The sequence below is a fragment of the Sinorhizobium sp. M4_45 genome, from assembly GCF_002885915.1.
Taxonomy (GTDB): Bacteria; Pseudomonadota; Alphaproteobacteria; order Rhizobiales; family Rhizobiaceae; genus Sinorhizobium; species Sinorhizobium meliloti_A.
The window spans coordinates 55,716-112,283 of record NZ_NWVE01000010.1 but is presented as its reverse complement, the minus strand read 5'-3'; the positions used below and the strand labels follow the sequence as shown (position 1 = coordinate 112,283).

Genomic DNA, 56,568 nt, shown 5'->3' with positions numbered 1-56,568 from the left:
AGCGGTTGTTATGAAGCTCACATCAAAGCCTGACCAACTGCTTTCCGAAGTTCTCCCCCTTCAGCATCCGGACGAATGCATGGGGCACGGTCTCGATGCCTTCTGCGACATCCTCTCGCGTCTGAAGCAGGCCCTGTTTGTACCACGACAGCAGATCGGCAAGCGCAGTCTCGTTTTCGGCCTCGTGGTCGTCAAGCAAGAAGCCTTCGATCCGTGCACGGGTGATCAGTGTTCGCCTGAGATGCCTTAGGCCTATGTCAGGCTGATCGAAGCGGTCGGCCAAGGCGATCGTCCCGACCACCACGACCCTGCCAAAGGTGTTGAGGTTCAGCATCGCCGCATCGTGGATGGGTCCGGCAGTATTGTCGATAAAGACGTCCACGCCTGTCGGACATGTGGCAGCGACGTCCGCCACGAGATCGGTCGAGGTCCGGTGGTTAACGCCCGCCCGGTATCCAAGCTCCCTGCACCATTCCAGCTTCTCGTCCGAGCCCGCAACGGCGACGGGATCAAATCCCTTGATCCGTGCGATCTGTCCCGCAATCTGCCCCACTGCACCAGAGGCCGCGGAAATCAGTACTGTCTCGCCTGTTTTCGGACGTCCAGTCTTGAGAAGGGCGAAGTAGGCGGTGAGACCCGGCATCCCAAGATAGCTTAACGCAGACTGGATCGGAGCATCCGCCGTTTTCACAGGCTTTGCCGCTGCGGCGGGGATGACGCTGAACGGCTGCCAGCCGAAGTGGTCGCTCATCACGATGTCGCCCGACCTGAAACCCGGAGATTCGGAAATGATGACCTCACCAATTCCGCCGCCGCGCATGAGATCGCCGAGCTTGAAGCCAGCGGCGTAGTTCTTCGCCGGGCTGATCCGGCCTCGCATATAGGGGTCAACTGAAAGCCAGAGGGTTTTCACTAGCAATTCGCCGCCTGCCGCCTCGGGGATCGCACAATCTTCCAGCTCCCAGGTTTTCAATGTCGGCATGGCGGCGGGGTAGCTCCTGAGTATCCAGCTCGGATTGGTGACCATTTCTCTCTCCAAAATGAACGCTGCTCGCATTGATGCATGTATCTGGTTTCCGTGTTAATCGGTGCCGCGAGAGAAACATCGTTTTGAATTCCGGAAGAATGGTCGATGGATATGGTCGAGGCCATGAGGGTCGCCGTTGCAGTCGCTCGGCACCGAAGCTTTTCCGCTGCAGGTCGGAACCTGCACCTTTCTGCCCCCTCGGTAAGCCGAATCGTGGCCGAGCTTGAGGCCGATCTCGGCGTGCGTCTCTTCAACCGCACCACCCGGCAGATCAACCTGACGGATGCCGGAACCGAGTTCGTGCAGAAGAGCGCAGGGCTCCTGGAGGAGCTCGATCTGATGCGGAGTGCGGTCCGCGAGCGCCACAAAACCCCTCGCGGCCAGTTGCGCGTCTCCTGTGTCACGGCGTTCGGTAACGAATGCCTCGCACCTGCCATGCCCGAGTTCAGCCTGCGTTTCCCACAGCTCGACATCTCGATCGACCTCGGCAATCGGTTGGTTGATCTCATCGGCGAACATTTCGACGTCGCGATCCGGGTTGGGCCGTTGAGGGACTCGTCGTTGATTGCTCAGAGGATTTCCACCCAAAGGATCGTGTTTGTCGCGTCGCCGACGTTCTGCGAGCGGCATGGGACGCCGAAGACCTTGGACGAACTCGAATTCTGGCCGTCGGTCACTCAAGTCAGCGGCGCGTGGGGGCGCTCACATCGGTTTTCCCGCGGAGGCAAGATCATTGATTTTGAGGTTCCCCAGCATCTGACGATGAACTCGGCCCGCGCTGTGAGAAACGCGTGCATCACCGCATGCGGTTATTCACTGCTGCCGGATTTCATGGTCGCCCAGGACATTGCGGAGAACCGCCTGGTGCGGCTGCTGCCGGACCATGAAGCCGTCGAGCAGCCGATCTTCGCCTTCTACGCCCAGCGGCGTCACACTCCGCAGAAGATCAGGGTGTTCGTCGACTATCTAGTCGAGGTTTTCAGCGGCGTGGATAACGGATGAAACCCGAATGACGTCTCCTTCTGGCGCATTTCGGCCAATGGCGCTGGCCCAGCGAGCGACTGCCTACCACCCTGCTGTGACGATCGGAAGCGGGCGACACGCCCCCAGCCGGGATGTCGGCTCCTATCCCTCGCCTTTACGGGAGCAGAACGTGAGACCCCGCCATCCGACACTGGACAGTTGATCGGATGCGAACTGCTGACCCTGTCATTGCCATCGAGCAGGCGACATCTCGACGCAGACTGAAGGTCTGACGCCAAGCTCATTATTTTCCCAGGTTCGCGGCTGCAATAGCGTGCGGCATCAGGAACGCGGCAATCTCCGCGATGACACTCGTCAGATCCCCCGGATTGTGCGCAACGCCTTCGACAAAAGCGGGCCATTGCCGTTGCTTTTGCTCGTCCTTAGCAAAAGCATCCGTCAAAGCATCCGGTAGTAGGTCTTCTGGGATCGGCGTTTCGCGGCGCTCGAAGGTGGCGGCGATTGCGCGCGCCAGCCTGTCATCATCGAAATCAAAGGACCTGCTGAAAATCCAGATGTCGTAAAAGTCCTTCATCCGGCTACGACTTGTCCAGGAGACAAAACGATTGATAAGTTTGTGCTCGCGGCGACGACCGCCTTCGGCAAAACCGTTGTCGCCGCAGCGCTCATTGCGCATCGGGCCCGAAACTCGCTTATCTTTGTCCACCGGCGGGGACTGCTCGATCAATGGGTCGCGCGTCTCAGTTCCTTTCTGAATATCGACCCGAAACAGATCGGCATTATCGGCGGTGGGAAGAGAAAGCCGACCGGCGTCATCGATGTGGCGCTCATCCAAAGTCTTGTCCGCAACGGGGACGTTGCCGACCTTGTCGCCGATTATGGCCATTTGATCGTCGACGAATGCCATCATCTGTCCGCCGCAAGCTTTGAGCTTGTCGCTCGCCGGTCGAAGGCGCGATACGTGGTGGGTCTATCCGCGACCGTCGCCCGCAAGGACGGGCATCATCCCATTATCTTCATGCAATGCGGCCCTGTTCGCCATCGGGTTGATGCAAGAGTTTAAGCCGCCGAACGCGGCATTCGCCATTGCGCTCGCGATCGTGCAACGAAGTTTGAATTGCCGCCGCCCCTGGCTTCGGTCGAGCGCCCTTCCATGCCCGCGATCTATGCGGCTTTGGCGCAGGACAGCGGGCGGAACGATCTCATCTTCGATGATGTGCTGAATTCGCTGAAGGCGAAGCGTTCCCCTGTCGTGCTGACCGAGCGGAAAGACCATCTCGATTATCTTCAGCAGCGCTTCGCGCCTTTCGTGAAGAATCTCGTGGTACTGCGCGGCGGCATGTCGGCGAGCGACCGAAAACTGGCGAATGCGGCTTTGCGAGTCTCCGATGACCAGGAGCGCCTGATAATTGCGACAGGCCGCTACATCGGCGAAGGCTTTGATGACGCCCGGCTCGACACGCTGTTCTTGACAATGCCGATCGCCTGGAAGGGAACCCTGGCACAGTATGTCGGTCGTCTGCATCGCCTGCATGATGGCAAGAAAGATGTCCTGGTCGTTGACTATGTCGATAACACCGTGCCGGTTCTGGCCCGGATGGCTGCGAAGCGTCGCGCGGGTTATCGGGCGCTGGGCTACATGATCGAGTAGGCGCCCTGCGCGGAGCGGAGTGCCCCTGGCCGGTTCACAGCGACCCCTCCCCATCTTCCCCCCGTGAAGCCGCAACTTCAGAATTGTGACTGCTCCAATTGAAAGCGGCAAGCTCAAAGCCTGAACGCGCTCGAGGCCGACGCCGACAAGCTGAAGGCCGAAAATAGGCCCCTGCGCGACTAAATCGCCTGTTTGAAGGAGCTGCCGTCCCGCCCGCCCTTCGACCAAGTGGGATGGAGAAAGCGACGGATCCGGAGACCAATGCTTCCGAGTACGGACTGCGGACCTTCATCACCAGGCGCAAGATCTCCGGCGGCACCCTCAGCCGCGACGGCCGCATTGCCTCGCGGTGTCATGCTGGGCCTAACGAAGACCTGCCCAGCTCGCGTTTGCCACTATCTCGGTGATCCCCTCCTTGGTCCAGAAACCGGCGGGTCAAAAGTACCGCCGCTGGCCGACCTGTGGCATGCACCGCCTGACGGTCACCCCTTCCGCGAAAATGGCACGAGATTGCCGCCTTGCGCGGCGCCTGCTCTTTTTTCCTTTCGCAAGAGCTGCGGCGAGACGTTCCATTGCCGGCCGTTGTCGCCGTGCACCGTCACCGTTTTGCGGTTTCGACGGATGACGATTCCGGCCTGCGTCTGGCCGTTATTGTCTTCGAACATCACGCGCTCGCCGATCGCCAGTTCAAGCAAAGCATGCGTCGTCTTCTGCTGATGTAGAACGTGCAGCCGATCGACGACCGCGTCGTGCAATTCAATCAGCTCTGCTTCGTTCAAGGCGTCAAGGTTGATCCCGTGCATCCTGGGCCTCCATTCCGGACGATCGTCACTCCGAAATTCGACGAATGCAATGCGGATCAACAGCTACCCACAACATCATCAACCAGCTGAGTTTCGGCGCCGCCATCCTTTGCCCCACGTACCCCCCTGCCTAGCGGCAGCCCGGGCAATTCATGAAGAATTGACCGTATGATTTCATTTCATTTCGCAAACGGAATCTAACTCGGCTCATCTTTCTGTCGTCCGGACGCCGAATTCCGTGCCCGATCACTACCGATAGTATTCAAGTATCGTAGTGATCGATTTAGCCGGTTTTTGCCGTTTGTGGCACCTTTGATGCTACTCTGAGGCGGATCCTCAAGATGGAGCCTGTCCCAAGCGATGTCCGGGCAGCGCCCCAACCCTTGATTTCGCTTCAATAATAATCATTGTGATTGAAAATGAATCGACAGGAGCCAAACATGGAAACGAAGGTGCTGACGGCGCACGTACCCCTGCCGCTCGCCGAGAAAGTCGATCAGATCGCGGCCCGGCTTGAGCGCTCGCGCGGGTGGATCGTCAAGCAGGCGCTGACCGCTTGGGTCGACCAGGAAGAGGAGCGCCGACGCTTGACGCTGGAAGCGCTTGCCGACGTCGACGCTGGCCGCGTTATCGATCACCAGGCCGTCCAGGCCTGGGCCGACAGTCTTGATAGTGACAAGCCGCTATCCTTGCCGATGTGATTGAGCTTGAGTGGACGAGTAAGGCAGTCGCCGATCTTGGGCGCCTCTATGATTTCCTGGCATCGGTAAATCGGCAAGCTGCGGCTCGTACTGTGCAATCGTTGACGAGCGCTCCAGCACGCCTGCTCGAACAATCGCGTATCGGCGAACGGCTGGAGGAATTCGACCCGCGAGAGGTTCGGCGAATTCTCGTTGGCCATTACGAAATACGGTATGAGATCCGGCAGTCGATCTACGTGCTGCGGCTTTGGCATACGCGTGAAGACCGTTAGGAGGTGCAAACGGAAAGGCGTTCTTGTGGCAAAGGGAAACTGTCCTGTGACAATCGGCGAGGATGCGATCCTGCGCCGCGCCGAAGAGTTCGACGCTGGAAACCATCTGCAATGGCGCAAAGACCTAGCGGACGATACGGAGCCTAGCGGTCCCGGGGCGCCGTTCGCCCGCATCACCGCCATCAGCATTGGCCCGAGCAAAAACTCGCCGCGTGCCGCCTTCGCGTGAGATCACGCAGGTAGCCGCCGGCGTTGGTTAGGATGCCGCTTGCCTGGCCATGTCGGTGAACCGAGATATCCATGTGAGGCTGTGCGCCCCGAAGTCGGTTCCGCACGCGGCGATGAGCGCGGCGCTCACTTCGCACAGGGTGGGCTAGCCAGCCGCCGCGGACATGCCGTTCGGGTACTAGAACGCGTACCGGCCCTTCGTCCTCATAGACAATCTCGCCATCACGGCTCTCATACTCCAACCTGCCGAACGAGTGGATGCCAAGAGAAGTATGGTGAGTGCCCATCGGGGGCATTTCGACCTCTGCGATAACGCTGCTTGTCGTCGATTCCCATCCAGGGAACTCAATCCCTACTATCTTCCGAACAAGGCTGCGCCCACCATCACGCCCGACGAGGTATTCGGCCCGAAGCGATTGACCCTTCTACGCCGATGTCGTCCTGAGCAAAGTCCGATACCGCACTTCCGCAATATATCGTGACGTCTAGCTTGTCGTCCCTGCCCGCAAGTATCCGCTCAATGTGGTTCTGCCATCGACCGAGCCCGTAGGGGTACCTGGTCGGGAAGTCGCTAATGTCGAGCTTGGCCGCGGCGGACCTGACCTGGGCCACCTGTCCTTCCGAGAGGAACCGGTCAGCGATGCCCCCTGATCAAAAACCTCAATGTTGCGGGAATGGAGACCGCACGCACGCGACGCCACAACGTCCGGAGTGCCGCGACGCTCGACAATGGCAACATCGATTCCGGCCAGCGTCAGCTCGCACGCGAGCATAAGTCCAAGCCACGCGACATTTTGATGAATTCAAACTTCATCGAAATGTCTTGGCGAGCGGCTCTTTTGCCACGGCGGTAACCACCTGCCGCGCGGGAGAAAGCTCAAGCCGGATGATGCAGGACGCTCAACCCGCCATCCACCGTCAGGCAGGTCGCGTTCATGAAAGGGCACTCGTCGGAGATCATGAAGACGGCGGCGCGGGCGATCTCTTCTGCCGTCGCGATGCGGCCGCCCGGGTGGAGCTTCATGGTTCCCGCCTCGGCTGCCGCCGGGTCCGGGAAACTGTTCCAGTAGTCGTAAGCCTTCTGGGTCAACACATAACCCGGTGCCAGCGCATTCACGCGAATGCCCTTTGGGGCATATTCGATGCCGAGCGCCTTCGTCATGCCGAGCAGCGCGTGCTTTGCGACGGGGTATGGAAAGGTGTGCGGAATGATGGTGAAGGCATGGGTGGACGCGATGTTGAGGATCGCCCCGCCGCCCTCTTCGATCAGGCCAGGCAGCACCGCCTTGCAGCAGTTCCAGGCACCACGGAGGTTGATGTCGAAACAGCGCTGCCAGTCGGCATCGCTCATCTCCAGCGGCTCCGAGAAGACGTTGACCCCGGCATTGTTGACGAGCGCATTGATCGGACCGATCGATGAAGCGGCTGCCGACACCACCGCCTCGATCGCATCGGCGTCCGTAATGTCGGCTTCGGCGTAGGCGAGCGCCTGCCCCTCCCGCTGCAGCCGCTTCGCCTCCATTTCAAGCAGGGGACCGTCTCGGTCGACGAGGAAGAGTGCCGCCCCCTCCGACAGGAACACTTCGGCAATCGCAAGGCCGATGCCCTGCGCCGCACCGGTCACCATGATCCGCTTGCCTTTAAGCCGGTCACTCATCCCTGCCTCCCTTCGGTCCGCGCATAGTCTTCACCACTCGGCAACACTGCCGTCCGAATGGCGCCAGACCGGATTGCGCCAGCGATGCCCCTCCTTCGCGCGTTCGATCACATAGGCCTCGTCCACCTCGATGCCGAGACCGGGTCCCTGCGGAATGGAAACGAAGCCGTCTTCGTAAGCGAAGACCTCCTTGTTGGAGATGTAGTCGAGGATGTCGTTCGCCTCGTTGTAGTGGATGCCGAGGCTCTGCTCCTGGATGAAGGCGTTATAGCTGACGGCATCGACCTGCAGGCAGGCGGCAAGCGCAATCGGCCCGAGAGGGCAGTGCGGCGCCAGGGCCACGTCGTAGGCCTCGGCCATGGCGGCGATCTTGCGGCATTCGGTGATCCCGCCGGCATGGGAAAGATCCGGCTGAATAATGTCGACGAAGCCGTCGGAGAGAACCGATTTGAAGTCCCAGCGCGAATAGAGCCTTTCGCCGAGTGCGATCGGCGTCGAGCAATGATTGGCGATTTCCCTCAGGGCTTCGCGGTTCTCGGAAAGCACGGGCTCCTCGATGAACATCAGTTTGAACTGCTCCAGCTCCTTGGCGAGTACCTTCGCCATCGGACGGTGGACCCGCCCATGGAAATCGACGCCAATGCCGATGTGAGGGCCGATCGCATCGCGGATCAGCCCTATCGTCTCTACCGCCTTGTCGATCTTCTCGTTGGTGTCGACGATCTGCATCTCCTCGCAGCCGTTGAGCTTGATCGCCTTGAAGCCGCGGGCGACCACCTCGCGCGCATTATTCGCGACATCGCTCGGGCGGTCGCCGCCGATCCAGGAATAGACCTTGATCCTGTCACGGCACTGGCCGCCGAGCAGAGAATGGATGGGCTGACCGAGCGCCTTGCCCTTGATGTCCCAAAGCGCCTGATCGATGCCGGCAAGCGCACTCATATGGATGGCGCCGCCGCGGTAGAACCCGCCGCGATAAAGGACGTTCCAATGGTCCTCGATCAGGAAGGGGTCCTTGCCCACGAGATAGTCCGAAAGCTCGTGAACGGCAGCTTCGACCGTCAAAGCGCGCCCCTCGACCACGGGCTCCCCCCACCCCACGACACCCTCATCGGTTTCGATCTTGAGAAACAGCCAGCGCGGCGGAACGATATAGGTGGTCAGCTTCGTGATTTTCATGAAATGCGTCCAATCTGAATAGGAATATGGCGATCCGAACGGCGTCTATGTTGGCGGTCAGCCCTGCGGCGAACGCCGCTCGACGGCGACGGCAAGATCACGTGCGGCAAGGTCCAGCAACTGGTACGAACAGTTGCGCGCTGCCGCCGTGTCGCGCATCCGCAGCGCTTCGACCAACTGCCTGTGGATTTCCACGGCGTCGCCGCAAGTGTCCGCCGCCTCGTTCGAGGCTTGCAGAGAGAATTTGAGGCCGGCCTGAATGATGCTCGCCAGCTGCTGGAACACCTGATTGTGGCTCGCCTTCAGGAGCGATTCGTGGAAGGCGACGTCCGCCGCAGTGAACTTCACGATGTCGCCCTCGGCGTCCCTCATCTGCTGCCAGGCGCGCTCGATCGCGGCGATTTCCTGCACCGTCGCGCGCGCAGCAGCCAGCTCCGCCGCAACCGGCTCGATCGCACGGCGCGCTTCCAGAATACAGTTCAGAAGATCGAACTGAAAAATCCGGTCGCCGATCCACTCCAGGACCTGTTGGTCGAGAATGTTCCACTCATCCTTGCTGCAGACGACGGTGCCGACGCGCGAACGCCCGCGCACAAGGCCCTTCGATTCGAGAATCTTCAGCGATTCCCGAATCACCGTGCGGCTGACGCCGTAGCGCTCGCAAAGGTCGTTCTCCCGCGGCAGGAAACTGCCTGCCGGATAGTCGTCGCCGCAGATCTCGGCGGCGATCGCCCGCGTCACATCCTTCTGGACACGGGGCCGGCGGGAAGGCGCGCCGCTCGGTTCCATCGATTGATCCTGTTGTCCTTGCACCGAAATCTCCATGCGCGGGCCGCTATTTTCCTGGGACTTGAAGCGATGCTTATCGCAATTGAGCCGAAGTGACGACCCTTCGAGCAGCACGCATTATCAGACACGCGATTATCATTCATCATACATGTCCAATTGACAAGTATGATCTTTCCATCATACACAAATGCGGCTGCTGGGAGCAGTTCGAACAGGGAGAGAAATCATGCGCTTTATCAAGGCCGTCGCTTTGGCCGGCACCGTCGCGATTCTTGCTACAACATCCGCCTTCGCCGCCGACGTGAAGATCGGCTTCATCGTGAAGCAGCCGGAGGAGCCGTGGTTCCAGGACGAATGGAAATTCGCCGACGAAGCGGCCAAGGAAAAGGGCTTCACGCTCGTCAAGATCGGCGCCCAGGATGGCGAAAAGGTCCAGTCGGCCATCGACAATCTCGGCGCCCAAGGCGCGCAGGGCTTCATCGTCTGCACGCCGGATGTGAAGCTCGGCCCCGGCATCGTCGCCAAGGCGGCAGCCAACGACCTCAAGTTGATGACGGTCGACGATCGGCTGGTCAACGCCGACGGCAGCCCGATCGAGGACGTTCCGCATATGGGCATCTCCGCCACCAAGATCGGCGAGACCGTGGGCGAGGCGATCGTCGCGGAGATCAAGAAGCGCGGCTGGGACATGAAGGAAGTCGGCGCGATCCGCGTTTCCTACGACCAGCTCCCGACCGCCGTGGACCGGGTTGACGGCGCGCTCTCCGTTCTGAAGGCGAACGGCTTCCCCGAAGCCAACATCTTCGACGCACCGCAGGCAAAGACCGACACCGAAGCCGCTCTCAATGCCGCGACAGTCGTTCTCAACAAGAATGCGGGCATCAAGAAGTGGATCGCCGTCGGCCTTAACGACGAAGCCGTGCTCGGTGCAGTGCGTGCCACCGAGACGGTCGGCATTCCCGCGGACAGCATGATCGGCATCGGCATCGGCGGCGCGGACTCCGCGATCAACGAGTTCAAGAAGCCTTCCGCGACGGGCTTCTTCGGCACCGTCATCATCTCGCCGAAACGCCACGGCTACGAGACGGCCCTCAACATGTACGAGTGGATCGCCAACGGCAAGGAACCGGAAAAGCTGATCCTGACCGCCGGCCAGCTCGCGCTGCGCGACAACTATGAGGCCGTCCGCAAGGAACTCGGCATCGAGTAAGCCCTGCCCCGACTGAAACGAGCCCGGTGTCGCCAAGCGCCGGGCGTCCTTCCCGGAGCGCTGCTATGCAGGACTTTCTGGAATTCCAATCGATTTCAAAAGGCTATCCCGGCGTTCAGGCGCTGTCGGAGGTCTCCTTCTCTGTACGCAAGGGCGCGGTTCACGGGCTGATGGGAGAAAACGGAGCCGGGAAGTCCACCTTGATACGGGTGCTCTCCGGAGACCAGGCGGCCGACACCGGCGAGATCCGCATCGACGGTGAGCCGCAGCACTATCGTTCCGTACGCGATGCTTTCAACGCGGGCGTCATCGTCATCCATCAGGAACTGCAGCTGGTATCGGAGCTGACGGTCGCCGAAAACCTTTGGCTCGGCCGCTTCCCCGGCAATGCCGGCGTCATCGACCGTCGACAATTGGTTCGCGTCGTCTCCGACAGGCTTAGGGAAATCGGTATCGACGTCGATCCCGAGGCGAAGGTTGCATCCCTGTCGATCGGCGAGCGGCAGATGGTCGAGATAGCCAAAGCGGTGATGACCGACGCTCGCGTGATTGCCTTGGACGAGCCCACCTCTTCGCTCTCCTCGCGAGAAAGCGAAATCCTTTTCGCCCTGATCGAAAGATTGCGGTCGAACGGCACGGTCATCCTCTATGTCTCGCATCGGCTGGACGAGATCTTCCGCCTGTGCGACAGCCTGACCGTGCTGAGAGATGGCCGGCTCGCAGCCCATCATCCGGACATCTCGAAAGTCGGCCGCGAGCAGATCATCGCCGAGATGGTCGGGCGCGAAATTTCGGACATCTGGGGTTGGCGCGCCCGGACGCTCGGAGCTGCGACGCTTTCGGTGGAAGGCGTTTCCGGCGCCACCCTGCCCCAACCGATCAGCTTTGCCGTCCGCGCCGGCGAGATTCTCGGCTTCTTCGGCCTGATCGGCGCGGGCCGCAGCGAAATGGCCCGTCTGGTCTATGGCGCCGATCGCCGGCGGCAGGGCAAGGTCCTGGTGGACGGCGTCGCCGTACCGGCGAACAGCCCGCGGCTGTCGATCCGTGCTGGCGTTGTTCTGTGCCCGGAAGACAGGAAGTCCGATGGCATCGTGCACGGGCGCTCGATCGAGGAGAACATGGCGATCTCCTCCCGCCGTCATTTCTCGCCCTTCGGAATTGTCGACAAGGGTAAGGAGGCGGACCTTGCCGAGCGTTTCATCGCCAAGCTGCGGGTGCGCACGCCCTCACGCCACCAGGACATCGTCAACCTTTCCGGCGGAAACCAGCAAAAGGTGATCCTTGGCCGCTGGCTGTCGGAAGAGGGCGTCAAGGTGCTTCTGATCGACGAGCCGACCCGCGGCATCGATGTCGGCGCGAAATCGGAAATATACGAGATTCTTTACGAGCTTGCGGCTCAAGGCATGGCGATCGTCGTCATTTCGAGCGAACTGCCCGAGGTCATGGGGATTGCGGACCGCATTCTCGTGATGTGCGAGGGTCGGATCGCGGCCGAAATCGACCGGAGCGATTTCGACGAACACCGGATACTCGCAGCAGCACTTCCGGATGCCTCAGCCACGACGGCCACCCTTCCCGAACAGGTAAGCTGACCATGACGACTTCCTTGAAAAAAATTCTTCTCGGCGAACAGGGCCTGCTGGTGATCTTTGCCGCCGCCTTCGTGGTGGTGTCTCTGACGGTTCCGAATTTCCTCACCGAACGCAACATGCTCGGCTTGCTGCAGTCGGTGGTGACCATCGGCGTCGTCGCCTGCACCATGATGTTCTGCCTGGCCTCACGCGACTTCGATCTTTCGGTCGGCTCTACCGTAGCCTTCTCGGGAATGGTTGCCGTAATGGCATCGAACGCGACGGGCTCGATCGTGCTCGGCCTTCTGGCGGCTCTTGCCTGCGGTGGGATCGTTGGTCTCGCGAACGGCGTCGTGATCGCCCGTTTCCGCATCAATGCGCTCATAACGACGCTGGCGACGATGCAGATCGTACGCGGCTTCGCCTTGATTGCATCGGACGGCCGTGCCGTCGGGATCAACGATCCGGCATTCTACCAGCTCTCTCTGTCGAAGTTCCTGACGGTACCCACGCCGATCTGGGTGATGGCCCTCTTTTTCATCGTGTTCGGTTTCCTGCTCAACCGGACCGTCTTCGGCAAGAACACCCTTGCGATCGGCGGCAACCCGGAGGCCTCGCGGCTGGCCGGCGTCGACGTTGCGCGAATGCGCATCTGGATCTTCGCCCTGCAGGGGCTGGTATGTGCGGTAGCAGGGGTGCTGCTCGCCTCGCGCATCACTTCGGGTCAGCCGAATGCGGCCACAGGCCTCGAACTCTCGGTGATTTCCGCCTGCGTTCTCGGCGGCGTCTCGCTTGCCGGCGGCCGGGCGACCATGACCGGGGTCGTCGTCGGCGTTCTGATCATGGGTATTGCCGAGAATGTCATGAACCTGCTCAACATCCAGGCCTTCTACCAGTATGTGGTGCGTGGTCTCATCCTGCTGATTGCGGTCCTCCTCGACAATATGCGCTCTGTCGCCGGCAGGCCGCGAAGGTGATTTCCGGCACGAAGGACGCAGGTCCCTCGGTTCTCAATCCTTAGTCCTCTCCCTGTCACAGAAATCATGCCAGCCCAAACCCTTGGGCTGGGTTTACGCGTTTCGCCGCAGCGCCTGCATTGGTGAAATATATTTCACATATAGAAATATATTGACATACTTCCCTTCCTAGCGTTTCCTGCCTCTACCGGACTTCGAGGAGGAAGAACGGACTTCACGAACACAGCGGCCGCCTTTGGCGCGCCGACGCGCTTTTTGGGAGGGGCTTCGGCCTCGAGGAGGACTCTTGCGCAATTTTCTCAGCACGACCGCGATGGCGGTCCTCGCAACCACGCTTCTTGCCGGCACGGCCGCCGCCGCCACGGAAAACCCGTTCCGCTGCAAGCCGGGCGAAAAATACGTCATGAACGTGATGGTGTCGGGCGTCGAATACTGGTTCCCGGTCTACGAGATGTTCAAGCAGGCCGGCCAGCAGTTCGGCTGCGAGACGGAATACACCGGAACGCCCGAATATGACGTCAACAAGCAGATCGCCAGCTTCGACCAAGCCTTGGCGCAGAACCCGGCCGGCATTCTGGTTCACCCGATGAATTCGGATCCGTTTATCGAGCCTATCAACCGGGCGACCGACCAGGGCACGGCGGTCGTGACCTTCGCCGCGGATTCTCCCCTGTCGAAGCGCGTTTCCTACATCACCTCCGACAACACACGCGAAGGCATCTACGCCGCCGACAAGATCGCCGAAAAGCTCGGGGGCAAGGGTGAATATGCGGTGCTCGAAAATCCCGGCCAGGACAATCACGACAAGCGCATCGCAGCCTTCATCACCCGCATGGAGGAGAAATGGCCCGACATGAAGCTCGTCGGGCGGGCCGCTTCCAACCAGGACCCTAACAAAGCCTATCAGGGACTCACGAGCCTCATCCAGGCCAACCCCAATCTCGGCGCCGTGTTCATGCCCGAAGCAAATTCGGCGATCGGCGCGGCGCAGGCGAACAAGGAAACGGGCGGCAAAGTCCTCGTCATGTGCGCCGACGTCAACGCCAATATTCTCGACATGATCAAGGCGGGCGAGGTCTTCGGCTCGATCAACCCCAATCAGGGCATGCAGGGCTATATGGGCTTCCTGCTGCTCTGGCTCGCCAAGCACCCGGAGCTCATCGACCCGATGAACGATGCCAAGCGATCCGGCTTCAATCCGATGAGCATCCCCGTCGTCGACAACGGGCTCTCGATCGTCACGGCCGATAACGCCGACGATTTTTACTGGGACAAGTACCTGAAACGCCGCGGTACCAAGGGTATCGAGGAATAGGATCGCATGGGCGGCCGCCCGGGTCCTTGCTCCGGGCGGCCGACGAGGCGGGAGGGGAAAATCGCGATGACGTCAAAGACCGTGCTGGAGATCCGCAATGCCAGCAAGCATTTCGGCGCCGTGAAGGCGTTGACAGGCGTAGACTTTCGGCTCGAACGAGGCGAAGTTCACGCGCTTTGCGGCGAGAACGGCGCCGGCAAGTCGACACTGATGAACGTCATTGCCGGCGTGCTGCACCCGTCGGAAGGGGAAGTCCTCATCGAAGGCGCACCCGTGAAGATTGCCTCGCCCGCGGTCGCACAGTCGCTCGGCATCGGCCTGGTGCATCAGGAGATCGCGCTTTGCCCCGACGCGACAATCGCCGAAAACATGTTCATGGCGGCGACGAACCGCCGACGCTCGGCTCTGATGAACTACGCTCAGCTGGAGCGCGACGCGCAGGCCGTGATGAATCGTCTGGCCCCGATCGACGTCAGCCAGAAGGTCGGCGACCTGCCGATCTCCAGTCAGCAGCTCGTCGAGATTGCCAAGGCGCTGACGCTCGATTGCCGCGTGCTTATCTTTGACGAGCCGACGGCGGCGCTGACAGAGACCGAAGCGCAGGTGCTCTTCGGCATCATCCGCGATCTCAAGGCGCGCGGCATCTCGATCATCTATATCAGCCACCGCATGGCAGAGGTGTTCGATCTCTGCGACCGGGTGACCGTCTTGCGCGACGGGCGCTATGTCGCGACGGAAAAGATCGCGGACATCACTCCTGACGATGTCGTCCGACTGATGGTCGGCCGCGAGATCAGCCAGCTTTATCCGGACAAGCCGCATCCCTCCGAACGCCTGAGCGAACCGATTCTTTCAGTCCGCGATCTCGGCGATGACGCACGCTTCCGCGACGTCAGCTTCGAGCTCCGCCACGGCGAAATTCTCGGCGTGGGTGGCCTGATCGGCTCCGGGCGGACGGAAATTGCCGAGGGCATCTGCGCACTGCGACCGGTGACGCAAGGCGAAATTTGGCTGCATGACCAGGTGCTTCGTCTGCGGCGCTATTCCGACGCGGCCAAAGCCGGCGTCGTCTATCTTTCGGAGGACCGGAAGGGATCCGGCGTTTTCCTCGATCTCTCGATCGCCCAGAACATTGCCGCACTCGATCTGAAGGCATTGACCTCACTTGGCCTGCTCAACTCCCGCAAGGAAAGAGTGCTCGCCGAGGACCTGACCCGCAGGCTTGGTGTCCGGATGGGCGGCGTCGACATGCCGGTCTCCTCGCTATCGGGCGGCAACCAGCAGAAGGTGGCGATCGCCAAGCAGCTGGCCGTCGATCCAAAGGTGATCCTGATGGACGAGCCGACGCGCGGCATCGATGTCGGCGCCAAATCGGAAATCCACCGCCTGCTGCGCGAGCTTGCCCATGCCGGCATCGGCATTCTGGTCATCTCGTCCGAACTGCCGGAGCTGATCGGGCTCTGCGACCGCGTCCTGGTGGTGCGCGAGGGACGGATCTCCGGCGAGGTATCGGGCGACGAAATGACCGAAGAGGCGATCATGCGGCTTGCGTCCGGCATCGTGTCGGCAAGCGAAACCAACTTGAAGGCATCCGGGCATGCTGCCTGAAGAAGCGGGAGACAGGACTATGGCAGTCGATACATTGGCGGTCGCAGGAAAAACGCGAAGGCCGGCATGGAAGCGGATCGGCACGATGCGCGAGGCCGGACTGATTGCGATCATCCTTTCGCTCTCGGTGATCATGAGCTTCGCCTCGCCGCATTTCCTGACGCTTGGCAATTTCCGGGCAATGCTCATGTCCTTCTCGGTCGAGGGCATCGTCGTCGTCGGCATGACGATCCTGCTGATCGTCGGCGGCATCGATCTTTCGGTCGGCTCCGTCGTCTGCTTCTCGATGGTGCTCTCCGGCTCGCTCTTCCTGATCGGCGTCGATCCCTGGACGGCATCGCTCGTCGGAATTGCCGCCAGTGCCGCCATCGGCTGCATCATGGGCTTCTTCGTCACCGTGGTCGGGCTCAACCACTTCATCACATCGCTTGCGGCCATGGTGATCGTTCGCGGTCTCTGCCTCGTCATCACCAAGGGCACGCCGCTTTCGCTCTTCACCTTGCCGCCGGCATTCAAGGCGGTCGGCCAGGGAACCTTCTTCGGGGTTCCCTATGTGATCCTGATCTTCATCGCGGTCGTCGCCGCCTTCGATTTCCTGCTGCGCCGGGCAACTGCCTTCCGCAAGGTCTTCTACACCGGCAGCAACGAGAAGGCCGCGCTCTACTCCGGCATCAAGACGAAGGAGGTCAAATTCTGGGTGACGGTGCTTTGCGCGACGCTTTCCGGCGTGGCGGGGACGATCTACATGTCACGCTTCGGCGCGGCGACGCCGACCTTCGGTGTGGGCATGGAGCTCAACATCATCGCCGCGGCGGTGATCGGCGGCGCCTCGCTGAATGGCGGCTCGGGCACGATCCTCGGTGCCATCCTCGGCATCGCTCTGCTCTCCGTCGTCACCAGCTCGCTGATTCTGCTCGACGTTTCGGTGTACTGGCAGGATATGATCAAGGGCTGCATACTGCTCGCCGCCGTTTCGATCGATCACTTGCTGCACAAGCGGAAGGCACTCTGACATGGCGAACGCCAAACCGAAATCACAATCCGCCCCGCGCGAAGAAATCGTCATCGCCAGGCAGATGCATCAAGCCCTGGTACTTCACTTCCTGGAGGGTTTGACACAGGCGCAGATCGCCGACCAGCTCGGCATCTCGCATGCGACCGTCAACCGCCTCATCAAGCGTGGGCGCCAGCTTGGCCTCGTCGAGATCAAGATCAAGTCGCCGGTCGAGCCATTGGTGGAAATCGAAGAACAACTGCTGGCGCTCGGTGGCATCCGCCGCGCGGTCGTCGTGCCGACGGTCTCGGACAATCCCCAGATCGCCCTGCAATCGGTCGGCGAAGCCGCGGCACGGCTCATGCTCGAACAGATCGCCGACGGAGACACCATCTGCATTACCGGCGGCAAGGGGGTGAGCGCCGTGGTTGCCGGCTTGCAGCCGTCGCGCCGCTTCGATATCGAGGTCATTCCCGCGACCGGCTGCGTTCAAGGCAAGCACTATACCGACGTCAACCACGTCGCCACCCTGATGGCAGACCGGCTCGGCGGGCATTCCTTCCAGATACACGCGCCGCTCTTCGCCGACAGCGAAGCGGAACGGAAAATGCTGCTCGGCATGCGCTCGGTCGCCGACGTCTTCAAGCGGGCGCGCGACGCGAAGATTGCCGTGGTCGGCATCGGCTCTATCCTTTCGGACGACTCCAGCTATTACGACCTGCACCCCTCCTCCAGCACCGATCGCGAAGCGATCGAGCAATCCGGCGCCTCCTGCGAACTGCTGGCGCATCTGCTCGACGATTGCGGGCGCGTCTGCGGCTACGGGCTCAATCGGCGTCTGGTTTCGCTGACGCTCTCCGAATTCGCTTCGATCCCAACGAAGATCGGTGTCGCAAGCGGGCCCAGCAAAGCGGGGCCGATCTTAAGCGTCATGCGCGGCAATCATCTGGACACGCTCGTCACGGATCAGGCGACGGGAGCGCGCATTCTCGAACTGGCCAAGGAAGGCGGAGAGCGTTCATGAATGGACAACAAATCATGCGGGAGATCGGCCGCTCCGGGGTCGCAGCCTCGGCGGTCGGCCTCGGCACCTGGGCAATCGGCGGCTGGATGTGGGGCGGCACGGACGAACGGGAATCGGTCGCCGCCATCCATGCCTCCCTGGATGCAGGCGTGACGCTGATCGACACGGCACCCGCCTATGGGCTCGGGCGGGCGGAAGAGATCGTCGGCAAGGCGCTTTCCGGGCGCCGCGACAAGGCGGTGATCGCAACGAAGTGCGGCCTCGTCTGGCACACACAGCAGGGCAATCACTTCTTCGACCAGGACGGCAGGCCCGTCCATCGCCATCTCGGTCGGGAATCGATCTGCCACGAGGTGGAACAAAGCCTCAGCCGGCTCGGCACGGACTATATCGACCTCTACATCACCCATTGGCAAGACCCGACGACGCCGATCGAGGAAACCATGCGGGCGCTCGAGGACCTGCGCGCCGCCGGCAAGATCCGGGCGATCGGCGCCAGCAATGTCAACCTGGAAGAACTCGAAATCTATGTGAAGATCGGCGGTCTCGATGCGATCCAGGAACGGTTTAGCATGCTCGACCGGGAGATCGAAGCGCAACTCCTGCCGGTCACGACGGCAAACGGCGTGGCAACGCTCAGCTATTCGTCTCTCGCTCTGGGCCTTCTCTCCGGCTCGATCGGGCCGGAACGCGTCTTTTCCGGTGACGACCAGCGCAGGGACAATCCGCGTTTCTCCGTCGCAAACCGGGAGAAGGTCACGCGCTTCGCCGAAGCGATAAGGCCGATCGCGCAAGAGCACGAGGCATCGATCGCCCAGATCGTCATCGCCTGGACCCTGGCGCAACCCGGCATCACCTTCGCGCTTTGCGGCGCGCGTAATCCCGCCCAGGCGCTCGACAATGCAAGAGCCGGCACGATCCGGCTCAGCGCGGAGGACCTCTCGACGGTCGAGGCGGCAATAGCGGCTGAGCTGGCGAATATGGACAGGTAACGGACCGCCCCATGACAAGGACAGAGATTTTGGACGGGCTCCGCCGGAGCCCGAAGGTGGACGTCTGCGTCCTCGGCGGCGGCATCAACGGGCTCAGCGTCTTTCGCGAGCTCGCGCTGCAGGGGCTACGCGTCCTGCTCGTCGAGAAGCACGATTACTGCTCGGGCGCGAGTGCTGCGCTGTCGCGCATGGTGCATGGCGGCCTGCGCTACCTCGAAAACGGCGAGTTCACGCTGGTGAAGGAGTCGCTCGTGGAGCGCGACCGGCTGCTCAGGAACGCGCCGCACCTCGTGGCGCCTCTTGCGACGACGGTTCCCGTCTTCGACATTTTCTCCGGGCTTGCCAATGGCATCGTTCGCTTTCTCGGTTTGAGCCGCCGGCCGAGCCGCCGCGGGGCCATTGCGATCAAGGCCGGACTTTCGATCTACGACCTGCTGACGCGCAAGCGGGCACTGATGCCGCGTCACCGGTTCCGCGGCCGTCGTGCGACGCTGGCGAAATGGCCGGCGCTCAACCCGAAGATACGCAGTTCCGCCACCTATTACGATGCCTGGGTGAGCCACCCCGAGCGGATCGGCATGGAGCTGTTGCGGGACGGACTGTCCGCCTCGAGCGAGGCGGCGGCGCTGAACTATGCCGAGCTTCGCCGAAACGAGGCCGGCAAATACATCATCGCCGACGGCATCGATGGGGTCGGCGTCGAAATCGAGCCCAGTCTGATCGTCAACGCGACCGGCGGTTGGATCGACATCACCAATGGCGCGCTCTTGCCGCCGGATCACCCCTCCACCCCGCTGATGGGCGGCACAAAGGGATCGCATCTCATCATCGACAATATGGATCTGCGCGACGCACTCGGCGATCACATGATCTATTACGAGAACGAGGACGGCCGCATCTGCATCCTCTTTCCCTATTTCGGCAAGGTGCTGGTCGGTTCGACCGACATCCGGGTCGACGATCCCGGGACGGTCAAGTGCGAGGAAGAGGAGCGCGATTACATCCTGCAGTCGCTGGCCTTCGTCTTGCCTGGTATCGAGATCGGGCAGGAGGAAATCGTCTTCCAGTTCTCCGGCGTGCGACCGCTGCCCGCCAGCAGCGACAGTTTCACCGGCCGCATCCCGCGCGACCATTTCTGCACCACGATCGAGAACGCCGGCACGCCGGTACTGTGCATGATCGGCGGCAAGTGGACGACCTTTCGCTCCTTCGGCGAACTTGCAGCTGATACTGCGCTGGAACGCCTCGGCCTTTCACGCCGCGTCTCGACGGCCGACCGCGCCATCGGCGGAGGGCGGGGATTTCCGGCCGATCGCGAAGGCTGGATTGCCGCCTTGGCCGCTCGCTGCGGCCTGCCACCGCCGCAAGTCGCCGAATTGTTCTCCCGCTACGGAACGGAGGCGGAGGCGCTGGCGGCTTTCATAGGCCAGGGAAGCGATGGCGTGATCCCGGGCGCCGGTCATACGATGCGGGAACTTCTGTTCCTGATCCGCAACGAGGCGGTCGAGCATCTGGACGATCTGCTCTTGCGCCGCACGACACTCGCGATTTCGGGCACGCTCTCGCTCGCCGTTCTCGACGCTGCGCTCGAACTGCTGACGGAGGAGAAGGCGTGGTCCGAGGCGCGCCGCCTGAGTGAGCGGAACCGGTGCCTGGCGCTCCTGCGAGACCGGCACGGGGTCGACGAGAAAGCCCTTGCAGCCCGAATGCCGCCCCCATTGGCGAAGGCCGTCGCGGCGAGTTGATGCGCAATTTGCGGTGGCCCCGACCCAGGCTGCCGCGCAACCTACGACGAAGGAGAAGAGCATGAGAATCAACAGCAAGGTGCGGATGAACCGCCTGTTCAACGGCGGACGCTGCCTCGACGTGGCGATCGATCACGGCGTCTGCAACGAGCCATCCTTCCTGAGCGGACTCGAGAACATGGAGTCCGTGGTGAAGACACTCACCGCGGCGGCGCCCGACGCGATCCAGATGAACTACGGCCAGGCCGATCTGCTGCAGGATCTGCCCGGAAAGGACAAGCCGGCGCTCGTCATGCGCATCGACATGGGCAATCCCTATAACCGCGTCCGCCACCGCGACATGTGGGCGGTGCTGCAAAACGAAGCCGAGCCGCTGATCGGGGCGCTGGCGATGGATGCGGCCTGTGTCGTCGTCAACCTGTTCATGCTGCCGGACGAACCGGATCTTTTCCGCCAATGCGTGCAGAACATCGCCCGCGTCCGGGCCGATTGCGACAAATACGGCATGCCACTGATGATAGAGCCGCTCGTCATGCAGCCGGTTACCGAGCATGGCGGCTACATGGTGGACGGCGATGCCGACAAGATCGTCACGCTGACACGGCTTGCCCGGGAGATGGGCGCCGATATCGTCAAGGCGGACCCGACCACCGATGCGGACGAATTCCACCGGGTGGTGGAAGCGGCGCGTTGCCCGGTTCTCGTTCGGGGCGGCGGCAAGGAGGATCTGAGAGCCGTCTTCGACAAGTCGGCGGCCTTGATGAAGCAGGGCGCCATGGGCATGGTCTACGGGCGCAATGTCTATCAGCACTCCAATCCGAATGCCGTGGTGCGCGGACTGATGGCGATCGTTCACGACAATGCGAGCGGCGAAGAGGCCTTCGCGCTGTATCGTCAAGGTTGATCTGATATCGGACCTTGGGAGGGGTTCAGCATGGGAGACTATCTTTTGGGCCTCGACGCCGGCAACACCGTCATCAAGGCGGTGGTCTTCGACCGGCAGGGCAAGGAAATCGCTTCGGCCGCGGCGGAAGGGCACAGCCGGATGCCGTTCCCCGGCCATGTCGAACGCAGCCTGGACGAGCTATGGGAGAATGCCCGCCGGGTCATCCGCACATGTGTCGATGAGGCCGGGATCGACGCCGGCGAAATCGCCGCCATCGGCTGCGCCGGCCATGGCAACGGGCTCTACGCGCTCGACCATGAGGGGCGTCCGCTTCTCGGCATACAGTCGCTCGACACCCGGGCGGCGGCGCTTGTCGAAGAGTGGAGGTCGCAGGGTGTCGGCGACCGGACTTATCCGATCGGCCAGCAACGGCCCTGGCCTTCGCAGACCCCCACTCTTCTCGCCTGGCTGAAACGACATCGGCCGGAGGTCTTCGCCAGCATCGGCACGGTCTTTCTCTGCAAGGATTTCATCGTCAACCGGCTGACGGGCACGCGCGTCAGCGACGTCTCGGACATGACCGGCTGCGGATTGCTCAACGTCGCCGGCCGGCACTACGACCGGGAACTCATGGCAGCTTACGGGCTCTCAGAAACGATTGACCTCCTGCCGCCATTGGTGGAAAGCGCCGACGTCGCCGGTCGCATCACCGAAGCGGCCGCGGCCGAGACGGGACTTGCCGCCGGAACGCCGGTGGTCGGCGGGCTCTTCGACGTGGTCGCCTCGGCGATCGGCTCGGGGGTCACCCGCACCGGGGCAGCTTCCATCATCGCCGGGACCTGGAGCATCAATCAGGTGATCATCGAAAGCCCGGAGCTCCAGGGACCGGTGTTCATGTCCTCCACCTTCGACCGCGACCGCTACTTGGCGATCGAGTCCAGCGCGACCTCCGCCGCAAACCTCGAATGGCTGGTGCGGGAGTTCTTTTCCGAGGTGCGCTCCGATGGGCGTTCGCCCTTCGACCTCTGCTGCGAGCTCGCCTCCTCAAGCGATCCGGCCTCCGACGACCCCATCTACCACCCCTATCTCTACGGCGCCCAGCAGGACGGCAGCGCGCGCGCCGGGTTCTACGGGATCGCCGGCTGGCACACGAAAGGCCACCTCGTCCGCGCGGTACTCGAAGGCGTGGCTTTCGGTCACCGCCAGCACATAGAGACGATGCGCAAAGCAGGCGCGGCCTTCGACGAGGCGATCCTTTCCGGCGGCGGATCGCGCAGTCTCATATGGCCGCAGATATTCGCCGACGTCCTCGGCGTCCCGGTCTCCGTGGCCCGCTCGCGTGAGACGGGCGCCCTGGGGGCGGCAATCGCCGCCGGCACCGGCGTCGGCATTTTCTCCGACTTCGCCGAGGGTGCGGCCGCGATGGTGAGAACCGAGCGGCACTATCGTCCGAACAGGGTGCTGGAGGCCCATTATGCCCGGCGATACGCGCTTTACAGGGACATCGCGGACGCCATGACGCCGATCTGGCGACGGCTTTCGGCAATGCAGGCCATCACGGCGGGAGTTGCGGCGTGAACGCGGATATCAACGAGAAGATCGCCGATGCGGGCAGTTACGATTTCATCGTCATCGGCGCCGGCTCCGCGGGCTGCGTTCTTGCCAACCGGCTTTCCGCCGACCCGAAAAACCGGGTCCTGCTGCTCGAAGCCGGCGGCAGCGACCGTTATCACTGGGTGCATGTTCCGATCGGCTATCTCTACTGCATGGGCAATCCGCGCACCGACTGGATGATGAGGACTGCCGCGGAACCCGGTCTCAACGGCCGCAGCCTCCCCTATCCTCGCGGCAAGCTGCTCGGTGGCTGCTCTTCCATCAACGGCATGATCTATATGCGTGGGCAGGCGGCCGACTACGACGGCTGGCGCCAGGCCGGCAATACCGGCTGGGGCTGGGACGATGTTCTGCCCTATTTCCTGAAGTCGGAGGACAACTTCCGCGGCAAGTCGCCGTTGCATGGCGCCGGCGGGGAATGGCGGGTCGAACGGCAGCGTCTGTCCTGGCCGATCCTTGATGCCTTTCGCGATGCCGCCGAAGAGCTCGGCATTCCGAAGACCGAGGATTTCAACACCGGCGATAACGAGGGATCCGGCTATTTCGAGGTGAACCAGCGCGGCGGCCTGCGCTGGAACACGACCAAGGCGTTCCTGCGCCCCGCCATGAAGCGGCCGAACCTTCGGGTGCTGACGGGCGCCGAGACCGAGCGTCTGATCTTCGACGGCCGCCGGACGAAGGGCGTGCGCTTCCGGTCGGACGGCCGCATCCACGTGGCGCGCGCCACGCGCGAGGTCATCCTCTCTGCGGGCGCGATCAACTCGCCGAAAATCCTCGAACTATCCGGGGTGGGTCGGCCGGACATCGTCTCGGCAGCCGGCGCGGAGGTCGTCCACGACCTCCCCGGGGTTGGCGAGAACCTGCAGGATCATCTTCAGATCCGCACCGTATTCCGGATCGAAGGCGCGAAGACGCTGAACCAGCTCTATCACAGCATTTTTTCCCGCATGGGAATGGGCTTCGAATACATGCTGAGGCGTTCCGGTCCGCTGTCGATGGCACCGAGCCAACTCGGCATATTCGCGAAAAGCAGCCACTCTGTCGCAACCCCCGACCTCGAATACCATGTCCAGCCGCTGAGCACCGACCGATTGGGAGAGCCGCTCCACAGATACCCGGCCGTCACGGTCTCGGTCTGCAATCTGAGGCCGGAAAGCCGGGGGAGCGTGCATGTCACGACAACGCAATCATCCGCCGCGCCGGACATCCGGCCGAACTATCTGTCCACTGCCGGCGACCGGTTGCTTGCGGCACGGGCGATCCGCCACGCTCGCAATCTCATGGCGACGAAGGCCATTGCAAGATTCAAGCCGACGGAAATACTGCCCGGCGCGGAGTTCCAAAGCGAGGATGAACTTGTCCGCCGGGCCGGCGACATCGCGACGACGATCTTCCACCCGGTGGGAACCTGCAAGATGGGCAGCGACCCAATGGCAGTGGTGGATTCTTCGCTGAAAGTCCACGGGATTTCTGGCTTGCGCGTCGTCGACGCGTCGATCATGCCGGCCATCGTCTCTGGCAACACCAATTCACCTGTCATCATGATTGCGGAAAAGGCGGCGGAGGCGATCCTCCGCCACTAAACTACGACTAATCACGATTTCGAAACTCAGGACGAAACCGCACGCGGCGTCCTCATCCACTCCAGGTGACGGGTCTCGGCGTGGATGATGCATCCTGGAAATCGACCCTCGAACGTGAGCGTGGGCCGTCCAACTCCAAAAGGCGCTGGAACTTACCGGCGACGTGGCGGCGCGGGCCCGGATTGATCCTGCTTCAATGGTTTCGTGCGAGGCATTGTGCTCATCGTGCTGGGCTGCTGGACTATGCCGCCAGCGTCGATACCCGTCCCTCGGAAGCTGGCGGTTCAGTTCAGTGTTCTTCGCCAGGCGGTACTTCGCGTCATCGGCAAGGGCCGGAGCGGCGACGAAGAGGATCGCTGTGGGACAGAGCGCTGGAGAGAAGGTGTGTGTTCATGGTCATTCTCAATAGTTTCGATGTGAAAGACGGTGGCATTCGGCCGCTTCACTCGCTTTTGCGGCGTTTGCAGGCCCGTCCAGATTTGACGAGGTATTCAATTTCGAAACGCGTCACGCCGATGTCCTTGAGGATGTAATCCGGCATTTCCTGCAGAGCGCACCCGCGTGCACGACCGCTTTGTCGGCGACGGTGGATTGCCTGGGCCACCTGTGCCACGCAGCTCGAGAAGGCTGTGCCTAGTGCCGTGGTCAAAAAGGGCGACGGATTGGTGTTGAAGGAGGTCTTAGACATGGTGCTTCCCTCTTGGTCTGAGTGTCGGCCTGTCGGTGGACACTCACCAATGCGGCTGTTGCGACGGAGCCACCGCCTTGTTGTTCCAGATGTGGTGGCAAAGGCTCGTCCAGCCCGCGTGCCATCGTCGTTCAGCCCGCACGAGCCATCCATTTGTTACTGGTACCCGGTCTGAGCCTCTGCGGCAGTTCCGGAAGTAACAGGAACCAGCGTTGGCGCCCCCCTCAGCCGCGCACGAACCGCGCATCCGTGGGTGTTCAGACCCGGTAGACGCGACGGTGCGCGCCGGAGATTTGATTTTTCTTTGATCAAGCCCACGCATGGAGAGCATATGCAAAAATATACTTCCTTACCGTGCCAGTAGGGCAGGTGCCAGTAGGGCAGGCTCTTGAGCACTTCTGAGGGAAGATTGGTGTGAAAAAGCAGATCCAATTCAAACCCGAGACATGACTTCAGGGCGTAGTCAAAGACGCCAGAGTGGCCGTCTGCCTGCCACAACCGCTCTGTTTCGCCAGTGCCCACCGCTGCCGCACATAGAGAGTATAAGGGCTAGGCGCCCAGGCACCTCAGGCCGATGAATAAAGGACTGCTTGCAATCTTTCGCCGCTCAAGCCCCAACGAGTAAGCGATCTTCGGTAACGGGCTTTGCGTCAATACCTTGTAAGTTCGATCCCTCGCCGAGTGCTCGCTTCTGTTGGGGTGGCCCCCGCACGCATCGAAATGTGCCAGAGTGAGTCGTTGTGAACTCAAGCAAAGAGGATCTCGGCCAGCAGGTGATTGTCCAAGACGTTACCGGCGCCGGCGGCAATCTCGGCGCCGCCTTGGCAAAGCGCTGCACCATACTTCTGACATGTTGCTCAGCCGAGTTCTTGGGCGAGTCCGATGAGAAGCCCTTCGGGCCCACGGATGTAGCAGAGCCGATAGACGTCTTCATAGTCGACGACTTCGCCTACGAGCTGCGCGCCGCGGCTGCGAAGCCTGTCCAGCGTCTCGTTGATGTCGTCGACGGTGAACATGACGCGGAGGTAGCCGAGAGCGTTGACCGGGGCGTTCCGGTGATCCGCGACGACAGATGGCCTGAGGAAGCGGGAGAGCTCTAGCCGGCTGTGTCCATCAGGGGTGCGCATCATGGCAATTTCGACATGCTGATCGCCCAGCCCAGTAACACGTCCCGCCCATTCTCCTTCGATCGTGGCCTGCCCTTCGAGCTCGAGGCCGAGCTCGCGAAAGAACTCAATCGTCCCTTCGAGATCTTCGACGACGATTCCGACGTTGTCCATCCGCTTGAGCGCCATGTTTCCAATCTCCCGGGTGTCGTTCCAACCTACAAGGTATCGCCTGGTCTAACAACGGACACTTGAAGTGCCCGAAGACGGCGCTCAAGATATGAAAACAGGTTTCCCGCGACCCGCGTCCTGCCGACTTGGTGGAAACGCAGCGTCAGGCCAAGCGGTATCCACCTTGTATCGATGGCGATCAGGCGGCGCCCGCCTGAGCGAAACAGCAAGGCGTCCGCGCGCATGTCCGAGTTGAAGCGCTTGCCGAACCAGCCGAAATTTTCCAACACACCGTCGAACGAATGGCCGGCCGGAATGCTACGCCCTTTTCATAGGCCGACGAGTTCGCGCGGCTCGATCGGCGGCAGGCTTTGGAACGCCTCAAGCGCTCTCCGCTGGTCTTTCAGCGGATCAGTTGTCCTTATGCTGGCGCTTTTTGACCCGCCGTCTGGATCTGGCGTTGCGGCGCGCGTCTCGTAACTCCTCGAGCGTCGGCATCCACCAGCCGCGATTCAGTTCGTGCTGTTCCGGTGGCGTCCGCGACGGCCAAGTTGCCACTAGCTCGTCCAGCGAGCCCGGCCGCCACGACGCCCAGACATACTCCTCGCCATCCACTGCGGGAAAGTAGAATGCGCTGACCGTGGTGGGGTCCGCCAGTTCTCCGTCAGTGCCGATAAAGAACACGACGCCGACATGCGTGCCGATCGCGCGATCCAAGGGCGGGGCGTCATTGCTGGGAGCCGGGTAGCGCTTCCGCCGCCGCTCCCTTGTCCTGGCTCTGCGTGCTTCGTCCTGCTCGGTCCCCTCGATCGCCTCGCGCCGCGCCCGCCTTGCTTCCGGCTCATTGCGCTCGGCGGCCGCCTCGATTGCCGGCCAGCGTTGGCGGAGTTCTTCAAATGAGCGGTAGGGCACCGTCCAGAGGCGGCGATCGGCGTCCCAACGCGCGTGGGGAATTTCGCGGATTTCGTTGACCACGGTCCGTGAATAGGGCGTCCGGATCTGGAGGGTTGCCGGTGCCGCCTCAAGGTAGCGGCTTTCGATCGGCTCGAAGGCAAAGACGTCCCGACCCTTCTCGTCGGCGAATCTATCTTCTTCAGCCTCCATCTCGGCCAGCCATCGGCCGATCCGCTTCTCGGCGGTACGGCCCGGTACGAACCAGGCATTGAGGCGGTCGCTCCACCTGGCGCGCGGGAACGCCTCCCGAAACCGCGCGACCGTTATCCGGTCGTGCGGCAACTCGGTCGTTGCACCCTCGCGCGGGCGTGGTTCGGATGTGTCCTTTCGTTCCATATCACATCGCCTGGCAGCCACGCTTCAGAGATCACCCTGTCCGCCTTGATTTGACATGCGTCTCGCCGCTCGGTTCGCTAGTCTTCTTGAAATCCCGTATGGCGGTGTATTTTGCAAGATTGTTGGCCATGCTCAGCGGCTCGACACACGGATGGCGCCGGCATCTCCAAGACTGCGCCGGACGGCGGTGACCTGGCTGGACGCGATATCGGCCGAGACCTCGATCTCGCCTGCGAGCGGCGCGTCTCGACGGGCGCCCCCGTCATGAGAGGCATCCCCGCCCGAGGGCCTCGCACCCGCAGTGTTCCGGTCGCTTGCCGACTGAACGAAGATATCGGGCCTCAAAATCCCGTGCTGCTGGACCAGATGCTCGACTGCCAGATCGGCTGCTTCGCGTGTTTCGAACGTGGCCCGGATTGTCGTGGTGCTGTCGTCCGCCATTGGCTGTTCTCCTGATGTTAAACTCACGGGATGAAGAACGCCTCCGGCGGCTGGTAGTTTCGCTTGCGGCGCCCCTTCCGGAAATAACCGTCTGCCGCCTTCGTTCCGGCCGAAGTACCTGCACTTTGACCGAACCGGACTGAACGACAGCAAGCAAAGGAGACGATATTGAGCGAATCGGGTTCGAGCAATGCGGAGCGGAAGCTGGAGCTGACAAGCCGGATTGTCGGAGCCTATCTAAGTCGTAATGCGGTTCCTGCCCGCCTATGCTTGCCGCCGTCTGAGACTGCGCTGTGTCAGACTATCCGGCCTGGACGATCTCTCCGGGTAGCCACCAAACCGGGAGTTTATGTGACGCCCTTAGTAAACTGAGTGGGGACAATGTGCCGCTGGAAGAGCACGAAAAGGATGAGGACCGGCACGACCGAGAGGAACGCACCTGCCAGAACGAGGCCCCAATCGCCCTGCACACCCCCAAACGAACGACGTAGGCTGAGGAGCCCGACTTGGACCGTCAGCGCTTCAGGTGGGCTGGTGATAAGGACAAGGGGCCAAAAGAAGTCGTTCCAAGCGCCTTGAAAGGCGAGAATCGCGTTGACCAACAAAGCCGGCTTGGCGTTTGGCAGAACGATCTTCCAAAAGACCTGAAAACGGTTAGCGCCATCGACGATGGCAGCTTCCTCTATCTCTCTTGGGAACCCCTCGAAAAACTGCTTCATTAACAGGACATTGGCCGAGGCGACGAAAACAACGATTACGCTCCAGGGGGTATTTAGAAGCGACAGGTCCCGGAAAATCAAATAGTTCGAGACGAAGGTCACTTGCGCCGGAATCGTCATTGAGAAGATCAGTGCTGCGAACAGTAGCCGGCTGCCCCTGAACTTGAACCGCGCAAGCGCATATCCGGCAAGGCTGGCGACGACGAGCGTCAGGACCAGGCGCCCGGTAGCGATGGCAAGACTATTGACCAGCCAGCTTCCGAACAGGCTCTTCCCTGTCTGCAGGTCAGCCGTCTCGTTTATAACTCGCCGGTAGTTGTTGAAGATCAACCCGAGAGCGCCTGGTGTGATGTTGTCCCAACTCAGCAGACGTCCACGACGCTCGGATCGCGATGGCGAAATCGGACTGTCGATAAGCGTTTGAGAAGGCGGAGCGGTCAGATTGAGCGGCGTGCGTTCGATCCGCGGCCCGTTCCGGCGGTCGGTACGGTAGGCGATCTCATAGACGAATGTTCGAGTCTGCCACACTCGCCGAATGCCGCTTTCGTCATGAACCTCCATCTTTGCCGAACTGGAACTTTTCAGGGCAATCGACGCGTAATCCGCCGCATAGTCCCGCATGAGCGCAGCGGCGATGCCCGATCCCGGGCGCCGACGAGGAATCTCGGCCTTCGGTTCGACGATGTCGGCGACCGCCGCGTAGGTGACACTGAACTCGACTTTGGCTCCATAAGAAAACCCTCCCCACAAAGCGTCGCCCGCGCCCTCATGTCCCAAACGCGCCGCGGCAATCCATGCGGCCGGATTTATTTGATCGAAATAGATGCGGAATGGTCTTTCGAGTGGATCGACCTTTAGGCTCGCCATGAAGGCAAGAACGAACATCCCCCCCATTATGGTCGCGACGGCAAGAAAGGTCATATACAACCAGGCGCGTGCCGCAAGCTGCCGCCGGCGAAGTGCGACAACCGGCAGACGGCGGCGCGGGGGCGAAGCAGTCACGGCGGTCATCCTCGCCATCAGTCGGCCCTTTCCTTCACACCGACCGATTTTTGCACGTAGACGACTGCGATTGTGAGAATGCCAAGGACGAGCGCAGCGGCACTCGCCACGCCAATCCTGGACGAGGCGCCAGCCGGAAAGGCGTTCTCATAAATGTAGTAGGCAAGCGTGACGCGGCTTGCGAGGGGCGCTGCATCCCCCAGAATAGCGACCTGGTCGAACATCTGCAGGGTGCCGATGACGCCCATCGTAACGACGGCGAAGGTCACCGGTCTGAGCGCCGGCACGGTTATGTGGCGAAATCGCTGAAAAGCATTGGCCCCGTCGATCTCGGATGCGTCGTACAAAGCGTTTGGGATTGACTGTAGCCCCGCCAGGAACAGCAGCATCAGCGTCGGGACTGTCGTGAAGACATTCATCAACGCCACGGACCACAGCGTGACCGGCATGAAAAGGAAATGCTGCTGGGTATTTAACCAGGTGATAAGCAGATCGTTATCGAAAACAGGCAGCAATCCCGCGAAAGCACAGGTAACGACAAGCGTCAATGCGCCAAAGGCGGCCGCGAGCAGAAAGAAGGGATCGAGGATCGAGATCCCTTCATACCTGCGCCGCGCGTTGAGAACGAGTGCGCCCTGCAACGCAACCAAGCCCATGAAGAACAACAGAATGTGCCCGCGGTAGGCAAGGACGGCGCTGACTGTCGCGGTCATGAAGCCATCTCTCTGAAAGAGCCAGAGGAAGATAAGCGTCATGGCCGTACTGGACATGATCGACGGCAGGTAAAACACCGTTTGAATGAGTCCCCTCGCCCGGACGGCGTGATTCACGAGAACCGCCAGGGCAAGCGCAAGCATGCTCTGGACTGTTGTGACGATGAGCGAGAAGCCGATCGTGTTGCGCAGGGCGATAAGGAAAAGTTCATCGGAGACAAGTGCAGTGTAATTGGACAGCCCGACGAAGCCCGGTCCCTTGAACAAGTCGAAATCGGTAAAGCTGTAGCAGGCTGTCCGGACGATCGCGTAGACGAAAAACAGCGCCATCGAGATTGTAAAGGGCAATACGAAGAGCCAGCCGCTCCTCTCTTCCGAACCTGCTCGCGACATGCATCCCCTCCCGCAGGTGCCCTGCTTCACGTTGCGCATCCGAGAACTCGGCTTACTTTGCGAGCATCCGATCGAAGACGCTTTGTGCCGATGCCAAAGCGGTGTCGGCATCCGCCTCCCCGAGGATGACAGCATTGAGCGCAGCATTGATTGGCTGCATCCAACTTCCTCCGACGTTTCCAAAGAAATATGGCGTGACGTGATCGTCCGAGAGGCCTTCAAAAACCACTCGGCTTGTCATCTGTTCGGACTGGCCGCCCCGTAACCAGGGGTTGCGAGCCAGAGCGGTCCTGCTCGGGAGGGCAAGCCCTTGCTCCAAAACCCATTGCTGGGCCTCCTCTGTGGTCAGGAGCTCGGCGACCTTTGCAGCAGCCTTACGGACTTTCGAGGCCGCATTGACGGTCCAACCGACGGTAAAGACGATATTTCCTCGTTTGCCGCTTTCAGGGTCTTTCGGCATCCGGGCAGTGCCGAGGCTCATGTTTGGAGCACTATCGCGCAGGGCGCTGATGATCCAGGCGCCCTCGATCGCTGTGGCAGCCCGCTCGGACGCCAAGCAACCGCCGCTCCAGCTTTGACCTGCGTCGGCGGCCATAACGGCGGCCCCAGACTTCACGAGGCCGGTGTAAAAATCAAAAGCCCGCTGAAAACGCTCATCGAGCATAGTTTTTCCCCGACTGTCGAAAGGGCGCCAGCCCGTCGACACTGCAAAGGCGCCGAAGCGGGCATATTCCGGAACGATGCAGAGGCCATCGACCTCCGGAAGAGCCTTGTGCACCGCTACGAGTTTCTCCTGCAGCGTCGTCCAGGTATCGTCGTTGCTTGGATAGGCAACCCCCGCATCATCGAAGATGTCCTTGTTGAAATGTACCGCCAGCGTGTTGAAGTCCTTCGGGATCGCGTAAAGCTTCCCATCATAGGTGAAGGCTTCGAGGAGATTGGCTGCAAAACCGAAAACGTCCTCCGTTACCGGTGCTGCTTGCCCGGCGCTGAAAATGGAGCGCGCCCAGAAGATATCGACGTAGAAGAGGTCTGGAGCGGTGCCCGCCGAAAGGCCGTTGATAATGAATTGCGAAAAGTCGCCATCAACGGGTTCGTACGTTACCGTGATGCCGGCTTTTTCGAGCTCGTCGGCAAGAACGTTGGTTAATAAGCCGTTGACGATGGCGACCTCGGACCCGCCCCAACCCGATACCCGCACAGTGTCCTCAGCAAACGCCGGCAAGCCAAGGAGCATGGTCGCCGCGGCAAGTGCTTTCGCAGGACGGAACGGCATATCGATCCTCCCTCCGATCAGAGATCAGGGACCAGAGCGGCAACTACGAGACGGCTTCCCGCTGCTCAGGAGGTAGATAGCTTCGCATGCGAAAACGTCGAGCAGCGCACCACCGCAAGAGCAGCCTGCCGTTGTTGATCGAACTCAGATATCCTCACCCTCTTCACTCCAGCGGCTCGGCTAGGAGCTACGCCCCTCTTACTGACTATCGCACGCTTGCGTCGGGGCGATCTTCTCAGCACAGAAGGCCTACCTTTGGAGGCTCCCTGGTTGAGAAAAGATCTCTGTTCAACCAGCGTCTCACTTGGGTGAAGCCGTAGTTCTCTCCCGGAGATCGTAGTTGTTGGGATTCTCCTCCAACTTGTGGATACCCTCGGTAAGCCCTGATCGAATACGATGACGAACATCATTCTCGAGCTGGTCTATGCTCTTGCGAATTGCCTCTTTCCAGGCTGGACCACGGTCGTACGCTTCCATGAAGGCGTCGGCCAAGTCCTCCGTCTGTCGCGTTTCGATCATGGCTTCCATTATGGTGGCAGCCTGTGCTCGGTCCTTGCGACTCTTCGCCATGCCGTCATCGTCCGTCAGGCGACGGCTGGCGACGATGAGTTTATGAATGGCGTACCGCTGCGGAGCGGGGACATTCACCAGCACGCCGGCACCGTGCAGCAGAACGGCTCGGATCGGATGGTAAATCAGATAGTCGAGGAATCGGAGCGGCTGAGCCGCAGCCCCGCCGAGTGCGGGCATGGGTGTCGGTCGCCCGCCATATTCGTCAGAACCACGATTTGGAGTAAGGAATTCGACCTTGTAGCCCTTCCGAGACGCGTACTGCGTTGTGAAGCGACCGTCGGCTTGGTGAGGGATCTCCCTGAATGTCGGATCGACCTTCTTCAGCGTCTCGAGCATGGGCGGCACTTGATCGTCCACAGCCACCGAAATCGAATAGAACTGAGCGAAATCCGCATCGGCCGTAAGCATTGCCGTCCCCGGCAGGCGAACGCCTAATACTGCCGGATAACACTGGTAGGCGACGGCACCGATCAGGACGCCACGCAACCGGAAAAAACCGGCCTCAGCCAACGCCTGCACAATGTCCCCCGTTTGCCTTTCCGGGCGGGGTAGATACGCTTCGCGCACGAGAGTTGACACCAACTTTCGGCGCTCACGGATGCCTGCCTTTAAATCTTTGAAAGTTTCGACCCGTCTTGTGATCTCAGGATCCTCGACAGGGCCGACGTATGTTCGCTTCTTGCCGCCCGCCCCATCCGGTAGATCGAAGTACCAGTATCGACGCCCTTTCACCTCAGCAGTGATAAACCGGCCTTCTACATTGAACTCGCCTGCGAACGAGCCATCAAGAGATCGCTGCGAGAGCTCGCTGTAGAGCGTCTGGTAGGTGTGCGAGATGTTCTGCATTGCGTTGTTACCATGTTCGCATAGATGGTAATAGCAGAAATTCGCTACAATGTCACCCGGGAGTTGTTACCAAAATTGCGTTAATGGTAACAACGGTCCGCTCCAAACTCTGGCCAGTCCGTGAGAGCTGGAACTCCACTCCTCTGTTGGAGTTCTTACCGTCATGTCGCTCTCAGAAGAAGGACGATGCGTAGGAAATGAAGCCGGAAAAATGGGCGCATCTGTGCATAGATATGCAGCGCATGTTCGCCGAGGATACTCCTTGGCAAGTTACCTGGATGCCGAAGGTATTCGACCGGGTCGTTGAAGTTGCAGGCCGGTTTCCGGAGCGCACGATATTCACGCGTTTCGTGCCGCCGTCGGCCCCTGAGGAACTGCCAGGCATGTGGCAGGCGTACTACGAGAAATGGCCGATGATGACGACTACCCAACTTGATCCGGTTCTGGTGGATCTGGTTCCGGACCTGAAAAGATTGGTACCGCCAGCGCGCATTTTTGACAAAAGGACCTATTCGCCCTGGACGGATGGTCGCCTGCACAGCGCCTTGCTTCATCAGGATATCGGCACACTGGTCGTAACAGGAGGCGAGACGGACATCTGCGTGCTGGCCGCGACGCTTGGGGCTATCGATCTCGGCTATAATATTATCCTGCTGAAGGATGCGGTATGTAGCGCGACCGATCAAACGCACGATGCATCGCTGGAACTTCTCAGCAAGCGCTTCTCAGTTCAAGTAAAGGTTATGAACACCGAGGAGTGGTTATCGTCATTTTAGAGCCTGCGCGAAACGAGCGGAGCTGTTCCTGGATCCCTACGCGACCTTAGAAGGACGAGCTGAGCAGATTGTGCGCCGGAGGTGCTGAACGGTCCTGACGGCAGTCTTGCGGCCGACGGCCTTTCGGCGACCGACCAGCCGGCTGAGCGGACTCCTTGAGCTGTGTTACACTCCGGCCCATCGCTTCAATGGAGTGGTCCCATGGGCATAACGTTTCCGAACGAAAGTTCAAGTTATCGCACCGCTCGCGACAAGCTACTGCAGCGCGAAGCAGCACTCAGGCGCGAAATGGAATCCGTGGCCGCAGAGATCCGAGCACTCCCTCCGGGCGGGGTCGTTCCCGAGGACTATGAATTCGACCACATGGACGGAAAGGGGACATTGGCAAAGGTGCGACTCTCCGAGCTGTTTCGGCCCGGCACCGATGTCTTGATCCTCTACCATTATATGTTCCCTCGCCATCGCAGCGATAAGCGGCCCAAACCGAGCAGCGGGCCGATGGCAGAGCTGCCGATCGAAGACGGTCCGTGCCCGTCTTGTACTGCCCTACTCGACAACTGGGAGGGAGCGGTGCCGCACGTAGAGGGTATGGGCGTAAACATCGCGGCTGTTGCAAAGGCGCCTATCGAGCAGGTTGCAGCCTTTGCGGCTCATCGGGGCTGGCGCAGGCTGAAGCTCCTTTCTGCCGCGAACAATAGCTTCAAACGCGACTACCACGGCGAGGACGCGGAGGGCCAGCAATTGCCGATCCTTACCGTGTTTCACAAAGGCGCGGACGGGCTGATCAGGCTGAGCTGGGCCTCTGAACTGTTGTTCTTGCCGGCCGAGCCGGGGCAGGATCCACGGCATTTGGGCACTGTCGAGCCGATGTGGACCCTCTTGGACCTCACTCCCGGAGGGCGGCCGAATACCGACGAACAGTTCGAATACCAAGGCTGACAACCCGCTTTGCCGAGGTGCTAGTCTCGTGACCTCGCCAAGAGGGCTATCGATCGCAATTGCCGTGGCTCGCGCCTGCCGAATGATGCTTTCTGCGCGAGAAATCAGCGAACTCTCTGAAGAAGCGCACAGTTGAGTGCCGCGACGCAATAGGGCGGCGAAGGCGATCCGCGGCGGAAGGGCGAGGGAGATCACCCACGAAGAGTGGCCACCCCCTCTGCCCGGCTTCACGACACGCGCGGGCGCGCCACGTCGTTCACTCCCTCCGGGTCCGGCGCCTGGCCATAGCTCATACGCCGCATCTGGGCGATCACCCGCTCCATTTCGTCGTCCGGCAGTACGGGCGGCTCCCCAAGCGTCAGGGCCTGAACATAAATCCGCGATAGCGTCTCCACCTCGATTGCAAGCCACAATGCCTGTTCCAGCGTTTTGCCGAGCGATATCTGACCGTGCTGCCCGAGCAGGCAGGCCAAACGGTCCTTGAGGGCAATAAGCGCGTTGTCGGAGAGCGCCTGCGTTCCGAAGGTCGCATATTCGGCGCAGCGGATCGTGGTGCCTCCGGCAATCCCCGTCATGTAGTGAAAGCTCGGAATGGTCTTGTGATGGCAGGCGAGCGTCGTCGCGTAGATCGAGTGGCAATGCAGGACCACGTCGATATCGGTGCGCGCGCGCAGAATGTCGCGGTGAAAGCGCCACTCCGATGACGGGCGGTGGCCCACATAGGTGCCGTCGAAGCCCATTTCCACCAGGTCGTCCGGCTGCATCGTGTCATAGGGCATGGAGGACGGCGTGATGAGGAAGCCGTCATCGGTGCGGACGGAAAGATTGCCGGCCGTGCCCTGGTTGATGCCGCTCGAATTCATCCGCCGGCAGATGTCCACCATTTCCCGCCGGAGTGCCAGCTTGTCCGTCTCAGCCATGAAGATTTCCTTTCGTGTTCCGGAATTTATCTCTGTTGCCCGGCATTGCGCGGGCGATCGCGCGCCAATCGGCGGCATAGCGGGAAAGTTCGGGATTGAGCCGCGCAAGATCGACGGGCTCGCTGAGGGCAAGCGGCGCCGGCCCCTTACGCGTCTCGTGACCGGCAAGCAGCGCCGCACCGGCGGCAACACCATAGGCGTCGAGATTGAAGCGCACCTGGCGCTCGGGAAGCAATGCCGCAACCACACCCGCATAAAGAGGATCGCGCAGGAAGCTGCCGTCGAGCACGATGAGGCGATCCGTGGAAAGCGCCTCGATGCATTCCACCGTCAGCAGTGCACAATAGAGGAGCGCCAGGGCCTTGCGCTCCATTGCCGTCTCGGCCACAGGTCCAAGGATGCGCCCGCTTCCGGCGCTGCCGGGGAAAAGACCATCGTCGTCGCCGAAGGAGGGCACCGCGATGGTCCGCTGCGCAACCAGACGCCCGAGGACCTCAATGGGGGCGTCGTCCGTCGGCGGATTGGAACCGGCGATTTGGGAGAATTCCCGCCCGCCCATTGTCAGAATCCCGCCGAGGTGGTTTCCGAAAACGTCGCTGTTAAGCGTCATGCCCCGGTGCTCGTCGAGGCGCTCGACCGGTGTCGTTCGTGAAAAGCCGACGATCCAGGTACCCGTCGAGATCACCGTGAAATCTCGAAGTCCCGCGGCGTGATAGCGATAATGATTGAGGCTGCTGTCGTGGCCGCCCGTCAGCACGCGCATTTCTGCCGGGAGTCCGAACCTGCGGACGAGTTCGGGCCGGATCGGCCCGAGCGTCTGCCAGGCTTTCGCAAAGGGCGGCATCAGCCGCTCCCAGCCGCGGGCCTCGACGATCGGTGAGAAGCGCCTTTCGGCGACGTTCCAGAGATGCGACTGTGCCCCGAGAAAGCTCGCTTCAGACGCGGCGACGCCGGAAAGCCGCCAGGCCCAATATTGCGGCAGGCCGAGATACCAGCGCGCTTTCCCGAAAGCCTCCGGTTCGCACTCCTCCATCCAATAGAGCTGGCGGGCCTGATGGGTCGCGCCATGCATCGTCGCGCTGCCGCGGTCGAGAAACGTACCGGCAAGCGGGATATAGCCGTCGCGGATATCCGGCGGCAACGGCTGCTCGTAATCGACCATAGGAAGCGCCGCACCATCGCCGGCCCCGGGGTCGGGACCGGTCAGAACGCCGCCCGAGCCGTGCCCGGCCGCGACGACGGCGGCAAGTTCATGGCGCCGCGACAGAGCCGCCAGCGTCGCGAAAACCCATTCGCCCAGCTTCGTGAGGTCGTGGTGGCGCCAGGGAGGCCCGGGGAGGACGGGATTGGGGACGCTGATGGTCTCCGCCACTGTCCCGTCGGCCCCGACCGCGCTCAGCTTGACGTTGGTCTTGCCGATGTCGAGAACGGCGACCGGAGCCGCACCGCTGTCTCGATCGTTCATCGCATCCACCGTCTCTTCTCCCCGACCGTGCTCGCGCCAACCTCGTTCAGATCAAGCCGTATTGCGTGGCCTTGTTGCGCAGGAACGGCAGACCGTTGCCCATCACTTCCTCCTCGTCCTTTGCGACCGGACGCCAGACGGCAAGGCCATAAGCCACTTCCGGCGGCATATTGATGAAGCTTTCCATGGCAAGACCACCCTTGAAGCCGATCGCCGCAAGCGTCGAGAAAATCTCGTCCCAGCCGCAGGTGCCGTAGCCCGGCGTGCCGCGGTCGCTTTCGGAAAGATGGATGTATTTCAGGTACTCGCGGGCATCGAGGATGCCTTTGCCGACGCCCTTTTCCTCGATGTTCATGTGATAGGTATCGAGGTGCACGAAGACGTTGTCGGCTCCGACCCGCTCGATCATCTTGACCGCCTGCCAGCCGGTATTGATCAGGTGGTTCTCGTAGCGATTGACGGCCTCGACGCCAAGCTCGATGCCGCGCGACTTGGCGTGCTTGGCCGCGGCCTGCAGCACGCGGGCGATGTTGTCATACTCCTGGACGGTCGGCGGCACGCCGGTGCGCTCGCCGATGCCGCCATAGATGACGCCCGACAGCGCCTCGCCGCCGAGATCGGCAGTCTTGTCGATTGCGATCTTCAGATGGTCGATCGCCGCCTCGGGCCGCACCGAGGCCCACGCCGGCTCCGGCAGGCCGAGCGAGCAGACCGCGCGCAGCCGGTTCTTCTCGAGCAGGGCGCGGGTGTGCTCCGTGTCGACGGCAGGCGGATTGAGCATCGGGATCTCGATGAAATCGACCTTGTATTTGACCGCGGCGGCTACCGCCCGTTCGGCGCCGGGACGGTCCCAGTTCATTGTCCACATGCTCGTATGTACGCCAAAACCCTGCATCGTCATGATCCTCTTCTGATAATTGAAATCCTGATTTTCGAAACGACCCAACGCAGAATCATCACGCCGACGAGAAGGATGCCCCAGACGGCGGTCGCGAGATGCTGGTTGGCTCCGATGAGATTGAGCCCGGACGAAAGAAGCTGCAGCACCACCAGCGCGACAAAGACGGGGATCACCCGGCCGAAGCCCCCGAACGGATTGACGCCGCCGAGGAAGCACGCGAGCACCGTGATCAGCAGATAGGACTCGCCATGACCGATGCGCACCGAATTGAAGCGCGCCAACATGATGATGCCGGCGATCGCGCACATGACCCCGGAAAGCGTGTAGACAAGCACGATCGCCTTGCGCGTGTTGATGCCTGAATAGCGCGTCGCCTCGAGATTTGAGCCGATCATATAGGTGTTGAAGCCGAGCTTTGTGCGACCGAGAAGCAGATGCCAGGCGAGCACGCAGACGACGAAAACGATCAGCGGGACGGGAATGCCGGCGACGGAGCCGTGGCCGATCACGCCGACAAAGGGCGGGAATCCGGAGATGTCGCCCCCGCGCGTCAGGAACTCGCCAAGGCCGCGCAGGAAGATCATCATCGACAGGGAGACGAGGATCGGATGGGCGCGTGTGAACGCGATCACCAGGCCCATGATGACTCCGCTTGCCGCACCGACCATCACGGCAAGGAGGGAGCCGACGAGGAAGATGCCGAAGCCCGCGTCGGCCCCTCCGTTCGCCTTGAGGACCCAGGCAAGGGTCAGTCCGGCCAGATTGGCGGTGAAGGTAATTGCGAGATTGAGGCCGCCGGTCAGGATCGGCAGCAGCATGGCAAGCGTCAGCAGCCCGAGTTCCGGCAGCTGGAAGGCGACGGAGCCGAAGGTCGCGGCGCTCAGGAATTGCGGCGAGGCGATTCCGAAGACGAGGACGACCGCGACGAAGGCGAGCCCCGGACCGGCCATTTCCGGCCCTATGGCGGCCTTGATTCTTCCGAAAACTGTGGTCATCGGCCCGTTCCCTTCTGACCTACAAAAGGCAGCAGGCGCTCTATCCGCGTGTTGGAAAGCGTGATGGCGATCAGAATGATCGCGCCGATAATCATCTTGAAGGCGAAGGGCGATACGCCCATCAGGTTCAGTCCGTTCTGAGTGATCGAGATCAGAAGCACGCCGAGCACGCAGCCGAGCACGGTGCCCTTGCCGCCGCCGAGGCGCGCGCCGCCGAGCACGACCGCGGCGAGCACGTCGAGTTCGCGGCCATAAAGCGCGTTCGGCACGACTTCCTGAGCGTAATGCGCCTGGATGAGACCGCCTATGCCGGCCATGAGGCCAAGCCAGCCAAAGGCAATGAATTGCATGGCACCGATATTGATGCCGAAGCGGCGGGCACCTTCCGGATTGTCGCCGAAGGCGTAAAGCTGGCGGCCCGTCGTCGTCCGCGTGATCAGCGTCCATGTCGCAACGACGCAGACGACCATGACGAGAACCGGAAGCGTGATCTCGATCCAGGTACCGTCGGGCATTTCACGCTCGAAGAGGATCACGCGGTCCGTCAGCCAGTCAGGCAGGTCGTAGATCGACACGCCGCGGGTGAAGAACATCAGCAATCCGAAATAGATGTTGAAGGTAGAGATCGTGGCGACGATCGAAATGATCCGGAAGCGGTGGATCAGAAAGGCGTTGAAGCAGCCGAGCAGCACGCCCAGCGAACCGGCGATGAGAAGCCCGGAGATCCAGCCGCCACCACCGATCCAGCCGAGCGCGATCGCCGTGCCGTATTGGACGACGGAAGCGGCCACGGCGAAGGAGATGTCGATGCCGCCGGCGATCAGCACCACCAGAAGGCCGACGGCGAAGATGATGTTGACGGCGCTGATGTTCAGGAGATCGAAGGCGTTGCCGAGCGAGAAGAAATTCGCCGTTGCGAAGGAGAGCACGGCACTGATGACGACGATCACCGCCAGCAGCGAAAATTCCGTCGCGTGAGTGCGGATCAAGCTACGCATAGACGGCCGCCTCGATCTCTTCCAGCCGCGACTGGCGCGGATCATAGGTTCCGACGATGCGGCCCTGGGCCATGTGCAGGACACGGTCGGCGTTGAAATAGACTTCCGGCACCTCGTCCGAGATCAGGATAATCGCAAGCCCGCTCTCGGCGAGCTTGGCGACGATGTCGAAGATCCCGGCCCGTGCCCCGACGTCGACGCCGACGGTGGGCGAATCGAGGATCAGCAGTTTGGGATCGGTGGCGAGCCATTTGGCGATCGCCACGCGCTGCTGGTTGCCGCCGGAAAGCGTCGATATCGCGTCGGCCTGATGGCCGATCTTGACGCCGAGATCGGCGATCCAGCGGGAGACGAGACTTCGTTTGCGATCTTCGGAAAGAAGCCCCCCGGAGAGAATCTTGTGCAGCGAGGCGATAACCAGATTGTCGGCGATCGCCTGCGGCTGGATGAGCCCGAGTGACAAACGGTCCTCCGACAGATAGGCGACGCCGGCCCTGATCGCCTCGCGGTTCGAGCCGAAGCGGACCTCCTGGCCATCGATACTGATCGTCCCGGATGCGGGCTTGAGCATGCCGAAGAGGGTGAGCGCCAGCTCGGTCCTCCCTGCCCCGAGCAGACCGGTTATGCCGAGCGTTTCGCCGCGGCGAACGGTCAGCGAAATGTCTTCGAAGTCGCCCGGCCTGGTGAGGCCGCGAACCTCGAGAACGGCCGGCTGGTCCTCCTTCGGGCGCGCGCGAACGTGCTGATCGAAAGTCTTGCCGGTCATGAGTTCGGTGATTTTCGACTGCGTCATCCCGGCTGCGGGATAGACCCCGACCAGCGCGCCGTCGCGCAAGACCGTGATCCGGCTCGAAATCTCCAAAACCTCGGCAAGCCGGTGGCTCACGAAGACGACCGCGACGCCGGAGGCGGACAGGCTGCGGACGATTTCGAGCAGATGGTCCGTTTCCGATTGCGTCAGCGATGCCGTCGGCTCGTCCATGAAGACCAGTTTCGCCTCCCCGACCAGCGCCCGGGCAATCGCCACGATCTGACGCTGGGCGATCGCATATTCCTTGAGCGGCAGGTCCACGTCGAGCGTGATGCCCAGCCGGGCCAGCGCATCGACCGCGATCCTGCGCATGCGGCCGTAATCCACCAGCCGCGGCCGCCCGCCGAGCACCTCGTGGAAGGCGATGTTTTCCGCGACGCTCATTTCCGGGAAAAGCGCAAGGTCCTGCCAGATGACCTGAATGCCGCGATCCTGTGCGGTGACCGGCGACATATGCGAATAGGTTTCGCCTTCATATTCGATGACCGCCCCTTCGGCCGGGCGGTAGACGCCCGTGATCACCTTGATGAGTGTGCTCTTGCCACAGCCGTTCTCTCCGGCGAGGCAATGGACCTCGCCCGGGCGCACGTCGAAGCTGACATTCTTCAGTGCCTTGACGCCGCCGAAAGTCATGTTGATGTTGCGAAGAGACAGAAGCGGCTTGTCCGTGCTCGCCGCGCTTGCCGACTGGTGCATGCTATCGAGGCCCATCGATGGTGTTTCCAGAGGATCTGCCAGGCCGACCGGAGCCGGCCCAGCAGCCGGGAGAACCCGTTGGCGGGGCGGGATGCGCTTGGCTCCCGCCCCGCTTCTATCCGTTCAGAGGCCCATTGCGGCGAGGTCGGCGACCGTCTCCTTGTTGATCGGTACGAGCTGGTCGACGATGATGTTGCGGTTTTCGAAGTCGGGATGGATCACGCCGAGACCTTCGATTTCCTCGCCGTCCTTGATTTCCTCGCCCTTCATGAGCTTGTCGGCGAGCGTCACGAAGACTTCGCCGGCCTGCTTGGGATTCCACATGAAGCCGCCGGAAATCGCATCGGACTTGATGAGCTTCTGTCCCTGGCCGGGCGAGAAGGGCCCGAGCACGAAGATCTCGCCGACCTTGCGGCGCTCCTCGATGGCGCGGCCGGCGCCGATCGGCCCCTGACTTCCGAAAGCGAGGAAGCCTTTGAGATTCGGATGAGCGGAGATCAGGTCGAGAGCCGTCGAGCGGCTCTTGTCCACATCCTCTGCGACGCCGTAGCGATCGCCGACGAGCGTCATCTCGGGATGGTTCTTCTTGATGTATTCAATTGCCGCGTCCGCCCAGGCATTGTGCAGCGGCACCGTCAGCGATCCGACGAAGACGGCATATTCGCCCTTGCCGCCCATTTTCTCCGCAAGCAGCTTTGCATGCGCCTCACCGAAGCCGGTGGCGGACGCGAGTTCGAAGTCCCAATCCGCGCCCTTCTGGCTGGGGGATTCATGCGTGATGACGATAATGCCCTTTTCCCGGGCCTTGGTGAGGACCGGCTCCAACACCTTGGCGTCGTTGGGTACGACGCCGATGACTTTGACGTTCTGGGCGATCAGATCTTCTATCGCGCGAACCTGCAGTGCCGGATCGGCACTGGTCGGCCCAACCATGAAGGCGTCGACGCCGAGCTCTTCGCCGCGTTCCTTGATACCGGCCTCCATGGCGTTGAACCACGGTATGCCGCCGATCTTGACGACGACACCGACCTTGCCCGTTTCCTGCGCAGCGGCGCTATAGGCACCCGCAAGCGAAAGCGACGCCGCCAGGGCGGCGGCAAGAATTTTCCTGATCATGTCTCTCCTCCACATGTTCCCCCAAGGGAACGCTCCCGGGCGCGTTATGCGCCGGCCTCCAGCTCGATTCTCTTGGACGGGAGGGAATGTCCCGCCGCCGACGGCCGCCTCCTCAGACGGCACCTACGATTTGCACAATCGATATTTCTTTTTTGCACAATCGATGGTGCAATGACTATCGTGCAGAGTTAATCTTACGTCAAGCCGAAATCGGCACTAGAGCAATTCCAGAAAACGCGCGCATCGGTTTTCCGGAGTTTGGAGGAGGTCAGATGACGAACGGCGGCAGGAAGAAGGCGACCATCTATGATCTTTCGGTGCTGTCCGGGAGCTCGCCCTCCACGGTCAGCGCGGTGCTGAACGGCACGTGGCGCAAACGACGGATCAAGGAAAGCACCGCGGAGCTCATCCGGAACCTGGCTGAAACGCATCAGTACACTGCCAACAGGCAAGCACGGGGCTTGCGCAGCTCCCGCTCCGGCCTAGTCGGCCTGCTCCTGCCCGTGCACGACAACCGCTACTTTTCTTCGCTCGCCCAGACCTTCGAGGCGCATGTGCGCAGCAAAGGTCAATGTCCGATCGTCGTCAGTGCCAGCCGCGACCCGGAGGAGGAGCGCAGGACGGCTGAAACGCTGATCTCCTATTCCATCGACGAATTGTTCATCTGCGGCGCGACGGATCCCGATGGCGTGCACGAGGTCTGCGAAGCGGCCGGCCTGAAGCATATCAATATCGATCTTCCCGGTACGAAAGTGCCGTCGGTGATCAGCGACAATTTCGAAGGCGGCCGCCTGCTGACCGAGGCGATCATCCGCCACTTCCCCGCCGAGCGGCCGCTCGAGCCCGACGATCTCTACCTGTTCGGGGGCCGCGACGATCACGCCACACGCGAGCGCATACGCGGCTTCCGCGCCGTGAAGGAGGAGTTGCTGGGCGCCGACCCGGACGAATGCATATGGCCGACCGGCTATGCCGCCGACAACGCGCGAAAGGCCTTCGAAGCTTTCTACGAACAGCATGGAAAACTGCCACGCGGCTTCTTCGTCAACTCATCGATAAATTTCGAGGGATTGCTGCGTTTCATGGCCGAGCATCCGCTCGAGAATTTCACGGATCTGGTCGTCGGATGCTACGACTACGACCCGTTCGCCTCCTTTCTCCCCTTCCCCGTCATCATGATCCGGCAGAATATCGAGGGAATGATCGCCAAGGCCTTCGAAGTGATCGAAGAACCGAGAGCGCCCTTGCAAATACACATGATCCAGCCGCAGCTCGTGCCGCCGAGAACGGCCTTGACAGGGCCGCTCGACGCGCTGATGGACAGCGAGATACCGCAGGAGTGACGGGCTGCTACACCGCCGTGCGGCTGCCGGGGAAAAGCAGCTCGATGAAGCTCGCCGCCGTCGGCTGCGGCTCGTGATTTGCCAGGCCGGGGCGCTCGTTGGCCTCGATGAACACGTAGTCCGGTTCCGCCGGATCGCGAACCATCAGGTCGATGCCGACCACCGGGATGTTGATTGCCCGCGCCGCGCTGCAAGCGGCCTCGACAAGATCGGGATGCACGATCTCCGTCACGTCATGGATCGACCCGCCAGCATGGAGGTTAGCGGCCTTGCGAACCGTAATCTCCCGCCCCTCGTCCAGTATCGTTTCGAGATCGAGACCCTGCTCCGCAAGGCAGCGATCCGTCTCCGCGTCGAGCGGAATCCGGCTTTCGCCACCCGTAGCGGCCTCGCGGCGGCGCGACTGTTTCCCGATGAGGGAAGCGATCTTGCTGCGGCCATCGCCGATGACGCGCGGCGGCAGGCGAACCGCGGCGGCAACGAGCGTATAGTCGATGATCACGAGACGGAGGTCTTCTCCCTCGAAAAAGGCTTCCAGCAGTACCCGGTCGCAGACCTGACGGGCCGATGCGATTGCCTCCTCCAGCGCTTCCATCGTCGTGATACCGACCGAGATGCCCCGGCCCTGCTCGCCGCGCGCCGGCTTGACCACCAGCTTGCCGTGTTTTTCGAGAAAGGCGCGAACTGCCTCGCGGTCCTCCCCCACTTCCATCTGGTCCGGCACGACAAGGCCCGCCGTGGAGACCATGCGCCGCGTAATCGCCTTGTCGTCACAGATCGACATCGCGACGCCGGAAGTCAGTTCCGAAAGGCTCTCGCGGCAATGAACCGAGCGGCCGCCATGGGAGAGGCGGAAAAACCCGCCTTCCGCGTCGGTGATCTCGACATGGATCCCGCGCCGCGTCGCCTCGTCGACGATGAGCCGCGCATAGGGATTGAGCGCATCGTAGGATTGATGCGGAATCGCGAAAAACTTCTCGTTGATGGCGTTCTTCCGCTTGATGGCGAAAAGCGGCATGCGGCGGAAATTCAGCTTCTCATAAAGCCCGATCGCCAGCGTATTGTCGTGCATGACCGACAGGTCGACAGAGGAAAGGCCACGTGCCTGGAAATGCTCGGCAAGCTTGCGGACCAGATGTTCGCCGATGCCCGGCTGGCGCGCCTGCGGATGCACCGCGAGACACCACAGCGAAGCGCCGCGGTCCGGATCGTCGAACAGTCTCTGGTGGTCGATCCCGGTCACCGTGCCGACGATTTCGCCCGTGGCGTCGTCCTGCGCCACGAAATAGGTCAGCGATCGGTCGTCCCGCTCGGAAGAGAAGAAATCGGATCGGATCTGGACCATGCCGCAGGCGGCATAGACCCGGTTGATGCCGTCTCCGTCAGCTTCCGACGCGAGCCTGCGGATCGTGATGCCTCGCGTGCGGCGGGTGTTTGCACGGTAGGTCCACAGGTCGAGCCGGTAAGTGTGCGACGGGTCGAGGAAAATTTCCTGAGGCGCCCGTGACAGAAGCACGTGCGGGTCCCGTACGTAAAAGGCGATATCCCGGCTCGAGGGAGCCTCCTCGCGCAACTCGGACAAAAGCTTCTCGTCGTCGGAAAACGTCTGCGCGAACAGGAGCCTGCCCCAACCGCAGTCGAGCACGACGTCCCGCTTCGCCCCTCCGGAGGCCCTCGACCCCTCGGCATCGCGCCCCGGCTGGGTGTGCGTCCGCAGCCGGTTCAAACGGTGCGTGACTGCCTTGGTGCCCTTGCTGCGTTGACGCGGCAATGCGATCTCGCGCGTCTTCTTCATGCTACACCCCCTGCGCTTCAAGCCACATTTCAAGCAGTCCGACCTGCCACAGCTCGGAGCCGCGTAGCGGCGTAATGTGATCCGACGGCGCTTCGAACAGGCGGTCGAGATAAGCTTCTTTGAAGATGCCCCGCTCACGCACCTTCTGAGAGCGCAAGGTGTCGCGGATCAGGTCGAGATACGGACCGGCGATATATTTGAGCTGCGGCACAGGGAAATAGCCCTTCTTGCGGTCGATGACCTCGCTCGGAATGATCCGGCGTGCCACGTCCTTCAGAATGCCCTTGCCGCCGTCGCGCAGCTTTTCCTCCGGCGGCATGCGGGCGGCAAGTTCCACCAGCTCGTGGTCGAGGAAAGGCACGCGCGCTTCCAGGCCCCAGGCCATGGTCATGTTGTCGACGCGCTTCACGGGATCGTCGACGAGCATGACGTTGCTGTCGAGGCGGAGCGCCTGATCGACGGGCGTATCGGCGCCCTCGCGCAGGAGATGCTCGTTCAGCAAGTCGCCGCTCACGTCGTGGTCGGCAATCCAGGAATCCGACAACTGGGTGGCCAGGACCGCGTGGGAACGGTCGCGGAAGGCCTTGCCGTAATCCGCAACGACGTCGTTGGAGTTCATCAGCGGCGGGTACCAGTGGTAACCGCCGAAGACCTCGTCCGCACCCTGCCCAGACTGTACGACCTTGACGTGCTTCGAAACTTCCTTCGAGAGCAGATAGAAGCCGACATTGTCATAGGAGACCATCGGCTCGGACATTGCGGCGATGGTCCCGGGCAAGGCCCCCATCAGATCGACGGACGGGACGAATATCTTGCGATGATCCGTACCGAAGTGGCCGGCGATCAGGTCCGAATAGACGAATTCGTCACCCTTTTCGCCGTTCGCCTCCTCGAAGCCGACGGAAAAGCTCATGAGGCCGCGCTGGCCCGCTTCCGCGAGCAGCCCGACGATCAGGCTGGAATCGACGCCGCCGGAAAGAAGCACGCCGACCGGCACGTCGGCGATCATGCGTCGCTTCACGGCAATGCGCAGCGCGTCCAACAGCTGCTCCTGCCATTCCTCGCGCCTAATGGCTGCGTCTCCTGCCTGACGGCGATAGGGCGGATCCCAGTAGCGCCGGTCCTTGAAGCTCCCGTCGCGCTGATAGACGCGAAGGGTCGCAGGCGGCAGCTTGCGCACGCCATTCAGGATCGTGCGCGGCGGCGGCACGACCGCGTGGAAGGTCATGTAATTGTGGAGCGCAGCCACGTCGATCGAGGTGTCGACGCCACCCGCCTTGACGAGCGCGGGCAAGGCGGAAGCGAAGCGCAAGGCGCCTTGGACTTCGGCGATATAGAGCGGCTTGATGCCGAAACGGTCGCGCGCCATGACGACACGTCCGCTGTCACGCTCGTGAATGACGAAGGCGAACATGCCATGGAAGCGCGAGACGCATTCCTCGCCCCATGCATGCCACGCCTTCAGGATGACCTCGGTATCGCCGGACGAGAAGAATCTGTAACCCTTCTCTTCAAGCGCCGCCCTCAGTTCGCGGAAATTGTAGATGCAGCCGTTGAAGACGAGCGAAAGGCCGAGGTCAGGATCGACCATGGGCTGCTGCGACTTGTCGGAGAGATCGAGGATACGCAATCGCCGATGTCCCAGCCCGACATTCCCGCGCACCACCACGCCCGACGCATCCGGCCCGCGAGGGGCAAGGACGTCCGCCATGATCGAGACTGCCGTAACCGACGGCGAACCGCCATCAAACCTGACTTCTCCACAAATTCCACACATGAACCGGGTCGAAACCTCCATTGTTGGTACTAGACGCGACGTCAGGGCCGCGGATCGATCCGCGGCCCTGACGTCGCTATGAAAACCCAATGCCCCACCGAGCCGACAGTTCCGCCATGGGCGTCACTTGGTCGCGGCTGCACGTTCGAGCATGTAGCTTTCGGCGAAAGCCATATGCTCGGCGGCGATCGCGCGCGCATCCTCCGACCGCCCGTCCTTAAGGGCGGCCATGAGCCGGTACTGGAAGGACAAGCCCGTTTCTCGCGAAAGCGACGTCGGGTCGGCATAGATCGCCCGTGCAGCCGGGAGTTCGCGCAGCAGATTGTGCATGAGGCCGCAGACGAAGCCGAGAAGCGGATTTGGGCAGAGTTGCGCCAGCATCGAATGAAAATCGAGCTCGGCGACGCGCTGACGATACTGCTCGTCCAGATCGGCGGGGGGATGATCGTAAATGCGGATCGTATTTTCGAGGGCGATGAGTTCCTCCCGCGTCACCCTGCCGGCAACGAGCGCCGCCACCTCCGGCTCCAGCATCTTGCGCATGGCGTATATGTCGGAAATGCTCGGCTGATCGAAAAAGAAATGTGTCGACAGAAGCTCCATGGCGTGCCGCGCCGACGGCTTGGCGACGAATGCGCCGCCTCCCGGACCGCTGCGCGTGAAGACGAGACCCTGCGTCTCCAGCGCTTTCATCGCCTCGCGTACGGTCCCCTTGGCCGCCTTGAAGGTGTCGATCAGGTCGCGCTCCTGCGGAAGCCGGTCGCCCGGCCCCAATCCTTCCAGGCGGATGTAATCCTTGATCCGATCGGCGATCGCCTCAGGTCTGCGCTTCGTGCGCTCGGCCGGGACGAAGAGACGCTGGCCGTCTCCACCGGTTTCCTTTTTCTTTTCGATGACCACTGGCATGAACCGTCACTCTTTCCTGATGCGGGGCGCGCTGGCGACAAGCTGTCGTGTATAGGCGTGCTCAGGGTCGGTAAAAAGGCGGGCGGCCGGCGCGGTCTCGACCACCTCGCCGAAATACATCACCGCCACCCGATCGGAGATCGCCTCGACCACCGCCAGATCGTGGCTGATGAACAGATAGGAGAGACCGAAGCGCTGCTTCAGATCGCGCAGCAGAAGCAGGACCTGCGCCTGGATGGACACGTCGAGCGCGCTCACCGGCTCGTCGAGCACGATGATCTCGGCCTCCGTCGCCAGCGCCCGGGCGATCGCGATCCGCTGTGCCTGTCCGCCGGAAAACTCGTGCGGGTAGCGCAAGAGCGTATCCTCCGGCATCTGCACCGCGTGAAGCAGTTCCTGCATCCGGGCGCGACGGCGGGGGGCTTCGTAACCGCACAAAAGCTTCAGCGGCGTCTCCAGGATATCGTGAATCGTCTTGCGCGGGTTCAGCGAAGCGACCGGATCCTGGAAGACATATTGGATCGTCTTGCCGAAGGCCCTCGGGCCGGATCGCCGCAGCGCCGCCGCATCCCTGCCTGCGATCAGCATGCTGCCGGATGTCGGCTCCTCGAGGCCGACGAGCATGCGCGCAAGCGTGCTCTTGCCGGATCCGCTTTCGCCGACGACGGCGAGCGTCTCGCCCCGCGCGACATCCAGCGACACCGCCTTCACCGCCCTTGTCTCATGCTTCGCCTTGCCGAAAAGGCTGCGGCCTCCGCCGAAGGTCTTCGAAAGGTCCCGAACCTGAATGGCAGCACCCGTCATTGCGCCACCTCCGCCTTGCTGCCGGCAAAAAGTTCGCCGACACGATCCAGGAAACGCTCGCCCGTTCCGAGCTCGGGCACGCAGGCGATCAGCCGCTTCGTGTAGGCATGCTGCGGATTGTCGAGTACCTCCCGGGTTTTACCGGTTTCGACGATTTCGCCATCCTTCATCACGGCCACGCGGTCGCAGAATTCCGAAACGATGCCGAAGTCGTGGGTGATGAACAGCAGTGCCATGCCCCGCTCGCGCTGAAGGTCGCGCAGGAGCTCCAGGATGCGGGCTTGAACGGTTACGTCCAGCGCGGTCGTCGGCTCGTCCGCAATGATGATCTCCGGATCGTTGGCAAGCGCCATGGCGATGCCGACTCGCTGACGCTGACCGCCGGAAAGCTGGTGAGGATAATGCACGGACCGCTCGCGAGCGTCCGGGATTCCCACTTTTTCCAGGAGCGCGACGGCTTTTTCCCGCCGCTCGGCCGCCCTGACCGGCTGATGCGCTGCGATAGCCTCCTCCACCTGCCGCCCGACAGGATACATCGGATGCAGCGTCGTGAGCGGGTCCTGGAACACGTAGGCGACCCGGCTGCCGCGGTTCGCGATCAGCCTGGTTTCAGGCATGGAAAGCACATCGTCGCCTCCGAGATAGACCGCACCGTTGCGGATCACACCCGGCGGCGAGGCGACGAGCCCCATGACGGACAAGGCGGTGACGCTCTTGCCCGAGCCGCTCTCGCCGATGAGCCCGAGGCATTCGCCGGGCTTCACATGCAGCGAGACGTCTCGAACTGCGGGGACTATCTCCTTTCCCCGCCGAAAACCCGTTTCCAGCTTCTGGATCGCGAGGGAAGCACCTTCCGCCGTGTTTGCCGGCGCGGCGCGGTCGGGGGCAACTTCGGTCACCGGCCCCGGCCGCGCAAGAGCGCCGGAGCGAAGCCGCGGGTCCAACACGTCGCGGATCCCATCACCCAAAACGTTCAGGCTGATGACGATCAGGAAAATCATCACGCCCGGCACGATCGAGACATGCGGAGCCGTGAAGAGCTGCGCTCGGCCCTCTCCCAGCATGGAGCCGAGATCGGCCTGGGGCGGCTGCGCGCCGAGGCCGAGGAAGCTGAGCCCGGCCGTCTCGAGGATCATCCAGCCTGCCGTCGTCGACATGGTGATGACGATGACGGGCATAACGTTGGGCAGAACTTCGGTGAGAATGATCGACAGATGTCCCTTGCCGGAGAGACGCGCCGCGTCGACGAATTCGCGATGGGCGTAGCCGAGCGTCACGCCGCGCACATTCCGGGCGAAGAACGGGATATTTGCGAGAGCGATTGCATAAAGCGCGTTCATCAGTCCGGGCCCGAGGGCGGCGACGATCGCGAGCGCCAGCAGGATGTAGGGAAAAGCCATCAGCATGTCGATGCCGCGCATCATCGCATTGTCGGTGCGCCCGCCGGCGTAACCGGCGACGATACCGATGGCCGATCCGATCCCGGCGGCAATGAGGGTCGCGGCGAAACCGACCGCGATCGAGACCCGCGTGCCCCAAAGCAGGCGGCTCAGAATGTCCCGGCCGAGCTGATCCGTGCCGAGAAGATGCCCGGCGGTCAGCACAGGCTTCAACCGGTCGGCGGGTGCCGTCGCATCCGGGTCCGGAAGCGGGAGGACCGGGACCAGAACGATCAGCAACAGGATCAGTCCGAGCAGCACGAGCCCCGCCGCTGCGAGCCGGTTGTTGAGCAACAGGTGCCAGGAGGTGATCCGTGCCGGCCCGCTCGGCGGAGCCGGCGATGCTACCAGCGCGCTCATGTACGAATCCTCGGATCGAGCATGGACTGGACGACGTCGGCGAGAAGGTTGAACAGCACGTAGCTCGCCGCAACGACCAGCACGCCGCCCTGCACCAGCAGGATATCGCGCGTCGAAATCGCCTTCACGAGCATCGCGCCGATGCCGGGCCACTGGAACACCGTCTCGACATAGACGGCCCCGCCGAGCACGAAGCCCGCCTGGATGCCGATCGCGGGAACGACGCTGACCAGCGCCGCGCGGAAGGCATGGGCGTAGATTACGCGCCGCTCGGGCAGCCCCTTAGCGCGGGCCGTGCGCACATAGTCCTGCCTCAGGACCTCCAGCATCGCTCCACGCGTCAGCCTCGCTATGACGCCTGCGGCAACGACGGCGAGCGTGGCTGCCGGCAAGATCAGATGGAGCAGAAGATCCTTGAGGTCACCCCCGCCGTAGACGGCGTACATGCCGGAGGCCGGCAGGATGCGCCAATGAACGGCGAAGAGGTAGATGAGCAAGAGCCCGAGCCAGAAGGACGGCGTGGAGATGCCGGCCAGTACGAAGAAGGTGATGATGCGGTCGGCCCAGCCGAACTGGCGTACGGCTGAAACCACACCCGCGAAAAGCCCGATCACCGAGCACAGGACCAGCGATACGCCGGCCAGCACCAGCGTCGCCTGAAACCGTTCCAGCACCTCGTCGAGCACGGGGCGGTTCAGCGCGAAGGACCGGCCGAAGTCGCCCTGCAGCACGTTGCCGATCCAGATCGCGTATTGCTGCACCAGGGGTTTGTCGAGCCCGAGGTCACGATTGATGCGCTCGACGTTTTCCGGCGTCGCATAGGAGCCGAGAATGGCCGTCGCCGTGTCGCCAGGGATCAGAGCCATGACGAGAAAGACGATGATGGAAAGCCCGAACAGGACGGGCACCACGGCAACAAGCCGCTTCAGGACATAGGCCTGCATGGATAACCCTCCCGGGAGGTCCGTGTTGGTCGCCACCGGCAGAACGAACATGCCGGTGGCCGTTCCGGGTGCGCGATCTACTCTTTCGTCACGTCATGGAGATCGAGGAGGAATGAGGGCTGCAGCTTGAACCCCTTGACCGCGGCGGTCGTCACCGCGTTCTGCTTCCAGTTGGCGACAAAAAGCCACGGCGCGTCGTCATGCACGATCGACTGTACCTCGCCATAGAGCTTGCCGCGTTCGGCCTGGTCGGTGGACCTGCGCGCCTTTTCAAGAAGCTCGTCCAGCTGCGGATTGGAATAGTAACCGGAGTTGAAGCCTCCCTTGTCGGGCATGGCATCGGTGCGCAACGTCAGATAGGGGACAGTATCCGGATCGTTTGTCATCCAGGCCATCTCGGCCATATCCGCCTTGCCCTCGAGCCCAGGATTTACCCGGCCAAGGAAGGTGTTCCACTCGTAGGTCTCGATCTTGACCTTGAAGCCCACAGCCTGGAGATCCGCCTGGATCGCTGCACCCATGGTGATCGGATCGAGCATGCCCGAGCCGCCTTCGGTAACGTAGAACGTCACCTGCGGATTTTCGACCCCGGCTTCCGCCAGCAATGCCTTGGCCTTTTCGGGATCATGGGCATAGGGCTCCACCGAGCTTTCCACCCAGTTGAACGCCGGCGGTATCGGCCCGGCCGCGACCGTCGCCGTTCCCTGCAGCACGTCGTCGACCAGCGTTTGCTTGTTCACCGCATAATTGGCCGCCTGGCGCACGCGCTTATCCGCAAAAGGCCCCTCCTTTGTGTTCAGGATGGCGAACCAGACATGCGGCCCCGCCTGCTCGGCCACGGCGAAATTGGCATCCTGCTCAAAGGTAGCGAGATTGTCCGGCGGCACCTCCACCATCACGTCGATACCGCCGGCCATCATCTCGGCGACACGGGTGTTGGCGTCGGTGATGGGGCGGAAGACCACGGCCTGAAGCTTCGCGGCGCCATCCCAGTAGTCCGGATTACGCTGTACGACGACGCGCTGGTTCGACAGCCACTCTACGAATTTGAACGGGCCGGTCCCCGACGGGCTGCGGCCATATTCCTTGCCATGTTTTTCCACGGCGGCGGGGGAAACGATCAGACCCGTGGGATAGGCGAGATTGGAAAGGAACGGCGCAAAGGCTTCGCTGAGCCTGAACTCGACCGTATGCTCATCCAGCACATTGACCGCATCGACGGAGGCGAAGTTGAAGGAAAGCGGGAATGGCCCGGTGTCGTAGAATGGATGGTCCTTCTTCAGCATGCGGTCGAAGTTGAACTTCACCGCCTCGGCGTCAAAATCGGAACCGTCGTGGAACTTCACGCCCTGTCTTAGCTTGAACGTATAAGTCTTGCCGTCATCCGAGATTTTCCAGCTTTCCGCAAGCGCCGGCTCAACCTCCAATGTACCGTCCTTGAAACGGACGAGGCCGTCATAGACGTTGACCAGGATGCGGAAGTCGTTGGTTGCGGTCACCGTATGCGGGTCCAGAGACTGCGGCTCGGCAATCTGGCCGACGACGAGAACGTCGGGCGGAGTCTGCGCTGCGGCCGGCGCGGCGGCCCCTGCAAAAGCAAGAGCGGCCAAGGCGATGGCGCTCCGAAACAGCCTCTTCATGGGGAAGATCCTTTCGATTTGGCTTCAGTTCGCGATGATGTATTTATAACGATAAATCTTCGCGTTGCAATAATTTATCATGATTGAATTTGGCCTCCACCGCGCGGGACATGGAGGGGATGGCCCCCGACAGGCCCCTCGGCCCGAGGCGTTCGGCCCGCCAAAACGAGGTCGGTCAAAAGAGCGTAGCGATTTTTTGATGATGATGTCGGATCGGCGGCGGCTGGTGCGTCTTCGTATCATCAGGTCGGGTTTTCGATCTGAAGCACAACGACCAGGAGGACGACGCGATGTCTAAGAACACCATTTGTCTATGGTACGACAAGGACGCCGAGGAAGCCGCCCGCTTCTATGCGGACACCTTCCCAGACAGCAAGATCGGAGCCATCATCCGCGCGCCCGGCAAATACCCCGACGGAGAAGAGGGAGACGTGTTGGTCGTCGAGTTCACGGTGGCAGGTGTCGCCTGCGTCGGATTGAACGGCGGCCCCACATTCAAGCACAGCGAAGCTTTCTCATTCCAGATCAGCACCGAGGATCAGGGAGAAACAGATCGCTATTGGAACGCCATCGTCGGCAATGGCGGTCAGGAAAGCGAATGCGGCTGGTGCAAGGATAAGTGGGGCGTATCCTGGCAGATCACACCTCGCACTCTAATGGACGCGCTTACGGCTGGTGGCGAACAGGCAAAACGCGCATTCGACGCAATGATGTCAATGAGGAAAATCGACGTAGCTGCGATCGATGCGGCACGAAAAGGGGCTGACACGGTATGACCACCGACAAGATCAAAGGGCCGGCTTCCTATTTTCCATCGATCGAGAAGACATACGGCCGTCCGATCAGTGATTGGCAAGCGCTCGTGCGGATGCACTATCCAGCGAAGCACATGGAACTCGTCGCTATGCTGAAGAGCGAACACGGAATTGGCCACGGCCATGCAAATGCGATCGTCGCGCACACTCTCGTGGAAGACGAGACTCCACGGTGAATTTGCGACTGTCGACTTGCGATAGGTTTGCCGGTCGCAGAGGCAAAATAATCCGGCAATCGGCAGCTGCTGTCGATTGCCGCGCTACCCGGCAGGCCTGGCAGCCATGGTGGATCGAGCGTCTCGCTGACCGAAAACCGGATGATCATTGCCGTGGCCGTGTGGATGGCGCTCAGGATACGTCCGGCTCGTCCGCCTTCAAATCCTGCTCGGCCTGTCGTACCTTCTGCCGGGTAAAGCCCCGAAGGCCGGAGACCTCCTCGGCGTCGCGCTCGATCTGGACCTCGCTTGCCGCGTAATACACCGCGAGCTTCGCGACGGACATCAGCGCATGGAGATGGATACGCTCGTAGCCGTGCGACGCGTCGACACCAAAGGTGAGAAGCGCCGTGCGGACGTCGTGCCCCGCCTCGACCGCGGAAGCGGCATCGGAACGATAGTAGCGGAAGACGTCCTTCTGGACGCGGATGCCATGCTCGCCGCAAAGCTCGTAAAGTTTTTTCGAAAGGTGATAGTCGAAAGGTCCCGTCTGGTCCGCCATCGCGAGCGTCACGCCGAACTCGTCCGAATTCTGGCCTGGCGCGGTCGTGCCGTTGTCTATCGCCACCAGCGAGGCGATTTCCGGGACGATTGCCGCTGACGCGCCCACACCCACTTCCTCGCCGATGGTGAAGAGCCAGTAGGTATCGACCGGCGTTTCCACCTTCTCGCGCTGCATGGCCTCGAGCGCCGCAAGCATGATGGCGACCCCCGCCTTGTCGTCGAGATGCCGCGAAACGATAAACCCGTTCTCGAGGAATTCGGGCTGCGGATCGATGGCGACGATGTCGCCGACGTCTATTCCGAGCTGCACCAGGTCGTTCCGGCCGCGTGCGAGCGCATCGACGCGCAGCTCGATATGGCGCCAGCCCGTCGGTTGCGTGT

51 protein-coding genes and 3 pseudogenes (1 of these 54 cut by a window edge) are annotated in these 56,568 nt (G+C 61.8%); 23 read left to right on the top strand and 31 right to left on the bottom strand.

Translation table 11 applies throughout. From position 1 onward, the window contains the following. Nucleotides 1-22: 22 nt before the first annotated feature. Nucleotides 23-1,027, bottom strand: coding sequence for an NADP-dependent oxidoreductase (locus CN933_RS24575; protein WP_102762702.1), 1,005 nt, complete (start codon nt 1,025-1,027; stop codon nt 23-25). Between the two features lie 105 nt (nt 1,028-1,132). Here CN933_RS24575 and CN933_RS24570 point away from each other — a divergent pair, with 105 nt between their 5' ends. Continuing rightward, entirely contained in the window at nt 1,133-2,029 is an 897-nt protein-coding gene (locus tag CN933_RS24570) for a LysR family transcriptional regulator (RefSeq protein ID WP_102762701.1), read from the top strand. Nucleotides 2,030-2,294: 265 nt separating this feature from the next. On the opposite strand, the pseudogene CN933_RS24565 reads toward CN933_RS24570, so the two are convergent. After that, nucleotides 2,295-2,591 (bottom strand): annotated as a pseudogene (locus tag CN933_RS24565) (nucleotidyl transferase AbiEii/AbiGii toxin family protein); the annotation flags it as partial. Between the two features lie 36 nt (nt 2,592-2,627). Here CN933_RS24565 and CN933_RS31995 point away from each other — a divergent pair. Both CN933_RS31995 and CN933_RS31990 read left to right on the top strand, forming a co-directional pair. Beyond that, the gene (locus CN933_RS31995; RefSeq protein ID WP_245425152.1) at nt 2,628-3,074 is read left to right on the top strand and encodes a DEAD/DEAH box helicase; all 447 of its coding nucleotides are present in this window, start codon (nt 2,628-2,630) and stop codon (nt 3,072-3,074) included. Between the two features lie 90 nt (nt 3,075-3,164). Beyond that, nucleotides 3,165-3,662 (top strand): DEAD/DEAH box helicase, encoded by a 498-nt coding sequence (locus CN933_RS31990; RefSeq protein WP_245425150.1) that lies wholly within the window; start codon nt 3,165-3,167, stop codon nt 3,660-3,662. A 482-nt stretch (nt 3,663-4,144) separates the two neighbouring features. Here CN933_RS31990 and CN933_RS24550 read toward each other — a convergent pair whose 3' ends face one another. Continuing rightward, nucleotides 4,145-4,465 (bottom strand): hypothetical protein, encoded by a 321-nt coding sequence (locus tag CN933_RS24550; protein ID WP_102762698.1) that lies wholly within the window; start codon nt 4,463-4,465, stop codon nt 4,145-4,147. A 440-nt stretch (nt 4,466-4,905) separates the two neighbouring features. On the opposite strand from CN933_RS24550, the gene CN933_RS24545 reads away from it, so the two are divergent. The 3 genes from CN933_RS24545 to CN933_RS31620 are packed head-to-tail and all read left to right on the top strand — an operon-like array spanning nt 4,906 to nt 5,667. Beyond that, entirely contained in the window at nt 4,906-5,166 is a 261-nt protein-coding gene (locus tag CN933_RS24545; RefSeq protein WP_102762697.1) for a CopG family ribbon-helix-helix protein, read from the top strand. Next, nucleotides 5,166-5,438, top strand: coding sequence for a type II toxin-antitoxin system RelE/ParE family toxin (locus CN933_RS24540; protein ID WP_180980808.1), 273 nt, complete (start codon nt 5,166-5,168; stop codon nt 5,436-5,438). Before CN933_RS24545 ends, CN933_RS24540 begins: the two co-directional genes overlap by 1 nt. A gap of 46 nt (nt 5,439-5,484) precedes the next feature. Further along, the gene (locus tag CN933_RS31620) at nt 5,485-5,667 is read left to right on the top strand and encodes a hypothetical protein (protein ID WP_180980812.1); all 183 of its coding nucleotides are present in this window, start codon (nt 5,485-5,487) and stop codon (nt 5,665-5,667) included. Between the two features lie 30 nt (nt 5,668-5,697). On the opposite strand, the pseudogene CN933_RS24530 reads toward CN933_RS31620, so the two are convergent. The 4 genes and pseudogenes from CN933_RS24530 to CN933_RS24515 all read right to left on the bottom strand — a co-directional run. Then, nucleotides 5,698-6,439, bottom strand: a pseudogene (locus CN933_RS24530) (FAD-dependent monooxygenase); the annotation flags it as partial. A gap of 104 nt (nt 6,440-6,543) precedes the next feature. Further along, complete coding sequence (locus tag CN933_RS24525; RefSeq protein ID WP_018098544.1) at nt 6,544-7,323, bottom strand: SDR family oxidoreductase; 780 nt, start codon at nt 7,321-7,323, stop codon at nt 6,544-6,546. Nucleotides 7,324-7,353: 30 nt separating this feature from the next. After that, nucleotides 7,354-8,502: a galactonate dehydratase gene (gene dgoD, locus CN933_RS24520; protein ID WP_102762695.1), complete on the bottom strand. Its 1,149-nt coding sequence runs from the start codon at nt 8,500-8,502 to the stop codon at nt 7,354-7,356. Between the two features lie 57 nt (nt 8,503-8,559). Beyond that, entirely contained in the window at nt 8,560-9,327 is a 768-nt protein-coding gene (locus CN933_RS24515; protein WP_102762694.1) for a FadR/GntR family transcriptional regulator, read from the bottom strand. 190 nt (nt 9,328-9,517) lie between these two features. Between CN933_RS24515 and CN933_RS24510 the strand changes: the two genes are divergently transcribed. The 12 genes from CN933_RS24510 (at nt 9,518) to CN933_RS24455 (ending at nt 24,810) form a co-directional block, all read left to right on the top strand. Continuing rightward, nucleotides 9,518-10,501, top strand: coding sequence for an arabinose ABC transporter substrate-binding protein (locus tag CN933_RS24510; protein ID WP_102762693.1), 984 nt, complete (start codon nt 9,518-9,520; stop codon nt 10,499-10,501). A 65-nt stretch (nt 10,502-10,566) separates the two neighbouring features. Next, nucleotides 10,567-12,093: an L-arabinose ABC transporter ATP-binding protein AraG gene (araG, locus tag CN933_RS24505; RefSeq protein ID WP_102762692.1), complete on the top strand. Its 1,527-nt coding sequence runs from the start codon at nt 10,567-10,569 to the stop codon at nt 12,091-12,093. Between the two features lie 2 nt (nt 12,094-12,095). Continuing rightward, the gene (gene araH, locus CN933_RS24500) at nt 12,096-13,049 is read left to right on the top strand and encodes an L-arabinose ABC transporter permease AraH (protein ID WP_102762691.1); all 954 of its coding nucleotides are present in this window, start codon (nt 12,096-12,098) and stop codon (nt 13,047-13,049) included. A 286-nt stretch (nt 13,050-13,335) separates the two neighbouring features. After that, entirely contained in the window at nt 13,336-14,364 is a 1,029-nt protein-coding gene (locus tag CN933_RS24495) for a substrate-binding domain-containing protein (protein ID WP_102762690.1), read from the top strand. 66 nt (nt 14,365-14,430) lie between these two features. Continuing rightward, nucleotides 14,431-15,972 carry a sugar ABC transporter ATP-binding protein gene (locus CN933_RS24490; protein ID WP_102762689.1) on the top strand — a complete coding sequence of 514 codons (1,542 nt, stop codon included), beginning with the start codon at nt 14,431-14,433 and terminating at the stop codon, nt 15,970-15,972. Nucleotides 15,973-15,991: 19 nt separating this feature from the next. Next, on the top strand, nt 15,992-16,984 hold the full coding sequence (locus tag CN933_RS24485) for an ABC transporter permease (protein WP_102762688.1): 993 nt from the start codon (nt 15,992-15,994) through the stop codon (nt 16,982-16,984). Nucleotide 16,985: 1 nt separating this feature from the next. Then, nucleotides 16,986-17,990, top strand: a complete 1,005-nt coding sequence (locus tag CN933_RS24480) for a sugar-binding transcriptional regulator (protein ID WP_102762687.1) — start codon at nt 16,986-16,988, stop codon at nt 17,988-17,990. Then, on the top strand, nt 17,987-18,982 hold the full coding sequence (locus CN933_RS24475; RefSeq protein ID WP_102762686.1) for an aldo/keto reductase: 996 nt from the start codon (nt 17,987-17,989) through the stop codon (nt 18,980-18,982). Before CN933_RS24480 ends, CN933_RS24475 begins: the two co-directional genes overlap by 4 nt. Before the next feature lie 11 nt (nt 18,983-18,993). Next, a complete protein-coding gene (locus CN933_RS24470) occupies nt 18,994-20,727 on the top strand; it encodes a glycerol-3-phosphate dehydrogenase/oxidase (protein ID WP_102762685.1) in 1,734 nt (577 codons plus the stop codon). A 61-nt stretch (nt 20,728-20,788) separates the two neighbouring features. Beyond that, nucleotides 20,789-21,631 carry a class I fructose-bisphosphate aldolase gene (locus CN933_RS24465; protein ID WP_102762684.1) on the top strand — a complete coding sequence of 281 codons (843 nt, stop codon included), beginning with the start codon at nt 20,789-20,791 and terminating at the stop codon, nt 21,629-21,631. 30 nt (nt 21,632-21,661) lie between these two features. Continuing rightward, on the top strand, nt 21,662-23,191 hold the full coding sequence (locus CN933_RS24460) for an FGGY-family carbohydrate kinase (protein ID WP_102762683.1): 1,530 nt from the start codon (nt 21,662-21,664) through the stop codon (nt 23,189-23,191). Next, nucleotides 23,188-24,810, top strand: a complete 1,623-nt coding sequence (locus CN933_RS24455; protein ID WP_180980798.1) for a GMC family oxidoreductase — start codon at nt 23,188-23,190, stop codon at nt 24,808-24,810. Before CN933_RS24460 ends, CN933_RS24455 begins: the two co-directional genes overlap by 4 nt. Before the next feature lie 442 nt (nt 24,811-25,252). Here CN933_RS24455 and CN933_RS24450 read toward each other — a convergent pair whose 3' ends face one another. From CN933_RS24450 to CN933_RS24400, 9 genes and pseudogenes are all read right to left on the bottom strand, one after another. Continuing rightward, nucleotides 25,253-25,498 carry a DUF1127 domain-containing protein gene (locus CN933_RS24450; RefSeq protein ID WP_102762682.1) on the bottom strand — a complete coding sequence of 82 codons (246 nt, stop codon included), beginning with the start codon at nt 25,496-25,498 and terminating at the stop codon, nt 25,253-25,255. An 857-nt stretch (nt 25,499-26,355) separates the two neighbouring features. Beyond that, nucleotides 26,356-26,793 carry a VOC family protein gene (locus CN933_RS24445; RefSeq protein WP_102762681.1) on the bottom strand — a complete coding sequence of 146 codons (438 nt, stop codon included), beginning with the start codon at nt 26,791-26,793 and terminating at the stop codon, nt 26,356-26,358. 68 nt (nt 26,794-26,861) lie between these two features. Beyond that, a pseudogene (locus CN933_RS24440) lies at nt 26,862-27,200 on the bottom strand (GXWXG domain-containing protein); the annotation flags it as partial. Next, on the bottom strand, nt 27,187-28,065 hold the full coding sequence (locus tag CN933_RS24435) for a hypothetical protein (protein ID WP_102762680.1): 879 nt from the start codon (nt 28,063-28,065) through the stop codon (nt 27,187-27,189). The gene CN933_RS24435 and the pseudogene CN933_RS24440, both read right to left, overlap by 14 nt. Nucleotides 28,066-28,197: 132 nt before the next feature. Continuing rightward, on the bottom strand, nt 28,198-28,506 hold the full coding sequence (locus CN933_RS24425; RefSeq protein WP_102762679.1) for a hypothetical protein: 309 nt from the start codon (nt 28,504-28,506) through the stop codon (nt 28,198-28,200). A 347-nt stretch (nt 28,507-28,853) separates the two neighbouring features. Next, on the bottom strand, nt 28,854-30,245 hold the full coding sequence (locus CN933_RS24415) for a carbohydrate ABC transporter permease (protein ID WP_245425148.1): 1,392 nt from the start codon (nt 30,243-30,245) through the stop codon (nt 28,854-28,856). Beyond that, nucleotides 30,245-31,333 (bottom strand): carbohydrate ABC transporter permease, encoded by a 1,089-nt coding sequence (locus CN933_RS24410; protein WP_102762677.1) that lies wholly within the window; start codon nt 31,331-31,333, stop codon nt 30,245-30,247. Before CN933_RS24410 ends, CN933_RS24415 begins: the two co-directional genes overlap by 1 nt. 52 nt (nt 31,334-31,385) lie before the next feature. Beyond that, nucleotides 31,386-32,609: an extracellular solute-binding protein gene (locus CN933_RS24405; RefSeq protein WP_102762676.1), complete on the bottom strand. Its 1,224-nt coding sequence runs from the start codon at nt 32,607-32,609 to the stop codon at nt 31,386-31,388. A 300-nt stretch (nt 32,610-32,909) separates the two neighbouring features. After that, the gene (locus CN933_RS24400) at nt 32,910-34,028 is read right to left on the bottom strand and encodes a nucleotidyltransferase family protein (RefSeq protein WP_102762675.1); all 1,119 of its coding nucleotides are present in this window, start codon (nt 34,026-34,028) and stop codon (nt 32,910-32,912) included. 197 nt (nt 34,029-34,225) lie between these two features. Between CN933_RS24400 and CN933_RS24395 the strand changes: the two genes are divergently transcribed. Both CN933_RS24395 and CN933_RS24390 read left to right on the top strand, forming a co-directional pair. After that, nucleotides 34,226-34,804: a cysteine hydrolase family protein gene (locus CN933_RS24395; protein WP_102762674.1), complete on the top strand. Its 579-nt coding sequence runs from the start codon at nt 34,226-34,228 to the stop codon at nt 34,802-34,804. 201 nt (nt 34,805-35,005) lie between these two features. Beyond that, the gene (locus CN933_RS24390; protein ID WP_102762673.1) at nt 35,006-35,743 is read left to right on the top strand and encodes a DUF899 family protein; all 738 of its coding nucleotides are present in this window, start codon (nt 35,006-35,008) and stop codon (nt 35,741-35,743) included. 227 nt (nt 35,744-35,970) lie between these two features. Here CN933_RS24390 and CN933_RS24385 read toward each other — a convergent pair whose 3' ends face one another. The 7 genes from CN933_RS24385 to CN933_RS24355 form a co-directional block, all read right to left on the bottom strand. After that, nucleotides 35,971-36,663: a class II aldolase/adducin family protein gene (locus CN933_RS24385; RefSeq protein ID WP_029957415.1), complete on the bottom strand. Its 693-nt coding sequence runs from the start codon at nt 36,661-36,663 to the stop codon at nt 35,971-35,973. Further along, entirely contained in the window at nt 36,656-38,128 is a 1,473-nt protein-coding gene (locus CN933_RS24380) for an FGGY-family carbohydrate kinase (RefSeq protein WP_102762797.1), read from the bottom strand. Before CN933_RS24380 ends, CN933_RS24385 begins: the two co-directional genes overlap by 8 nt. 46 nt (nt 38,129-38,174) lie before the next feature. Beyond that, nucleotides 38,175-39,023 carry a sugar phosphate isomerase/epimerase family protein gene (locus CN933_RS24375; protein WP_026168976.1) on the bottom strand — a complete coding sequence of 283 codons (849 nt, stop codon included), beginning with the start codon at nt 39,021-39,023 and terminating at the stop codon, nt 38,175-38,177. 2 nt (nt 39,024-39,025) lie between these two features. Then, nucleotides 39,026-40,024 carry an ABC transporter permease gene (locus tag CN933_RS24370; RefSeq protein ID WP_102762672.1) on the bottom strand — a complete coding sequence of 333 codons (999 nt, stop codon included), beginning with the start codon at nt 40,022-40,024 and terminating at the stop codon, nt 39,026-39,028. Next, nucleotides 40,021-41,022 (bottom strand): ABC transporter permease, encoded by a 1,002-nt coding sequence (locus tag CN933_RS24365; RefSeq protein ID WP_102762671.1) that lies wholly within the window; start codon nt 41,020-41,022, stop codon nt 40,021-40,023. Before CN933_RS24365 ends, CN933_RS24370 begins: the two co-directional genes overlap by 4 nt. Further along, a complete protein-coding gene (locus tag CN933_RS24360) occupies nt 41,015-42,544 on the bottom strand; it encodes a sugar ABC transporter ATP-binding protein (protein ID WP_102762670.1) in 1,530 nt (509 codons plus the stop codon). The genes CN933_RS24365 and CN933_RS24360 overlap by 8 nt, the downstream gene beginning before the upstream one ends. Before the next feature lie 108 nt (nt 42,545-42,652). Continuing rightward, nucleotides 42,653-43,645, bottom strand: a complete 993-nt coding sequence (locus CN933_RS24355; protein ID WP_018098515.1) for an autoinducer 2 ABC transporter substrate-binding protein — start codon at nt 43,643-43,645, stop codon at nt 42,653-42,655. A 272-nt stretch (nt 43,646-43,917) separates the two neighbouring features. Between CN933_RS24355 and CN933_RS24350 the strand changes: the two genes are divergently transcribed. Then, nucleotides 43,918-44,988, top strand: coding sequence for a LacI family DNA-binding transcriptional regulator (locus CN933_RS24350; RefSeq protein WP_102762669.1), 1,071 nt, complete (start codon nt 43,918-43,920; stop codon nt 44,986-44,988). Nucleotides 44,989-44,995: 7 nt separating this feature from the next. On the opposite strand, the gene ngg is transcribed toward CN933_RS24350, so the two are convergent. The 7 genes from ngg to CN933_RS24315 form a co-directional block, all read right to left on the bottom strand. Next, complete coding sequence (gene ngg, locus CN933_RS24345) at nt 44,996-46,783, bottom strand: N-acetylglutaminylglutamine synthetase (protein ID WP_102762668.1); 1,788 nt, start codon at nt 46,781-46,783, stop codon at nt 44,996-44,998. 1 nt (nt 46,784) lies between these two features. Next, nucleotides 46,785-48,560, bottom strand: a complete 1,776-nt coding sequence (locus tag CN933_RS24340; RefSeq protein WP_102762667.1) for an N-acetylglutaminylglutamine amidotransferase — start codon at nt 48,558-48,560, stop codon at nt 46,785-46,787. Between the two features lie 123 nt (nt 48,561-48,683). Further along, nucleotides 48,684-49,466 carry a FadR/GntR family transcriptional regulator gene (locus CN933_RS24335; protein WP_102762666.1) on the bottom strand — a complete coding sequence of 261 codons (783 nt, stop codon included), beginning with the start codon at nt 49,464-49,466 and terminating at the stop codon, nt 48,684-48,686. Nucleotides 49,467-49,472: 6 nt separating this feature from the next. Beyond that, complete coding sequence (locus tag CN933_RS24330) at nt 49,473-50,270, bottom strand: ATP-binding cassette domain-containing protein (protein ID WP_018098510.1); 798 nt, start codon at nt 50,268-50,270, stop codon at nt 49,473-49,475. Continuing rightward, nucleotides 50,267-52,069: a dipeptide/oligopeptide/nickel ABC transporter permease/ATP-binding protein gene (locus CN933_RS24325; protein WP_102762665.1), complete on the bottom strand. Its 1,803-nt coding sequence runs from the start codon at nt 52,067-52,069 to the stop codon at nt 50,267-50,269. Before CN933_RS24325 ends, CN933_RS24330 begins: the two co-directional genes overlap by 4 nt. Beyond that, a complete protein-coding gene (locus CN933_RS24320; RefSeq protein ID WP_102762664.1) occupies nt 52,066-53,013 on the bottom strand; it encodes an ABC transporter permease in 948 nt (315 codons plus the stop codon). The genes CN933_RS24325 and CN933_RS24320 overlap by 4 nt, the downstream gene beginning before the upstream one ends. Nucleotides 53,014-53,090: 77 nt before the next feature. Then, a complete protein-coding gene (locus tag CN933_RS24315) occupies nt 53,091-54,653 on the bottom strand; it encodes an ABC transporter substrate-binding protein (RefSeq protein ID WP_102762663.1) in 1,563 nt (520 codons plus the stop codon). A 290-nt stretch (nt 54,654-54,943) separates the two neighbouring features. Between CN933_RS24315 and CN933_RS24310 the strand changes: the two genes are divergently transcribed. Together CN933_RS24310 and CN933_RS24305 are read left to right on the top strand one after the other, a co-directional pair. Further along, the gene (locus tag CN933_RS24310) at nt 54,944-55,429 is read left to right on the top strand and encodes a VOC family protein (RefSeq protein ID WP_102762662.1); all 486 of its coding nucleotides are present in this window, start codon (nt 54,944-54,946) and stop codon (nt 55,427-55,429) included. Next, nucleotides 55,426-55,644: a DUF4287 domain-containing protein gene (locus CN933_RS24305; protein WP_102762661.1), complete on the top strand. Its 219-nt coding sequence runs from the start codon at nt 55,426-55,428 to the stop codon at nt 55,642-55,644. Before CN933_RS24310 ends, CN933_RS24305 begins: the two co-directional genes overlap by 4 nt. A 172-nt stretch (nt 55,645-55,816) precedes the next feature. Here CN933_RS24305 and CN933_RS24300 read toward each other — a convergent pair whose 3' ends face one another. Continuing rightward, nucleotides 55,817-56,568, bottom strand: partial view of an osmoprotectant NAGGN system M42 family peptidase gene (locus CN933_RS24300; protein WP_102762796.1) — the 3' portion only. The gene runs 406 nt beyond the window's last position; the window shows 752 of its 1,158 coding nt (coding positions 407-1,158); the start codon falls outside the window, past its right edge; its stop codon occupies nt 55,817-55,819.

What these genes read in the sequence shown, in the direction of transcription:
- CN933_RS24575 (WP_102762702.1), bottom strand. Translation starts at nt 1,027, where the DNA reads ATGGTCACCAATCCGAGCTGGATACTCAGGAGCTACCCCGCCGCCATG.
- CN933_RS24570 (WP_102762701.1), top strand. Translation starts at nt 1,133, where the DNA reads ATGGATATGGTCGAGGCCATGAGGGTCGCCGTTGCAGTCGCTCGGCAC.
- CN933_RS31990 (WP_245425150.1), top strand. Translation starts at nt 3,165, where the DNA reads ATGCCCGCGATCTATGCGGCTTTGGCGCAGGACAGCGGGCGGAACGAT.
- CN933_RS24550 (WP_102762698.1), bottom strand. Translation starts at nt 4,465, where the DNA reads ATGCACGGGATCAACCTTGACGCCTTGAACGAAGCAGAGCTGATTGAA.
- CN933_RS24545 (WP_102762697.1), top strand. Translation starts at nt 4,906, where the DNA reads ATGGAAACGAAGGTGCTGACGGCGCACGTACCCCTGCCGCTCGCCGAG.
- CN933_RS24525 (WP_018098544.1), bottom strand. Translation starts at nt 7,323, where the DNA reads ATGAGTGACCGGCTTAAAGGCAAGCGGATCATGGTGACCGGTGCGGCG.
- dgoD (WP_102762695.1), bottom strand. Translation starts at nt 8,502, where the DNA reads ATGAAAATCACGAAGCTGACCACCTATATCGTTCCGCCGCGCTGGCTG.
- CN933_RS24515 (WP_102762694.1), bottom strand. Translation starts at nt 9,327, where the DNA reads ATGGAGATTTCGGTGCAAGGACAACAGGATCAATCGATGGAACCGAGC.
- CN933_RS24510 (WP_102762693.1), top strand. Translation starts at nt 9,518, where the DNA reads ATGCGCTTTATCAAGGCCGTCGCTTTGGCCGGCACCGTCGCGATTCTT.
- araG (WP_102762692.1), top strand. Translation starts at nt 10,567, where the DNA reads ATGCAGGACTTTCTGGAATTCCAATCGATTTCAAAAGGCTATCCCGGC.
- araH (WP_102762691.1), top strand. Translation starts at nt 12,096, where the DNA reads ATGACGACTTCCTTGAAAAAAATTCTTCTCGGCGAACAGGGCCTGCTG.
- CN933_RS24490 (WP_102762689.1), top strand. Translation starts at nt 14,431, where the DNA reads ATGACGTCAAAGACCGTGCTGGAGATCCGCAATGCCAGCAAGCATTTC.
- CN933_RS24485 (WP_102762688.1), top strand. Translation starts at nt 15,992, where the DNA reads ATGGCAGTCGATACATTGGCGGTCGCAGGAAAAACGCGAAGGCCGGCA.
- CN933_RS24480 (WP_102762687.1), top strand. Translation starts at nt 16,986, where the DNA reads ATGGCGAACGCCAAACCGAAATCACAATCCGCCCCGCGCGAAGAAATC.
- CN933_RS24475 (WP_102762686.1), top strand. Translation starts at nt 17,987, where the DNA reads ATGAATGGACAACAAATCATGCGGGAGATCGGCCGCTCCGGGGTCGCA.
- CN933_RS24470 (WP_102762685.1), top strand. Translation starts at nt 18,994, where the DNA reads ATGACAAGGACAGAGATTTTGGACGGGCTCCGCCGGAGCCCGAAGGTG.
- CN933_RS24465 (WP_102762684.1), top strand. Translation starts at nt 20,789, where the DNA reads ATGAGAATCAACAGCAAGGTGCGGATGAACCGCCTGTTCAACGGCGGA.
- CN933_RS24460 (WP_102762683.1), top strand. Translation starts at nt 21,662, where the DNA reads ATGGGAGACTATCTTTTGGGCCTCGACGCCGGCAACACCGTCATCAAG.
- CN933_RS24450 (WP_102762682.1), bottom strand. Translation starts at nt 25,498, where the DNA reads ATGTCTAAGACCTCCTTCAACACCAATCCGTCGCCCTTTTTGACCACG.
- CN933_RS24445 (WP_102762681.1), bottom strand. Translation starts at nt 26,793, where the DNA reads ATGGCGCTCAAGCGGATGGACAACGTCGGAATCGTCGTCGAAGATCTC.
- CN933_RS24435 (WP_102762680.1), bottom strand. Translation starts at nt 28,065, where the DNA reads ATGGAACGAAAGGACACATCCGAACCACGCCCGCGCGAGGGTGCAACG.
- CN933_RS24425 (WP_102762679.1), bottom strand. Translation starts at nt 28,506, where the DNA reads ATGGCGGACGACAGCACCACGACAATCCGGGCCACGTTCGAAACACGC.
- CN933_RS24415 (WP_245425148.1), bottom strand. Translation starts at nt 30,245, where the DNA reads ATGGCGAGGATGACCGCCGTGACTGCTTCGCCCCCGCGCCGCCGTCTG.
- CN933_RS24410 (WP_102762677.1), bottom strand. Translation starts at nt 31,333, where the DNA reads ATGTCGCGAGCAGGTTCGGAAGAGAGGAGCGGCTGGCTCTTCGTATTG.
- CN933_RS24405 (WP_102762676.1), bottom strand. Translation starts at nt 32,609, where the DNA reads ATGCCGTTCCGTCCTGCGAAAGCACTTGCCGCGGCGACCATGCTCCTT.
- CN933_RS24400 (WP_102762675.1), bottom strand. Translation starts at nt 34,028, where the DNA reads ATGCAGAACATCTCGCACACCTACCAGACGCTCTACAGCGAGCTCTCG.
- CN933_RS24395 (WP_102762674.1), top strand. Translation starts at nt 34,226, where the DNA reads ATGAAGCCGGAAAAATGGGCGCATCTGTGCATAGATATGCAGCGCATG.
- CN933_RS24390 (WP_102762673.1), top strand. Translation starts at nt 35,006, where the DNA reads ATGGGCATAACGTTTCCGAACGAAAGTTCAAGTTATCGCACCGCTCGC.
- CN933_RS24385 (WP_029957415.1), bottom strand. Translation starts at nt 36,663, where the DNA reads ATGGCTGAGACGGACAAGCTGGCACTCCGGCGGGAAATGGTGGACATC.
- CN933_RS24380 (WP_102762797.1), bottom strand. Translation starts at nt 38,128, where the DNA reads ATGAACGATCGAGACAGCGGTGCGGCTCCGGTCGCCGTTCTCGACATC.
- CN933_RS24375 (WP_026168976.1), bottom strand. Translation starts at nt 39,023, where the DNA reads ATGCAGGGTTTTGGCGTACATACGAGCATGTGGACAATGAACTGGGAC.
- CN933_RS24370 (WP_102762672.1), bottom strand. Translation starts at nt 40,024, where the DNA reads ATGACCACAGTTTTCGGAAGAATCAAGGCCGCCATAGGGCCGGAAATG.
- CN933_RS24365 (WP_102762671.1), bottom strand. Translation starts at nt 41,022, where the DNA reads ATGCGTAGCTTGATCCGCACTCACGCGACGGAATTTTCGCTGCTGGCG.
- CN933_RS24360 (WP_102762670.1), bottom strand. Translation starts at nt 42,544, where the DNA reads ATGGGCCTCGATAGCATGCACCAGTCGGCAAGCGCGGCGAGCACGGAC.
- CN933_RS24355 (WP_018098515.1), bottom strand. Translation starts at nt 43,645, where the DNA reads ATGATCAGGAAAATTCTTGCCGCCGCCCTGGCGGCGTCGCTTTCGCTT.
- CN933_RS24350 (WP_102762669.1), top strand. Translation starts at nt 43,918, where the DNA reads ATGACGAACGGCGGCAGGAAGAAGGCGACCATCTATGATCTTTCGGTG.
- ngg (WP_102762668.1), bottom strand. Translation starts at nt 46,783, where the DNA reads ATGAAGAAGACGCGCGAGATCGCATTGCCGCGTCAACGCAGCAAGGGC.
- CN933_RS24340 (WP_102762667.1), bottom strand. Translation starts at nt 48,560, where the DNA reads ATGTGTGGAATTTGTGGAGAAGTCAGGTTTGATGGCGGTTCGCCGTCG.
- CN933_RS24335 (WP_102762666.1), bottom strand. Translation starts at nt 49,466, where the DNA reads ATGCCAGTGGTCATCGAAAAGAAAAAGGAAACCGGTGGAGACGGCCAG.
- CN933_RS24330 (WP_018098510.1), bottom strand. Translation starts at nt 50,270, where the DNA reads ATGACGGGTGCTGCCATTCAGGTTCGGGACCTTTCGAAGACCTTCGGC.
- CN933_RS24325 (WP_102762665.1), bottom strand. Translation starts at nt 52,069, where the DNA reads ATGAGCGCGCTGGTAGCATCGCCGGCTCCGCCGAGCGGGCCGGCACGG.
- CN933_RS24320 (WP_102762664.1), bottom strand. Translation starts at nt 53,013, where the DNA reads ATGCAGGCCTATGTCCTGAAGCGGCTTGTTGCCGTGGTGCCCGTCCTG.
- CN933_RS24315 (WP_102762663.1), bottom strand. Translation starts at nt 54,653, where the DNA reads ATGAAGAGGCTGTTTCGGAGCGCCATCGCCTTGGCCGCTCTTGCTTTT.
- CN933_RS24310 (WP_102762662.1), top strand. Translation starts at nt 54,944, where the DNA reads ATGTCTAAGAACACCATTTGTCTATGGTACGACAAGGACGCCGAGGAA.
- CN933_RS24305 (WP_102762661.1), top strand. Translation starts at nt 55,426, where the DNA reads ATGACCACCGACAAGATCAAAGGGCCGGCTTCCTATTTTCCATCGATC.